At 71.5% G+C, this 54,822-nt stretch carries 53 protein-coding genes and 8 pseudogenes (1 of these 61 running past the window's edge); 31 read left to right on the top strand and 30 right to left on the bottom strand.

Annotated elements, in window-relative coordinates; translation table 11 throughout:
• The 3 genes from ACFXI4_RS24340 to ACFXI4_RS24330 form a co-directional block, all read right to left on the bottom strand.
• Positions 1-252: the 5' end (the start) of an SDR family NAD(P)-dependent oxidoreductase gene (locus tag ACFXI4_RS24340; RefSeq protein WP_384994362.1), read on the bottom strand. The gene continues 570 nt to the left of window position 1, outside the view; the window shows 252 of its 822 coding nt (coding positions 1-252); its start codon is at positions 250-252; its stop codon lies beyond the left edge, outside the window.
• Positions 249-1,061, bottom strand: a complete 813-nt coding sequence (locus ACFXI4_RS24335; protein ID WP_362731743.1) for an alpha/beta hydrolase — start codon at positions 1,059-1,061, stop codon at positions 249-251. The genes ACFXI4_RS24340 and ACFXI4_RS24335 overlap by 4 nt, the downstream gene beginning before the upstream one ends.
• 140 nt (positions 1,062-1,201) lie before the next feature.
• Complete coding sequence (locus ACFXI4_RS24330) at positions 1,202-2,107, bottom strand: LysR family transcriptional regulator (RefSeq protein ID WP_384994359.1); 906 nt, start codon at positions 2,105-2,107, stop codon at positions 1,202-1,204.
• Between the two features lie 135 nt (positions 2,108-2,242).
• Between ACFXI4_RS24330 and ACFXI4_RS24325 the strand changes: the two genes are divergently transcribed.
• Together ACFXI4_RS24325 and ACFXI4_RS24320 are read left to right on the top strand one after the other, a co-directional pair.
• On the top strand, positions 2,243-3,082 hold the full coding sequence (locus tag ACFXI4_RS24325) for an inositol monophosphatase family protein (RefSeq protein ID WP_384994357.1): 840 nt from the start codon (positions 2,243-2,245) through the stop codon (positions 3,080-3,082).
• Positions 3,083-3,129: 47 nt separating this feature from the next.
• On the top strand, positions 3,130-3,726 hold the full coding sequence (locus tag ACFXI4_RS24320) for an NADPH-dependent F420 reductase (protein ID WP_384994354.1): 597 nt from the start codon (positions 3,130-3,132) through the stop codon (positions 3,724-3,726).
• An 81-nt stretch (positions 3,727-3,807) separates the two neighbouring features.
• On the opposite strand, the gene ACFXI4_RS24315 is transcribed toward ACFXI4_RS24320, so the two are convergent.
• Positions 3,808-4,197 (bottom strand): VOC family protein, encoded by a 390-nt coding sequence (locus tag ACFXI4_RS24315; protein WP_384994352.1) that lies wholly within the window; start codon positions 4,195-4,197, stop codon positions 3,808-3,810.
• Between the two features lie 151 nt (positions 4,198-4,348).
• The gene (locus ACFXI4_RS24310) at positions 4,349-4,744 is read right to left on the bottom strand and encodes a hypothetical protein (RefSeq protein ID WP_384994349.1); all 396 of its coding nucleotides are present in this window, start codon (positions 4,742-4,744) and stop codon (positions 4,349-4,351) included.
• A gap of 80 nt (positions 4,745-4,824) precedes the next feature.
• On the opposite strand from ACFXI4_RS24310, the pseudogene ACFXI4_RS24305 reads away from it, so the two are divergent.
• The 4 genes and pseudogenes from ACFXI4_RS24305 to ACFXI4_RS24290 all read left to right on the top strand — a co-directional run.
• Positions 4,825-5,472: pseudogene (locus ACFXI4_RS24305) on the top strand (YihY/virulence factor BrkB family protein); the annotation flags it as partial.
• 183 nt (positions 5,473-5,655) lie between these two features.
• Positions 5,656-6,026: pseudogene (locus tag ACFXI4_RS24300) on the top strand (phage holin family protein).
• Entirely contained in the window at positions 6,023-6,415 is a 393-nt protein-coding gene (locus ACFXI4_RS24295) for a DUF3618 domain-containing protein (RefSeq protein WP_384994347.1), read from the top strand. Before ACFXI4_RS24300 ends, ACFXI4_RS24295 begins: the two are co-directional and overlap by 4 nt.
• A gap of 5 nt (positions 6,416-6,420) precedes the next feature.
• Positions 6,421-6,687, top strand: a complete 267-nt coding sequence (locus ACFXI4_RS24290) for a DUF4235 domain-containing protein (RefSeq protein WP_384994344.1) — start codon at positions 6,421-6,423, stop codon at positions 6,685-6,687.
• 99 nt (positions 6,688-6,786) lie between these two features.
• Here ACFXI4_RS24290 and ACFXI4_RS24285 read toward each other — a convergent pair whose 3' ends face one another.
• On the bottom strand, positions 6,787-6,942 hold the full coding sequence (locus ACFXI4_RS24285; RefSeq protein WP_384994342.1) for a DUF6131 family protein: 156 nt from the start codon (positions 6,940-6,942) through the stop codon (positions 6,787-6,789).
• Positions 6,943-7,681: 739 nt separating this feature from the next.
• Positions 7,682-8,311 carry a diguanylate cyclase gene (locus tag ACFXI4_RS24280; RefSeq protein ID WP_384994340.1) on the bottom strand — a complete coding sequence of 210 codons (630 nt, stop codon included), beginning with the start codon at positions 8,309-8,311 and terminating at the stop codon, positions 7,682-7,684.
• A gap of 138 nt (positions 8,312-8,449) precedes the next feature.
• Here ACFXI4_RS24280 and ACFXI4_RS24275 point away from each other — a divergent pair, with 138 nt between their 5' ends.
• The 4 genes from ACFXI4_RS24275 to ACFXI4_RS24260 all read left to right on the top strand — a co-directional run bounded on the left by ACFXI4_RS24275 (position 8,450) and on the right by ACFXI4_RS24260 (position 12,251).
• Positions 8,450-9,406 carry an LLM class F420-dependent oxidoreductase gene (locus ACFXI4_RS24275; RefSeq protein WP_384994337.1) on the top strand — a complete coding sequence of 319 codons (957 nt, stop codon included), beginning with the start codon at positions 8,450-8,452 and terminating at the stop codon, positions 9,404-9,406.
• Positions 9,407-9,472: 66 nt separating this feature from the next.
• Positions 9,473-10,036 (top strand): cysteine hydrolase family protein, encoded by a 564-nt coding sequence (locus ACFXI4_RS24270; RefSeq protein WP_384994409.1) that lies wholly within the window; start codon positions 9,473-9,475, stop codon positions 10,034-10,036.
• A gap of 127 nt (positions 10,037-10,163) precedes the next feature.
• Positions 10,164-10,289 (top strand): hypothetical protein, encoded by a 126-nt coding sequence (locus ACFXI4_RS24265; RefSeq protein ID WP_384994335.1) that lies wholly within the window; start codon positions 10,164-10,166, stop codon positions 10,287-10,289.
• A gap of 159 nt (positions 10,290-10,448) precedes the next feature.
• On the top strand, positions 10,449-12,251 hold the full coding sequence (locus tag ACFXI4_RS24260) for a thiamine pyrophosphate-requiring protein (RefSeq protein ID WP_384994332.1): 1,803 nt from the start codon (positions 10,449-10,451) through the stop codon (positions 12,249-12,251).
• Between the two features lie 143 nt (positions 12,252-12,394).
• Here ACFXI4_RS24260 and ACFXI4_RS24255 read toward each other — a convergent pair whose 3' ends face one another.
• The gene (locus ACFXI4_RS24255) at positions 12,395-12,700 is read right to left on the bottom strand and encodes a hypothetical protein (protein ID WP_384994330.1); all 306 of its coding nucleotides are present in this window, start codon (positions 12,698-12,700) and stop codon (positions 12,395-12,397) included.
• A 166-nt stretch (positions 12,701-12,866) separates the two neighbouring features.
• Between ACFXI4_RS24255 and ACFXI4_RS24250 the strand changes: the two genes are divergently transcribed.
• From ACFXI4_RS24250 to ACFXI4_RS24240, 3 genes are all read left to right on the top strand, one after another.
• Positions 12,867-13,193: a plasmid stabilization protein gene (locus tag ACFXI4_RS24250; protein ID WP_384994327.1), complete on the top strand. Its 327-nt coding sequence runs from the start codon at positions 12,867-12,869 to the stop codon at positions 13,191-13,193.
• A gap of 124 nt (positions 13,194-13,317) precedes the next feature.
• Positions 13,318-13,704, top strand: a complete 387-nt coding sequence (locus ACFXI4_RS24245) for a helix-turn-helix domain-containing protein (RefSeq protein ID WP_384994324.1) — start codon at positions 13,318-13,320, stop codon at positions 13,702-13,704.
• Positions 13,705-13,840: 136 nt separating this feature from the next.
• Positions 13,841-14,269 carry a hypothetical protein gene (locus ACFXI4_RS24240; protein WP_384994322.1) on the top strand — a complete coding sequence of 143 codons (429 nt, stop codon included), beginning with the start codon at positions 13,841-13,843 and terminating at the stop codon, positions 14,267-14,269.
• Positions 14,270-14,375: 106 nt separating this feature from the next.
• Here ACFXI4_RS24240 and ACFXI4_RS24235 read toward each other — a convergent pair whose 3' ends face one another.
• A complete protein-coding gene (locus ACFXI4_RS24235; protein WP_384994319.1) occupies positions 14,376-15,047 on the bottom strand; it encodes an HAD family hydrolase in 672 nt (223 codons plus the stop codon).
• A 17-nt stretch (positions 15,048-15,064) separates the two neighbouring features.
• Positions 15,065-16,030, bottom strand: coding sequence for an LLM class F420-dependent oxidoreductase (locus ACFXI4_RS24230; protein WP_362720879.1), 966 nt, complete (start codon positions 16,028-16,030; stop codon positions 15,065-15,067).
• Positions 16,031-16,443: 413 nt separating this feature from the next.
• Here ACFXI4_RS24230 and ACFXI4_RS24225 point away from each other — a divergent pair.
• Positions 16,444-17,269: pseudogene (locus tag ACFXI4_RS24225) on the top strand (molybdopterin-dependent oxidoreductase); the annotation flags it as partial.
• 320 nt (positions 17,270-17,589) lie between these two features.
• On the opposite strand, the gene ACFXI4_RS24220 reads toward ACFXI4_RS24225, so the two are convergent.
• Positions 17,590-18,309: an SMI1/KNR4 family protein gene (locus ACFXI4_RS24220; RefSeq protein WP_384994316.1), complete on the bottom strand. Its 720-nt coding sequence runs from the start codon at positions 18,307-18,309 to the stop codon at positions 17,590-17,592.
• A gap of 104 nt (positions 18,310-18,413) precedes the next feature.
• Between ACFXI4_RS24220 and ACFXI4_RS24215 the strand changes: the two genes are divergently transcribed.
• Positions 18,414-18,947 (top strand): GNAT family N-acetyltransferase, encoded by a 534-nt coding sequence (locus ACFXI4_RS24215; protein WP_384994314.1) that lies wholly within the window; start codon positions 18,414-18,416, stop codon positions 18,945-18,947.
• Between the two features lie 381 nt (positions 18,948-19,328).
• Positions 19,329-20,405, top strand: a complete 1,077-nt coding sequence (locus ACFXI4_RS24210) for a fatty acid desaturase family protein (protein ID WP_384994311.1) — start codon at positions 19,329-19,331, stop codon at positions 20,403-20,405.
• A 32-nt stretch (positions 20,406-20,437) separates the two neighbouring features.
• Here ACFXI4_RS24210 and ACFXI4_RS24205 read toward each other — a convergent pair whose 3' ends face one another.
• On the bottom strand, positions 20,438-20,725 hold the full coding sequence (locus ACFXI4_RS24205; protein WP_384994308.1) for a Smr/MutS family protein: 288 nt from the start codon (positions 20,723-20,725) through the stop codon (positions 20,438-20,440).
• A 368-nt stretch (positions 20,726-21,093) separates the two neighbouring features.
• Here ACFXI4_RS24205 and ACFXI4_RS24200 point away from each other — a divergent pair, with 368 nt between their 5' ends.
• Positions 21,094-21,762 carry a methyltransferase domain-containing protein gene (locus tag ACFXI4_RS24200; protein WP_384994306.1) on the top strand — a complete coding sequence of 223 codons (669 nt, stop codon included), beginning with the start codon at positions 21,094-21,096 and terminating at the stop codon, positions 21,760-21,762.
• A gap of 64 nt (positions 21,763-21,826) precedes the next feature.
• Here ACFXI4_RS24200 and ACFXI4_RS24195 read toward each other — a convergent pair.
• Positions 21,827-22,882 (bottom strand): annotated as a pseudogene (locus ACFXI4_RS24195) (ketopantoate reductase family protein).
• A 439-nt stretch (positions 22,883-23,321) separates the two neighbouring features.
• Between ACFXI4_RS24195 and ACFXI4_RS24190 the strand changes: the two are divergent.
• Both ACFXI4_RS24190 and ACFXI4_RS24185 read left to right on the top strand, forming a co-directional pair.
• The gene (locus tag ACFXI4_RS24190) at positions 23,322-23,825 is read left to right on the top strand and encodes a methylated-DNA--[protein]-cysteine S-methyltransferase (RefSeq protein WP_384994304.1); all 504 of its coding nucleotides are present in this window, start codon (positions 23,322-23,324) and stop codon (positions 23,823-23,825) included.
• Positions 23,826-23,912: 87 nt separating this feature from the next.
• A complete protein-coding gene (locus ACFXI4_RS24185) occupies positions 23,913-24,356 on the top strand; it encodes a hypothetical protein (RefSeq protein ID WP_384994301.1) in 444 nt (147 codons plus the stop codon).
• A gap of 164 nt (positions 24,357-24,520) precedes the next feature.
• On the opposite strand, the gene ACFXI4_RS24180 is transcribed toward ACFXI4_RS24185, so the two are convergent.
• Complete coding sequence (locus tag ACFXI4_RS24180; RefSeq protein ID WP_384994299.1) at positions 24,521-25,552, bottom strand: nitrilase-related carbon-nitrogen hydrolase; 1,032 nt, start codon at positions 25,550-25,552, stop codon at positions 24,521-24,523.
• Between the two features lie 742 nt (positions 25,553-26,294).
• On the opposite strand from ACFXI4_RS24180, the gene ACFXI4_RS24175 reads away from it, so the two are divergent.
• The 5 genes from ACFXI4_RS24175 (at position 26,295) to ACFXI4_RS24155 (ending at position 29,396) form a co-directional block, all read left to right on the top strand.
• Complete coding sequence (locus ACFXI4_RS24175; RefSeq protein WP_384994297.1) at positions 26,295-26,711, top strand: hypothetical protein; 417 nt, start codon at positions 26,295-26,297, stop codon at positions 26,709-26,711.
• 195 nt (positions 26,712-26,906) lie between these two features.
• Positions 26,907-27,173, top strand: a complete 267-nt coding sequence (locus ACFXI4_RS24170; protein ID WP_384994295.1) for a hypothetical protein — start codon at positions 26,907-26,909, stop codon at positions 27,171-27,173.
• Between the two features lie 370 nt (positions 27,174-27,543).
• Positions 27,544-28,062 carry a hypothetical protein gene (locus ACFXI4_RS24165; RefSeq protein WP_384994292.1) on the top strand — a complete coding sequence of 173 codons (519 nt, stop codon included), beginning with the start codon at positions 27,544-27,546 and terminating at the stop codon, positions 28,060-28,062.
• A gap of 215 nt (positions 28,063-28,277) precedes the next feature.
• Positions 28,278-28,754, top strand: coding sequence for a MarR family winged helix-turn-helix transcriptional regulator (locus tag ACFXI4_RS24160; protein ID WP_384994288.1), 477 nt, complete (start codon positions 28,278-28,280; stop codon positions 28,752-28,754).
• 66 nt (positions 28,755-28,820) lie between these two features.
• Positions 28,821-29,396, top strand: coding sequence for a GNAT family N-acetyltransferase (locus ACFXI4_RS24155; protein WP_384994286.1), 576 nt, complete (start codon positions 28,821-28,823; stop codon positions 29,394-29,396).
• A gap of 43 nt (positions 29,397-29,439) precedes the next feature.
• Here the strand turns inward: ACFXI4_RS24155 and ACFXI4_RS24150 are convergent, their stop codons facing one another.
• The 5 genes and pseudogenes from ACFXI4_RS24150 to ACFXI4_RS24130 all read right to left on the bottom strand — a co-directional run bounded on the left by ACFXI4_RS24150 (position 29,440) and on the right by ACFXI4_RS24130 (position 35,117).
• A complete protein-coding gene (locus ACFXI4_RS24150; RefSeq protein ID WP_384994405.1) occupies positions 29,440-30,504 on the bottom strand; it encodes an MqnA/MqnD/SBP family protein in 1,065 nt (354 codons plus the stop codon).
• A 55-nt stretch (positions 30,505-30,559) separates the two neighbouring features.
• Positions 30,560-30,973, bottom strand: coding sequence for a cytidine deaminase (locus tag ACFXI4_RS24145; RefSeq protein WP_384994283.1), 414 nt, complete (start codon positions 30,971-30,973; stop codon positions 30,560-30,562).
• Between the two features lie 858 nt (positions 30,974-31,831).
• Positions 31,832-32,248 (bottom strand): annotated as a pseudogene (locus ACFXI4_RS24140) (glycosyltransferase); the annotation flags it as partial.
• 302 nt (positions 32,249-32,550) lie between these two features.
• The gene (locus ACFXI4_RS24135; protein ID WP_384994280.1) at positions 32,551-34,848 is read right to left on the bottom strand and encodes a heavy metal translocating P-type ATPase; all 2,298 of its coding nucleotides are present in this window, start codon (positions 34,846-34,848) and stop codon (positions 32,551-32,553) included.
• Complete coding sequence (locus ACFXI4_RS24130) at positions 34,845-35,117, bottom strand: hypothetical protein (protein ID WP_384994277.1); 273 nt, start codon at positions 35,115-35,117, stop codon at positions 34,845-34,847. The genes ACFXI4_RS24135 and ACFXI4_RS24130 overlap by 4 nt, the downstream gene beginning before the upstream one ends.
• A 326-nt stretch (positions 35,118-35,443) precedes the next feature.
• Here ACFXI4_RS24130 and ACFXI4_RS24125 point away from each other — a divergent pair, with 326 nt between their 5' ends.
• Positions 35,444-35,659 (top strand): heavy-metal-associated domain-containing protein, encoded by a 216-nt coding sequence (locus ACFXI4_RS24125; RefSeq protein ID WP_384994274.1) that lies wholly within the window; start codon positions 35,444-35,446, stop codon positions 35,657-35,659.
• A gap of 106 nt (positions 35,660-35,765) precedes the next feature.
• Here ACFXI4_RS24125 and ACFXI4_RS24120 read toward each other — a convergent pair whose 3' ends face one another.
• From ACFXI4_RS24120 to ACFXI4_RS24110, 3 genes are all read right to left on the bottom strand, one after another.
• Positions 35,766-36,386 carry a sigma-70 family RNA polymerase sigma factor gene (locus ACFXI4_RS24120; RefSeq protein WP_384994271.1) on the bottom strand — a complete coding sequence of 207 codons (621 nt, stop codon included), beginning with the start codon at positions 36,384-36,386 and terminating at the stop codon, positions 35,766-35,768.
• Between the two features lie 174 nt (positions 36,387-36,560).
• Positions 36,561-37,226 (bottom strand): hypothetical protein, encoded by a 666-nt coding sequence (locus tag ACFXI4_RS24115; protein ID WP_384994268.1) that lies wholly within the window; start codon positions 37,224-37,226, stop codon positions 36,561-36,563.
• A gap of 153 nt (positions 37,227-37,379) precedes the next feature.
• The gene (locus ACFXI4_RS24110) at positions 37,380-37,988 is read right to left on the bottom strand and encodes a CGNR zinc finger domain-containing protein (RefSeq protein WP_384994265.1); all 609 of its coding nucleotides are present in this window, start codon (positions 37,986-37,988) and stop codon (positions 37,380-37,382) included.
• Positions 37,989-38,771: 783 nt separating this feature from the next.
• On the opposite strand from ACFXI4_RS24110, the gene ACFXI4_RS24105 reads away from it, so the two are divergent.
• Positions 38,772-39,950 (top strand): hypothetical protein, encoded by a 1,179-nt coding sequence (locus ACFXI4_RS24105; protein ID WP_384994262.1) that lies wholly within the window; start codon positions 38,772-38,774, stop codon positions 39,948-39,950.
• Positions 39,951-40,580: 630 nt separating this feature from the next.
• On the opposite strand, the gene ACFXI4_RS24100 is transcribed toward ACFXI4_RS24105, so the two are convergent.
• The gene (locus tag ACFXI4_RS24100) at positions 40,581-42,653 is read right to left on the bottom strand and encodes a glycosyl hydrolase family 28-related protein (RefSeq protein ID WP_384994259.1); all 2,073 of its coding nucleotides are present in this window, start codon (positions 42,651-42,653) and stop codon (positions 40,581-40,583) included.
• 192 nt (positions 42,654-42,845) lie between these two features.
• Positions 42,846-43,820 (bottom strand): GlxA family transcriptional regulator, encoded by a 975-nt coding sequence (locus ACFXI4_RS24095; protein ID WP_384994257.1) that lies wholly within the window; start codon positions 43,818-43,820, stop codon positions 42,846-42,848.
• 134 nt (positions 43,821-43,954) lie between these two features.
• Between ACFXI4_RS24095 and ACFXI4_RS24090 the strand changes: the two genes are divergently transcribed.
• On the top strand, positions 43,955-44,593 hold the full coding sequence (locus ACFXI4_RS24090; protein ID WP_384994254.1) for an HD domain-containing protein: 639 nt from the start codon (positions 43,955-43,957) through the stop codon (positions 44,591-44,593).
• Positions 44,594-44,647: 54 nt separating this feature from the next.
• Here ACFXI4_RS24090 and ACFXI4_RS24085 read toward each other — a convergent pair.
• Together ACFXI4_RS24085 and ACFXI4_RS24080 are read right to left on the bottom strand one after the other, a co-directional pair.
• Positions 44,648-45,499: pseudogene (locus ACFXI4_RS24085) on the bottom strand (aldo/keto reductase).
• 79 nt (positions 45,500-45,578) lie between these two features.
• Positions 45,579-46,295: pseudogene (locus ACFXI4_RS24080) on the bottom strand (zinc-binding dehydrogenase); the annotation flags it as partial.
• On the opposite strand from ACFXI4_RS24080, the gene ACFXI4_RS24075 reads away from it, so the two are divergent.
• Complete coding sequence (locus tag ACFXI4_RS24075; RefSeq protein WP_384994416.1) at positions 46,222-46,422, top strand: hypothetical protein; 201 nt, start codon at positions 46,222-46,224, stop codon at positions 46,420-46,422. The pseudogene ACFXI4_RS24080 and the gene ACFXI4_RS24075 overlap by 74 nt on opposite strands.
• Before the next feature lie 271 nt (positions 46,423-46,693).
• A complete protein-coding gene (locus ACFXI4_RS24070; protein ID WP_384994252.1) occupies positions 46,694-48,319 on the top strand; it encodes a CehA/McbA family metallohydrolase in 1,626 nt (541 codons plus the stop codon).
• Between the two features lie 176 nt (positions 48,320-48,495).
• Here ACFXI4_RS24070 and ACFXI4_RS24065 read toward each other — a convergent pair whose 3' ends face one another.
• Together ACFXI4_RS24065 and ACFXI4_RS24060 are read right to left on the bottom strand one after the other, a co-directional pair.
• Positions 48,496-49,518: an SDR family oxidoreductase gene (locus ACFXI4_RS24065; protein ID WP_384994250.1), complete on the bottom strand. Its 1,023-nt coding sequence runs from the start codon at positions 49,516-49,518 to the stop codon at positions 48,496-48,498.
• A 65-nt stretch (positions 49,519-49,583) separates the two neighbouring features.
• The gene (locus ACFXI4_RS24060) at positions 49,584-50,633 is read right to left on the bottom strand and encodes an aldo/keto reductase (RefSeq protein ID WP_384994248.1); all 1,050 of its coding nucleotides are present in this window, start codon (positions 50,631-50,633) and stop codon (positions 49,584-49,586) included.
• Positions 50,634-50,708: 75 nt separating this feature from the next.
• On the opposite strand from ACFXI4_RS24060, the gene ACFXI4_RS24055 reads away from it, so the two are divergent.
• Positions 50,709-51,245 (top strand): TetR/AcrR family transcriptional regulator, encoded by a 537-nt coding sequence (locus tag ACFXI4_RS24055; protein ID WP_384994246.1) that lies wholly within the window; start codon positions 50,709-50,711, stop codon positions 51,243-51,245.
• 50 nt (positions 51,246-51,295) lie between these two features.
• Here the strand turns inward: ACFXI4_RS24055 and ACFXI4_RS24050 are convergent, their stop codons facing one another.
• Both ACFXI4_RS24050 and ACFXI4_RS24045 read right to left on the bottom strand, forming a co-directional pair.
• A complete protein-coding gene (locus ACFXI4_RS24050; RefSeq protein ID WP_384994243.1) occupies positions 51,296-53,416 on the bottom strand; it encodes an MMPL family transporter in 2,121 nt (706 codons plus the stop codon).
• 161 nt (positions 53,417-53,577) lie between these two features.
• Positions 53,578-54,084, bottom strand: coding sequence for a helix-turn-helix domain-containing protein (locus ACFXI4_RS24045; RefSeq protein ID WP_362722073.1), 507 nt, complete (start codon positions 54,082-54,084; stop codon positions 53,578-53,580).
• A gap of 217 nt (positions 54,085-54,301) precedes the next feature.
• Here ACFXI4_RS24045 and ACFXI4_RS24040 point away from each other — a divergent pair.
• Positions 54,302-54,822 (top strand): annotated as a pseudogene (locus ACFXI4_RS24040) (hypothetical protein); the annotation flags it as partial.

Genomic DNA, 54,822 nt, shown 5'->3' with positions numbered 1-54,822 from the left:
CTCCGCCACCAAAGCGGCCGGGGCGTCGGGTTCGGTCAGGTCCAGTTCTACGACGACGAGTTCGGTGCCGCCCTTGGCCAGGGCGTCGAGGCCGTCGGTACGACTCCTGGAGCCCGCGACGACGTGGGCGCCGGCGCCGAGCAGAGCCTCGACGACCGCCAGGCCGATCCCGCGCCCGGCGCCGGTGACCACCGCGCTCTGCCCGGCCAGACCGAGGTCGAACCCAGCGGGGCCGGAGGTGCCGGAGGTCATCGTGTGGCCTGCAGGTTCTGCCGGCCCAGCCAGGCCAGGACCGTCTCGGCGACCTCGTGCCAGCCGTTGTCGATGGTCAGGGAGTGCCCGCGGTCGGGGAAGTTGATGATGTCGGTGACGGCGTCGGAGTGCCGGTACTGCTTGAGGGTGGCGCGGGTGACGGTCTCGGGCACGGTGTGGTCCTTGCCGCCCGAGATCAGCAGCAGCGGGCCCCGTCCGGAGTTCCCGGTGGCGACCTTCGCCGGGGAGTGCGGGTTGAAGTTGGCGGAGGCGGCCTCGTAGAGCGGCTTGCCGGGCGCGGGGATGGTCCAGCGCTCGTACAGCTCCGCGGACTCCTCCTCGGAGACCGCGTTGCCGAAGGCGAACCGGAACTGCTCGGACGTCAGGGACACCGCGCGGCGCTTGTTGGCGGGGTTCTTGAACACCGGGAGCGTGGCCCTGAGCGCCGACAGCGGCACCGGCAGGACGCCCTTGATCTGCGCGGCGTCGATCGCGACGGCCGCGGCGGCGCGGTCCTGGCCGAGCAGCTTCTGCGCGATCATCCCGCCGAAGGAATGACCGATCAGGACGGGCGGGGCGGGCAGTTCGGCGATGAGCGCCGCGTAGTGCTCGACGACGTCGTCGATGCCGTGGTCGGCGATGCTCTCCGGGTTCGCCCGGGCCTCCGCCACGGTGTCGGGGTCGCCCGGCCAGCCCGGGGCCGACGGGTCGTATCCCTGCTGACGGAACAGGTCGATCCAGGGCTGCCAGGAGGCGCTGTGCAGCCACAGCCCGTGGATGAAGTAGACGGGTATCGGCGAGGCGGTCATGGCTCTGCCCTCCGGCGTGACGGCGTGTCGTTCCTGCGGTGCCTCACCCAACCCGGTTCCTGCCGTACTCGAACCGTGGTGCCACCCCAGTCCTTCACGACCGGACGCCGGACGGCCACAGCCCGTCCGACGGCGTCCCCTCATCGCGTCATCGCGCCGGTCAACGCGGTCCGTGCCAGATCGCGTAGCCAGATGTGCGCGGGATCGGTGTCATAGCGCTGATGCCACGACAGGTACACCGGGGCCGGCGGCAGGTCGAGCGGGAGCGCGAGCAGGACCAGGCCGAGATCGGCGGCGACCGCACGCGCCGTGGATTCGGGGGCTGTGACAAGGAGGTCGGAGCCTCGCGCGAACGCGAACGCGGTTCCTTCGGTGGGCGCGGTCGCCACCACACGCCGGGTGAGGTCCAGCCGCGCGAGAGCGTCGTCGAGAACGTTGCCGAGCCTTCCGCGCCGCGAGACGGTGATGTGCTCGGCCGCCGCGTACCGCGCCGCGGTGACGGCCTTGACGCGGGTGAGCGGATGTCCCCGTCGTACGACGATGACGTGCGGGCTCTCGGCCACCCGATCGGTGCGGACCTCGGGTGCGGCCGGGCTCTCCGCGTTCGCGGCGAGATCGACCTCGCCGCGGCGCAACTCGGGTGTGTCGATGCTCGATTCCGCGATGAAGCGCAGCCGCACACCCGGTGCCTGCTCACGCACGGCGGCGAGAAGCGCGGGACCGCCGAGGGCGACGAGTGCGTCGTGCCAGCGGAGCGTGAAGGTGCGTTCGAGCGTCGCGAGGTCGAGTTCACGGCTCGGCGCCAGTACGCACTGCACCTGCTGGAGCAGGTCGTGCACCTGTTCCCGGACGGCGATCGCGTACGGCGTCGGGGTCATCGTGCGTCCGGTGCGCACCAGGATCTGATCCCCCGTCGTGCGCCGGATCCGGCCGAGGCTGCGGCTCATCGCGGGGGCGGTGACGTGCAGGCGGTCGGCGGCGCCGGCCACGCTGCCCTCCTCCAGGAGAGCGTCGAGCGCGGCGAGCAGATTCAGGTCCAATTGCATGGGAGTCACTCTAGCCGTGCTTGACATGCACTTGAAGTTAACGATGGCCGCTCCTACCGTCGAGATGCGGGCGCGAACGACCTTGGTTCTCGCCTGGTTGGCCTCCATCACCCCTGCTCAGACGGGAGTACCCCCATGCCCGAGTCGATCCGGGACACCGGTGGTAGCGCAGCCGCCGGCTCCGCCGCCGGCTCTGACGCCGGCCTGCTCGCCCAGACCGTGATCGCCGTACGCGCCGCGGGTTCGGCGCTGCGGGAGCGCTTCGGCGAGGTGGTCCCCTGCCAGAGCCGCGAAGAGCTGATACGCGCTCTCGCCGCCAACGACGACACGGCCCTCGACATCCTGCGCCCCCGTCTCACAGCCCTGCGCCCGGACGCCCGATGGGTGGAGGACGAGCCGGCGGGCGGCGCTCTGCCGGCCGGCGAATGGTGGGTCGTGGATCCGGCCGAAGGCAACGTCAACCACCTGCACGCCCTGCCGGACTGGGCGGTGACCGCCACCCTCGTGCGCGACAACCGGCCGGTGTTCACCGCGGTCCACCTGCCGCTGACCGGCGAGACCTGCACCGCGCTGACCGGCGCGGGCGTCCACCTCGACGGCCGGCCGCTGCACGTGTCCCGGACCACGGACCTCGGCCTGAGCATCGTGGCCACGAGCCAGGCGAGGCCGGACGAGGACGAGAAGGTCGTACGGCGCGTCGGCTCCTCGGTCACCGAGATGCTGCTGGACGCGCTCGTGGTGCGGACATCCGTGCCCGCCACCCTGCACCTGCTGAACGTGGCGGCGGGCCGGACCGACGCCTTCTGGCAGTTCGCCGGGGCCCGCGCGGACCTGCTTCCCGGTGCGCTGCTCGTCACGGAGGCAGGCGGCCGGATCTCAGACGCCGAAGGCCGCCCCTGGACCCCGGAGAGCGCGAGCTTCCTGGCCGCCGCACCCGGGGTGCACGCCGCTGCGGTCGCCACGCTCTCCCGCTGACCCCTGACCACTCGCGAGAACAGAAAGACCAGGAGGACCAGTTCACCATGAGCAACATCACCGTTCTGGGCGGCGGCCGCGTCGGCGGCGGCCTGGCCACCGGCCTCACCCGCGCCGGGCACGAGGTGACGGTGGCGGACCGCTCGCCGGGCGCTGCCGCCGCCGCTGCCCGGACCGCGCGGATCGTCATCAACGCCACACCCGGCGCGGGCTCCCTGGAGCGGCTCGCCGCACTGCGCACGGAGCTGCGCGACAAGATCCTGGTGGACGTCTCGAACGCCACCGTCGACGGACCGGACGGGCTGCCCGCCGACCTGCTCTACCCCGGCTCGAGCCTCGCGGAGCGACTCCAGGAGTCGCTCCCCCGGACGCGCGTCGTCAAGACGCTCAACACGATGCTGTACTCGGTGATGACCGCACCCGGCTCACTCACCCGGACCCCGACCGCGTTCCTCTCGGGCAACGACCAGGAGGCCAAGGAGATCGTCGGCGGACTGCTCGCGGGCCTCGGCTGGCATCCGGAGTGGATCACCGACCTGGGAGGGATAGAGACCGCGCGGGCGGCCGAGGCCGCGATCCTGTTCGTCCCGCACGTGATCCGCTCCAGCGGGTTCACGCCGTTCGCGATCTCGATCGCCCGCTGATCCGCGCGCGGACCGGCCAGATCTTCGCCGGGCACTCCCGCTCGGAGCCGAGCGGCGCATCGCTTCCGTAGCGGCGGCCGGTCAGCCGAGATAGTCCGTGCGCCCCTCGTCGTCGAGTTCGAAGGGGCCCTCCGGGATGATGCAGAACTCATTGCCCTCGGGGTCGGCCATGACCAGGAACCCGCCGTCGGCGTACTGCTCCAGCCGACGCCCGCCAAGCGCCTCGACCCGGTGCTGCTCGGCTGCGGGATCGGGTGAACTGACGTCGAAGTGCAGGCGGTTCTTGTCCGACTTGGGTCGCGCGGACCGCTGGAACCCCAAGCCCAGGTCCTTCTCCCTGCGCAGCCACACGTACGGGCCCGTACGGCCCACGACCGGCCTGTCGAGCAGTTCGGACCAGAACGCGGCAAGCCGCTCCGGGTCGGCGGCGTCGACGATGAGGGCATTGATCCGTGGAGAGGTGTGCGCCATGCACCCATCTTCTCAGGGCCCCGAGTGGAGAGCCGGGCCGGACCATCTCGGTCCTTTCGATCGCCCCCTCCGCTTCCGCTGCTTGCGACGCCGCGCTCACAGCCGGCCGTTGCGCCGAAAGGAGCGGTACCGCCGGCCCGCGCCGAGTGCCCTAACAACCGGCGCGCAGGGATGGCCGTAGCGCCGGTCCGGTTCGGGCATGTCGTCGAGGTTCATGCCAGGCACCGATGCGGCGCATGTCGTCGTTCTGCCAGGTGCCCGCGGTCGCGAGGTGCGCGTCGAGGACGGATCCCAACAGGTCGCGGTCGTCGTCGGCCGGGGTCGACGACCGCATGACGGGGACCAGGGGCCGGACCGCGTCGCGGAACTCCACCACCTCACCTGTGAGCGAGCAGATCCGCTCGGTCAGGTCCTGGCGCGCCGGTGAGAACACGGACCGTTCCAGTTCGGCCGGATCCGCCCGCACCCGGGCGGCCGCATCGGTGTACGCGTCGACGACGACGTCCGTCACCGCGTGCGGGACGCCTGCCGGTCCGCGCCGTGCCATGACCGGCTGCTCGGCGGGCCGCATCGGGATCCGCCACTTTCCGTCCCGCCTCGGCGAGTTGCGCCGCGCGGGGTTCCGGCCCGGGTTTGCTGGTGCTGGTCTCCCCGCTGGGTCTCGCGGGCAGCTCGACCACCGACCCGGTGCCGCGTACCGTGCGGCGGCCGGCGCCGCCGGAGGCGCGGGACGTCATCACCCGGGCCGTGGAGCAGTTGCAGGGCAAGGCCGGTGCCGGGTCCGTCATGGCGGTCGTCGGCCTGGTGCTGGCGCTCTGTGATGCAGGCCGGCGCCGCACGTCGGGGTCGGGGACGGCGCGCTGACGGTGTGGTCGGCCGTCAAGTGGCCGGCCCTCGTTCTCCTGGTCACGCTGGTGATCGCCGTCCCGTACTGGGCCGGGCCGAACGCGAAGGTAAGAGGGTTCCGGTGGGTCACACCGGGCAGTGTCGTCGCCCTGCTGATCTGGCTGACGGCGTCCGTCGGCTTCGGGTTCTACGTCGCCGGCTTCGCTTCCTGCAACAAGGCCTACGGCACGATGGCCGGCGTCGTCGTGTTCCTCGTCTGGCTGTGGATCACCAACCTGGCGGATCCTGCTGGGCCTGGAGTACGACGCGGAGACCGCACGCCAGCGGGCCGCCGCGAGCGGTCTGCCGCACGAGACGGAGCCCTGCGCCGAGCCCCGTGACACCCGGACGTGCGACGAGGCCGAGGTACGCCGGCTGGACGGCGCATGACCGGCCCCGGCACACACGGCTACCACTCGCTGTCCTGAACCCGGTTGTTCGGGGTACTCGCGCGATCGCCGGGCCTGACAGGCCCGGCAGGCAGGAACGGAACGGGAGGTGAGTGCCGTGCCGAGTACGGAGCCGCGCCATGCCTCAGCCGGCCGGAGCACGCAGCACGCCGGCCAGGAGCCGGTGAGCGAACTGGTGCAACGGGCCTCGCAGCACCTGACCGAGCTGATGCGCGGCGACTGAGGCTGGCACAGGCGGAGATCAAGGAGAAGGGCAAGCACTACGGCAAGGGCGGCGGCCTGTTCGGCGGCGCCGGTGTCATCGGCTTCCTGACACTCCAGGCGCTGGTGGTAACCGTCATCGCCGCGCTGGCGACGGTACTGCCGGTCCGGGCGGCCGCACTGATCGTCACGGCGGTGCTCGGCGTGATCGCCGCGGTGCTGGCCAGGAGCGGACGGAAGCAGGTCGGACAGGCGGCACCCCCCACGCCCGAGCAGACCGTCGAGAACGTGAAGGCCGATGTGGCCACGATCAAGGAGAGTGTGCACCGATGACCCAGCCGCCCCACGACGAACCCACCGCCGCGACTCCCGAGGAACTGCGTGAGCAGGTCGAGCAGACCCGCACCGAACTCGGAGAGACGGTGCAGGCCCTCGCGGAGAAGACCGACGTCAAGGCGCGCGCCCGGCAGAAGGGCGCCGAGGTCAAGGAGCAGACCGTGATCAGGGCCCGAGCCGTGAAGGAACAGGCCGCGGCCACAGCCGACCAGGTCAAGGCCAAGGCCGCCGGCATCGCGCACCAGACCAAGGACCGGCTGCCCGACCCCGTCACGCACAAAGCCGCGCAGGGGACCCGGCTGGCACAGGACAACCGCAGGCTGCTGTGGACGGTGGCGGGCGCGGCTCTCGTGGTGTGGGCGGTCCGCCGCCGGACGAAGGGCTGAGCCGGGTGAAGGCGTCGAAGATCACCTACAAACCGGTGGGGATGGCTCTCGGCATGGTCGGCGGCCTGGCCGCGACAGCGCTGTTCAAGCAGACGTGGAAGGTGCTCGGTCACGACGAGGACGCCCCGGACGCCACCGACGAGTACCGGTCCTGGCGCGAGGTGCTGTTCGCCGCCGCGCTCCAGGGCGCGGTCTTCGGGCTGGTGAAAGCGGCCGTCGACCGCGCCGGGGCCACCGGCGTCCGTGGCCTGACCGGCACCTGGCCCGGCTGATCGCCCCAGGAGCCGTGCCGCCCCGCACACGTCCGGACGTGCTCGCGCACCGGCCGCCCTCGCCATCGGGGGGGCCGGTGCGCGGACCGCGCGAGGCGATTACCAGTAGTGGCGTCGGCCTGCGACGGCGTGTCCCATCCCGCCGAGCAGCCACAGGGCGGCTCCGACGACCGCCAGAATGATACCGATGGTCCACAGGATGGATATCCCGGTGACGAAGCCGATGACGAGCAGGATGATGCCCAGGATGATCATGGTCTCTCCTTTGGGGTGTGGTGCCGGCGCCCCGCGAACAGCGGGAGACCGTAAGGGGGTGGGTACACGGGGTCTCCTCGTGTTCCGTGCGGTGGGCGTGGCGGCCGGCGGCTCGCGGACGGGCCTCGGTGGGCTTGCGTGAGGAGCCGGTGGCCCGGCGGTCGGTTCGAAGGGGTGCGCACGGGGCGCCGGGGACGGCGCCGGGTGTCGCCAGGGGCAGTCGACCGACCCCGGTGGCTGTCGAGCCCGGCGCGGAGAATCAGCAGGCCACCGCGGAGTGGCACCGGCCCGGCGGGGCCCGGCGAACTGCGGTTCACTACGCGTTTCGGCGTCATGGTGTGACTCCGGTGCTGCTGGTTCTTCGGTCAATCGGTGCGTTGTCGTATGCCTACGACGACATGGAAAGGGTCGGCCGAGCCGGCCGCGCTGGTCACGGGGGACGGTGGTGGGGTCTCCCCTCGCCTGCCGGGTCGCGGAACGCAGTTCCACGACGGGCTCCGCCCCGGTGACGACGCATCCGGATACGAGCCTTGCCACATTCGGGTACCCCCATCTCGGCATCGCATGCCCGGCCTCGACCAGACCGAGGGCGGCGACTCCGGCGAAGCGGGGTGCGCCCAGAAGCTGCGGCGCCGGCACGCCTGCCCGCACCCCAGCCGTCCGCGCTGAAGAAGAAGGGAGCCGGAGCCGACAAGCCCGATCGCCGCCGGGGCGGACCCCCGGAGCTGCCGACGTTCCCTCAGCCCCGTGCGGCTCGCACGCAGCGCCGCAGCTCCTCTGCGTACGGCACGGCGACTCCCGCGGCGATGATCCCGGCCAGCGCCGCGAGGTACGGGGCCGGCAGCGGGTGTTCCTTGGGCAACAGCCGCCAGTCCTGGGGAGCGTGGGCGCCCCGCAGGGTCCTGCGTACCTGGTCGGAGTGGAGGCAGGCGGTGAACGCCAACGCCGTGAGCGGCAGGACCTCGAGGAAGCTGTGGATGTGCTGCTCGATCGGGCGGACCTCGCGCTCGCGGACGGCAAGTGTCACGTCGTACACGGCCGTGGCTCCGTGGGCGAGGGCGGCGCCGCCCATCACGGTGAGGGCGAGCGGGTTGACCCTGGCCAGCAGGCCCATGAGCACGGGCACCCCGGCCTCGGTCATCATCAGGGCGTGGACCGCGGACTCCTTGGTGCCGCTGGTGTGCTCGATCCGGGTCCGCCGGTGCATCCACCAGTCCGCGAGGCCCGGCACCACCCACAGAGGCAGCACGCCGTACAGGAGCAATCGCCGGCTCGCGTCCTCCACGTCGGTCGAGTGGAGTGAAATCCGCTGGTCGGCGGGGTGCCGCCAGTTCCGCCAGGCTTTCCGGGGGAGCACACGCAGAGCCATGGAAACCTCCCTGAAGTCGTCGATCGGGGAATTCGGTCCCCGGTACCTCACCTGATCAGTGCGACACGCCGTGCACAACCTGGCGGCCATCGGGTACTCGGCGGTCGTTCCAGCCCCACACGCGGTTCAGGAGGCACCATGGCGCGCTTCGGATACTTCCTCTCGTGCGAGGAGCACGGCCCGGCGGAACTCGTCGAGCAGGCGCGAATGGCGGAGCAGGCCGGATTCGACGCGCTGTGGATCTCCGACCACTACCACCCGTGGAACGACGCCCAGGGCCAGAGCCCGTTCGTGTGGTCCGTGATCGGCGCCCTCTCGCAGGCGGTCTCGCTGCCCGTGGAGACGGCCGTGACCTGCCCGCTGGTGCGTACCCACCCCGCGGTGATCGCCCAGGCGGCCGCCACCTGCGCGGTCCAGCTGGACGGCCGCTTCCGGCTGGGCGTGGGCACGGGGGAAGCGCTCAACGAGCACATCCTCGGCACCGTCTGGCCCGAGGCGCCGGTGCGTCTGGAGATGCTCGAGGAGGCACTGCAGATCATCCGGCGGCTGTTCACCGGCGAGCAGATCAGCCATCACGGCAAGCACTACACGGTGGAGAACGCCCGCCTGTACACGGTGCCCGACGAGCCGGTCCCGATCGACGTCTCCGCCTTCGGCCCGCAGGCCGCCGAGGTCGCCGCGCGGATCGGCGACGGGCTGATCACGATGATGCCGGACGCGTCGGTGGTGGAGCGGTTCCGGCGCGGTGGCGGCGGTGCGAACCCGGTGTACGGCGGGCTGAAGGTGTGCTGGGGCGCCGACGAGCGGGATGCGGTCCGTACCGCGCACCGGCTGTGGGCCAACGAGCAGTTGCCCGACGAACTCCCGCAGGTGCTGCCGACCCCCCGTCACTTCGAGCAGGCGTCCGAGCTGGTCACCGAGGACCGGGTCGCCGGGTCCGTACCGTGCGGCGACGATCCCGACGCCCATGTGAAGGCGCTGTCGGAGTTCGCCGAGGCCGGGTTCGACACGGTGTACGTCAACCAGATCGGCAAGGACCAGCAGGGCTTCTTCGACTTCTACCGCGCCAAGGTCCTGCCCGCGCTGCGCGGCTGAGTGAGGGTGGTGACCGCGGTGGACGGCTCCCCCGAGGCCGAGGGCACCGCACTCGTCGTCATCGACATGATCAACACGTACGACCACGAGGACGCCGAGCTGCTCGTGCCCGCCGTCGGCCGGATCGTCCAGGCCGTCGCGGACCTGATCGGCGAGGCCCGGAAGGCGGACGTGCCCGTCATCTACGGGAACGACAACTTCGGGCTGTGGCGCTCCCACCACGGCGAGCTGCTCGACAAGGCGCTGGCTCTGCCGCACGCCGCCCTGGTGGAGCCGGTGCTGCCCGACGACGACTCACTGTTCGTGGTGAAGGCCCGCCATTCCGTCTTCTACGAGACGCCCATGGCGTACCTGCTGTGGCGGCTCGGCGTCGGTCATCTGGTGCTGTGCGGCCAGGTGACCGAGCAGTGCGTCCTGTACTCCGCCCTGGACGCGCACATCCGGCACCTCGATGTCACGGTACCCCGCGACGCCGTGGCCTCCATCCATCCCAGGCTCGGTGAAGCCGCGCTGGAGATGATGGAACGCAACATGGGCGCCCGCGTCACGGCGGCGCGTGAAGTGGATTTCCTGGGTACCCGGCAGGCGGTACCCGACAGGGACCCTCACGAGACCGGAGACCGCCCATGAGCCCAGGCGTCCCCGCCCTCGGCGACCTGGTGGCGGCCCTGCGGGCCGGCACCGGCGCCGGGGTCCGCTTCGATGCCGCCAGACCGTCACGTCCGTCTCCCGACCGCGCTGCCACCAGCACACGATCATGGAGTTCGAGGCCGACCGTGCGCTCATGGACCGCGTCCGCATCGACGCGCATGTCCCCGACGAGGGCTGCTGCCGTCTGGCCGGCATCTCCGGTTCGAACGCGGCCACCACGAAGTGTTCATGAAAACCGGCGAGTCGGGCGTCCGACAGGCCGCCGCTTCCGACCCCGCCCGTTGGGCGGCCACCGCGCCGTCGGCGCCCTCACGGCCACAGCCGCTCTGGCGGCGGTGCGTCGGCTGCGCCGCGTATGACGTGCATCCCCTTCCACGAAAGGTTCTCGGCCATGTCGACGAAGGTCTCCGACCATCTCCTCCAACGGTTGCGCGAGTGGGACGTGGAGTATGTCTTCGCCTACCCGGGTGACGGCATCAACGGCCTGCTCGCCGCCTGGGGACGGGCCGGCGACAAACCCCGGTTCGTCCAGTCCCGCCACGAGGAGATGTCCGCGTTCGAGGCCGTCGGCTACGCCAAGTTCTCCGGCCGTGTCGGCGTCTGCGCCGCCACCTCCGGGCCCGGCGCCATCCATCTCCTCAACGGCCTCTACGACGCCAAGCTCGACCACGTCCCGGTGGTCGCCATCGTCGGGCAGACCAACCGCAGCGCCATGGGCGGCTCCTATCAGCAGGAGGTCGACCTGCTGAGCCTCTACAAGGACGTCGCCTCGGACTTCTGCGAGATGGTCACCGTCCCCGAACAGCTTCCGAACGTGCTGGACCGGGCGCTGCGCACCGCCATGGCCCGCCGTGCGCCGACTGCCGTGATCATCCCGGCCGACGTCCAGGAACTCGACTACTCGCCGCCCGGGCACGCCTTCAAGATGGTGCCCTCCAGCCTCGGCATGCCGCACTACACGACGGTCCCGGACGACGACGATCTGCGGCGGGCCGCGGACGTGCTCAACTCGGGCGGCAAGACGGCCATCCTGATCGGACAAGGAGCGCGCGGTGCCCGGGCGGAGGTGCGCCAGGTCGCGGACCGGCTCGGCGCCGGGATCGCCAAGGCACTGCTGGGCAAGGACGCCCTCGACGACGACCTGCCGTACGTCACCGGCTCGATCGGACTGCTGGGCACCCGGCCGTCCTACGAGCTGATGCGTGAGTGCGACACCCTGCTGGTGATCGGATCCTCCTTCCCCTACACGCAGTTCCTCCCCGAGTTCGGCAAGGCGCGTGCCGTGCAGGTGGACATCGACCCGCACATGGTCGGACTGCGCTACCCCTTCGAGGTCAACCTGGTCGGCGACGCGGCCCGGACGCTGCGCCGGCTGCTGCCCCTGCTGGACCAGATGGAGGACCCCTCCTGGCGCACGAAGATCGAGAACAACGTCAAGGACTGGTGGGAGGTCATGCAGCGGCGGGCCGCGGTCGACGCCGATCCCATCAACCCGGAGTACGTCACCCACGCCCTCAACGGGCTGCTCCCCGACAACGTCATCCTCTCCGCCGACTCGGGTTCGGCGGCCAACTGGTACGCCCGGCACCTGAAGCTACGTGAGGGGATGCGCGGTTCGCTGTCGGGGACGCTCGCCACCATGGGGCCGGGCGTGCCGTACGCCATCGGCGCCAAGTTCGCGCACGGCGACCGGCCCGCGATCGCCCTGGTCGGGGATGGCGCGATGCAGATGAACGGCATGGCCGAGCTCATCACCATCGCCAAGTACTGGCAGGAGTGGGAGGACCCGCGGCTGATCGTGGCCGTCCTCAACAACCGGGACCTCAACCAGGTGACCTGGGAGATGCGCGCGATGGAGGGCGCCCCGCAGTTCCTGCCCTCGCAGTCCCTCCCCGACGTCCGCTACGCCGACTTCGCCCGCTCACTGGGTCTGGACGGCCTGCGGATCGAGGAATCCGACGGAGTGGCCGGCGCCTGGGAGGCCGCGCTCGCCGCCGACCGGCCGTGTGTCCTCGACTTCGTCACCGATCCCGCCGTACCGCCGATCCCGCCGCACGCCACCCTCGGCCAGATCGAGGCCGCGGCCTCCGCCGTCCTCAAGGGCGACAGCGACCGGCTCGCCATGGTCCGGCAGGGCTTCAAGGCCAAGGTGCAGGAGTTCCTGCCGCACCGGCACGAGACCGGGCGACGGTGAACCGACCGGCCGGTCGTCGAGCAGGTGCAGACCTCGGTCCAGACCGTTCCGACGAACGCGCCCGCGGCGGACGCCACCCCGACCTGGGACAGCACCGCCCTCGTCCTGGTCACCGTCCGCTGCGGAAACGTCACCGGCCTCGATCACTCCGCTCCGGCAGCGGCCGCGCAGGTCGCCCACGACCAGTCCGGCGTTGCGCACCGCACGGTGCACGGCGCGTACGACGGCGGTGGGGAATACCGGCGGATCCGGGGCACCCCAACCGGGCCGTCGCGGCCGGCCGCGTCCAGCGCCTTGACCAGTTCCTCGGTGGCAGTCTCGCCGAGCCGGCCGACCGCCGCGACCTGCTGGGAAAGACGCAGCTTCCATTGCGCGGTGTGCACCGGCGGGGGTACGCCGTCCCGCGACTCGGCGGCCACCGGACGAACGGTGTTCGATCCGGCGTCCACCACGCTCATCCTCGTCGCCCCGCCCACCCCGCGCCCCGGAACCGATACCGGCGGACCAGAGCGAACGGAAACAGGTGGACTGTGGTGCTTCCGTCCTGCCCTGCGGGGAACTCGTCGGGCGACGGACAGACCTGTACGAGACCCACGGAAGCCAAGGTGAGATGCCATGCCGGCTGGATCGAACGCCAAGCGCGAGCGCCAGTACGAACACATCAAGGACAGTGCCGAGGAGCGCGGTGAGTCGACGAAGCGGGCCGAGGAGATCGCGGCACGCACGGTCAACAAGGAGCGGGCCAGGTCGGGCGAGTCGAAGACCGCGAGCAAGACCTCCACCCGCGACCCGAAGTCGGCGTACCAGCGCGGCGGTCAGCGCTCCCACAGCGGCGCGGAGGGACCCACCAGGGACCAGCTGTACGAGGAGGCCAAGAAGCGCAACATCGAGGGCCGCTCGTCGATGACGAAGAAGCAGTTGCAGAACGCCCTCGGGCGGTGAGCAGGCGTTCTCACGCGACCTGGGGGAGTCACGGCGTCCCGCGTCCGCAGCGCCGTGGCTCCCCCGCGCCCGGCGGCGAGGAGCCTGGCGGCCGGCCGGTCCTCCGGGCAGAATGCCGGCCTCCGTGACGCGACCGCCGGCCTTCCCCAACACCGCCCGGACCGACCCCACGGCACAGGATCGCGGCGACGCCCACCCCGCCACGCTGAGACGGGCCATCGCCTACATCGACGACCACGCCGACCAGCCGATCACCGTCGCCGACATGGCGGCCGCCGTCCACGTCACGATCCGCACCCTGCAATACGCCTTCCGCAGGCATCTCGACACCACGCCGATGGCCTGCCTGCGCCGGGTGCGCCTGGCCCAGGCGCACCGCGACCTCCTCGCGGCCGGGTCCGGCAGCGGCGCCACCGTCGCCGCCCGCTGGGGATTCGCCCACCCCGGCCGCTTCGCCGCCCTCTACCGGGACGCCCACGGCACCAGCCCCGCCGACACCCTGCGCAACTGATGCGGGGCGTCCGAAGGAACGGCGGCGGGCCCGACGCCGGCGACTGAGGGCGCTCCGCGCGGATACCACTCGCACCAGGCAGGCCAGGTTCCGACCGGGGTCGCCCGACTCGCTCCTCGAAGAGGGAGACACCTTCGTGCCGACACCATCGCTCCGCCGTGCGTCCGGATCCCTTCACGGACTGTCCGCCGTCGTCACCGGCGGCTCCCGCGGTCTGGGTCTCCTCATCGCCGACGAACTGCCGCGCCGTGACGAGCGACGCGAGTTCGCCTGGTTCTCCGCTCTCGCGGGCACTCCGCTGATCTCGATGGACGCGCGCCGGGCAGCCGGTCGCATCGTCACCGCCGTCCAGCACCGCGTCCTCCGTCTGGTCCTCACCCCGGCCCCCCGCGTGGCCGACAAGGCCCACGGTCTCGCCCCGGCGCTCACCACCCGGCTCAGCCATGCGGCGACCGCGCTGCTGCCGACCGCGGCGGACGAGCCGGGGCCGCGTCGGGTGTCGACGTCGAACCGGCCGCCCCGCGCACGACCGGGGAACGCCTGCGCTCCGCGGGCAGCGCGCTGAACGACCGGGCGGCACGCGCCCACAACGAACTCCACCGCACCGCTTCGGAGGGACACCGGCGGCGACTCCGTACCGAGCGCCGGCTGACCGTCCGTTCCCGCGGCCGTCACTCCTTGTCGGCGAAGACGCTGGTGTCCAGGTGGGCAAGGAGGTCGGCCGGATCCCGGTACACGGCGTGGGCACCGGCAGCCTCCAGGTCCGCGCGCGGGATCCCGCCGGACAGCACCCCCACCGCGGTCACCGCGTCCCTCGCGGCCGCCTTCATGTCCCAGACACTGTCGCCGACGAACAGCGCGCGTTCGCTCGGCACGCCGGCGATCTCCCTGGCCTGCTGGACGGGATCGGGGGCGGGCTTGCCCTCGGAGACGTCGTCCGCGCTGGTGAACCCGAGGATGACGTCGTCCGCGTCGATCGCGCTCCGCAACGCGGCGAGTTCCGCGCCGCTCGCCGAGGTCGCCAGGACGATCTCCCAGCCCCGTCCCGCCAGCGCCCGCAACAGGTCGCCCGCCGAGTCGAGTACGGGCAGCCGCTCGAAGTACGTGGCGTACAGGGTGTGGTGCGCCGCGCTGAGCTGCCCGTCCTCGTCGGGATCGCGGTCGTCGCCGAGCAGGTGCTCCAGCAGGTCGCCGCCGCTGAGGCCCACGGCCCGGTGGATCTCCCGCATGGGAACGTGATGGCCCGCCTGCCGGAACGCCTCCCACCAGGTGACCACGTGCAGGTGATTGGTGTCGACGAGTGTTCCGTCGATGTCGAAGATCGCGGCGCGTTGCGTGCTCATCTCGGACGCCCGCCCCGTCACAGTGCCCGGAGTGCGGGCAGCAGCTTGTGCTCGGCCCATTCCAGGTACGGCTCCTGATGGTCGCCGCCGATCTGGACGAGCGCGACCTCGGTGAACCCTGCCTCGGCATAGGGACGGACGGCCTCGACGACCGCCTGCACGTCGTCGCCGCAGGGAATGGAGTCGGCCACGTCCCCGGGCCGTACGAACTGGGTGGCCGCCTCGAAGGCGGCGGGTCCGGGCAGTTCGGAGTTGACCGGCCAGCCGCCGCCGAACCAGCGGAACTGCTCATGGGCGCGGGCGACCGCCGCGTCGCGGTCGGTGTCGTAGCAGATCGGCAGCTGACCGACCTTGGCCTTGCCGGCGCCGCCGTGCCGGTCGAAAGCGGAGATCAACTCCGGGCGGGGCTCCGTGGCGATCAGCAGATCGGCCAGATGACCGGCGAGTTCGCAGGAACGGTCGCCGGAGACGGCGACGCCTATCGGCGGAGGCGCGTCGGGCAGGTCCCACAACGTGGCGTTCTCCACGTCGAAATGGGCGCCGTGGTGGTTGACGTTCTCCCCCGCCAAGAGCGCGCGGATGATCTCCACGGCCTCCTCCAGTTTCTCCAGCCGGACGTGAGCGGCGGGCCAGCCGCCGCCCGTCACGTGCTCGTTGAGGTTCTCCCCGGAGCCGAGCCCCAGCCGGAACCGACCCTGGGAGAGAAGCTGCATCGTGGCGGCCTTCTGGGCGACGACCGCCGGGTGATACCGGGTCGTCGGGCACGTCACGTACGTCATCAGGGGAATGCGCTCGGTGGCCTGCGCGGCGGCACCCAGCACACTCCACGCGTAGGAGGCGTGCCCCTGTGACTCCAGCCAGGGAAAGTAGTGGTCGGACGTGACGGAGAAGTCGAACCCGGCCCGTTCGGCGCCCACCACATGGCCGACCAGCTGCCGCGGGCCCGCCTGCTCGGTCATCATCGTGTATCCGATCCGCACCATGCCGCTCATCTCCTCGTAGGGGTTCTCGTAGGGGTGTCCTCGCCAGGGCCGGTGTCGGACCCGGGTACCCCGTCCGGCGACGGCGACGCTCGACACCGTGCGCGCGTTCGGCGAGGTCTGTGCTACTGCCCCGGCGGGGCGAAGGGCGGCCGCCGACCGTCTTGCTCGGGCATCCCTCCGACGGGTACCCGAGGCCGCAACGGCGCCCGGGCGCGAGAGGGACAGCAACGTGGGTGACCGGCACCCGAAGGATCCCGAGAACCGCGGAGCAGAGAGGTACGGCCCTGCGAGCAGGGCCCTGCCCGACGGGAAGAGGGCCGGGCGGCCCGCGCGCGGTATCCATCCCGGTGGGCCAGTCCGGACATGACACCCACCATCGCTGCCGGGCGTTCCGGCCGCCGAAAGGACGCACCCTGGGTGTGCGCACCTGGATCAGTGACTGGCCCGCGTTCCGTCAGCTCACCGGATCCGACCCGCTGGGCCGGGGCCGCGCCGCCATGCCGCCGCGCACCGGACACCTCGAACCACGCACGAAGACCGCCGACCGGGTCGTGCGTCGATGTGCCCCCACTGCGCGGTGGGCTGCGGGCAGCAGGCCTACGTCAAGGACGACGCCGTCGTGCAGATCGGGGGCGATCCGGACTCGCCGATCAGCCGCGGGCGCCTGTGCCCCAAGGGGTCGGCCACACTCCAGCTACCACAGGACCGGCCCGTCGCCACGAGGTGCTGTACCGGCGGCCCTACGCCACCGACTGGGAGCCGCTCGACCTGGAGACCTCCATGGACATGGTGGCCGACCGGGTGATCGAGACGCGGCGCCTTACCTGGGAGTGGGAGTCCGAGGGGATGCGCACCGCGCGTACCCTCGGCATCGCCGAGGAGAACTACCTCATCAAGAAGCTGCTGAATCAAGAAGCTGCTGACCGGCCTCGGTGTGGTCCAGGTGGAGAACCAGGCCGGGTCTGCCACAGCTCCACGGCCGCCGGGCTCGGTACCTCCTTCGGGCGGGGCGGTGCCACCACCTTCATGCAGAACCTCCAGCACGCCGACCGCATCGTCATCCAGGGCTCCAACCTCCCCGAGGCCCATCCGGTCGGCTTCCAGTGGGTGATGGAGGCGAAGGCGCGCGGCGCCCGGATCATCCGTGTCGACCCGCGCTTCACCCGCACCAGCGCGCTGGCCGACCTGCACGTGCCGATCCGGGCCGGCAGTGACATCGCGTTCCTCGGCGCGGTCCTGCTCCTCGGCCCGGTGCCCGACTCGGCACCCGCACGCGCCGGCTCGGCATGGTCGCGGAACCGCCAGGGCCGCGCCGGAACCCTGCTGCGCACCGCCCGTCTGCTCACCGCGACCGGCGCGGCCACCGCTCTGGTGTTCGGCCACCGCAGCCGCCCGGCGGCCGCCCTCGCGGGCTCGGCCTGCACCCGCTCTTCGGCATCTTCGCGGCCGGAGTCGCCTCGGCCGAGGACCCGCAGTACACGGTCGCACCCCAGCGCGCGGCCACCGCGGCATCCGGGGAAGGTCACCAGCCGGCCCCCGCCACACACGACACGCGGTGACTACTCGTCGAGCCAGTCCCCCGGGAGCAGGGTCCGGACCGCTTCCAGTGCTTCCTCGGTCCGAGCCCGCGCAAGCACGCAGCCCTCCTCGTCCCGCAGCAGCGCGTCCGCGCCGAGGAACCAGCGGGTGCCCTCGTAACCTCCGGCCGCATAGACCGGAAACGGCAGCTGCTCGCAGCTCTCTTCGATGATCCGCGGGGTTTCGGGGTCGGGCTCGTAGAGGAAGTCGCTCAGGTGCTGCGGCGCGTGCAGGGACTCCGCGAGTACCATCTCGACGGCCATCCACGACACGCGTTCCATGAACGGCTCCCACCGCTGTGCCTGCCGGTCGGCGAGGTCCAGCAGCACATGAACTCCCGGATCGGCCCGGCCCACATCCCCGAGCAGTACACCCCAGGAGCAGGCGCCCTGGTTCTCCTCCCGGAAGACGAGCGCTTCGCCGCGGGCATCGATGCAGAGCTCGTCCGGCCGCAGCAGACGATCGTGGTTGCTCGTCAGGTCCTGGCGCCGCCCGAGCAGCCGGTACATCTCGCCGAGGGCGGTCGGCAGACCCACGCCGAGACGTTTCTCCGCTGCTCCGAGGTCCTCCTCGGTGAAGCCGTCGCCGTCGGTGAGCGGCTCGACCCACGCACACGCGAAGTCGCGGACGAACCGCCACGCGCCCGCACGGTCCGCGCGCGCCTGCTCCAGGCCCCTGCGAACATCGAACATCTGTGTCATGGCGCAGACCCTAACCGCCGCCCGCGACAATCCCGCCGTCACCCCTTTCACTCCCAGGACCACCGATTACCGCTGAGCCCGTCGCCTTCGGCAGGATGAGCGCCATGACCGAGATCCGTACACCCCGCCTCCTGCTCCGTCGCTGGCAAGACGATGACCTCGCGCCCATGGCGGACATCAACGCGGACCCGCGGGTCATGCGCTGGATCGACGACGGATCGGTACGCGACCTCGACCGCACGGCACAAGCCATGGAACTGTGGGAGGAGGAGTGGGACGAGGAAGGCTTCGGGCTCTTCGCCGTGGAGTTGCTGGCTTCGGGTGAGCTGGCCGGCGTCACCGGCCTGTCCGTGCCCTGGTACCTGCCGGAGGTACTGCCCGCCGTGGCGATCAGCTGGCAGTTCGGCACACCGTTCTGGGGGCAGGGGTACGCGTCCGAAGCCGCCCACGCCACCCTGGAGTTCGCCCTCCAGGATCGCGGACTTGACCGGGTCGTCAGCATCATCCGAGCCGGAGACGACGCGTCCGAGAGCGTCATCCGCAAGCTCGGCATGGCCCTGGAGCGAGAGACGGTGCACCCGGTGCACGGCTACCCGCTGCGCGTCCACGCCATCGATCTCACCGAGTTCCAGGCGTAAGCGCGCCGAGCCGTCGACCGACGCGGGGGAACCGCCGCTTTCGACGGCGGCACCGCGCATTGATACTGCGCGAGCCGTCAGACGGCTTCAGGGTGAAGTCCGAATACGGATTGCCACCCGGGCAACTCGTGGCGGCGGTGCCGGTCCGGGCTTTCCCGGTGCCGCGTGAACCGGCCGCCCCGTCCAGCCGACGGGGCGGCCGTGGGAAGTGTGGTGGTGATCACCGCCAAGTGAGCGAACCGGTCTGACCGCCCGGGAAAGGACCAGTTCAGCAGGTGTGGGGGTGGGGACAGCCCCATGGGGTGGTGGGGGCTCGGCCCCCCAGCGGGTCTGGGGCTGACAGGCTGTCGCGGTGTGACGGCCGTAGCGAGACTCGACCGCATGACGACTTCCACCAACGCCTCGGTGGCGACCGCTTCGGCCGCCGTGCGTCCCCGCAGACAACGCCCCCACGGCGGCAGCGACTTCGCGCGGCTGTCCCAGCTCATCAGCGAGGCAGGTCTGCTGCGGCGGCGCAAGGGTTACTACACGGTGCGGCTCACTGTGGTGACCGGGCTGACGGCGGCGGGTTGGGCGGTCTTCGTCGCGCTGGGCGACACCTGGTGGCAGTTGGCGGTCGCCGCTTCGATGGCCCTCGTCTTCGGCCAGATCGCGCTGGTGGCGCACGACCTGGCACACCGGCAGGTCTTCCGGCAGCAGCGCACGAGCGCTGTCTGGGGCCGGCTCTTCGGCAACCTCGGCATCGGCATGAGCTACGGCTGGTGGATGAACAAGCACACCCGTCACCATGCCAACCCCAACCACGAGGAACTCGACCCCGATGTCGCTCCGGACATCCTGGTGTGGTCCACCGAGCAGGCCCGCAACAGCAACGGTCTGGCCCGATTCATCGGCGGTCACCAGGCGTTCCTGTTCTTCCCCCTGCTGACGCTGGAAGGCTTCAACCTGCATGTGTCGAGCGTACGGGCGCTGCTCTCGCCGTCCATGAAGAGCCGTCGGCTCGAGGGGTGCCTGCTCCTCCTGCACCTGGCGGGTTACCTGTCCGCGCTGTTCCTGGTGCTCTCCCCCGGCAAGGCGGTGGCGTTCCTCGCCGTGCACCAGTGCCTTTTCGGTGTCTATCTCGGCAGCGCCTTCGCCCCCAACCACAAGGGCATGCCCACCTTCACCGGTGACGACCGACCCGACTTCCTGCGTCGCCAGGTCCTCACCTCCCGGAACGTGCGCGGTGGCCGGGTCACCGACCTGATGCTCGGCGGCCTGAACTACCAGATCGAGCACCATCTGTTCCCGAGCATGCCCTCTCCTCATCTGCGGCGGGCCCAGGTCGTCGTACGCGCGTACTGCCAGGAGATCGGCGTGCCCTACCACGAGACGGGGCTGCTGCAGTCCTACCGCGAGGCACTCGCACACCTGCACCGGGTAGGGGCACCCATCAGAGAGCGGCAAAAGGCGTCCTGACAGAGCGCGGCCGAACCGCGGCGGAACGGGGTTCAGGAGCGGGGGGCGAAATGGACCAGGATCCGGCCGGTGTTGGCCGTGTCGATTTCCAATCTGTCGTACAGACGTCTGATGTGCTTCTGGCCGAGGAATGCCAGGACGCGCCCTCTGAGCTGCCCGGAACCCTTTCCGTGAATGATCTGCACGACGGGCTCCCCCGTGTGTTTCGCCTGGAAGACGATCTGCCGCAGCGAGAGTTCGATGTCGCGGTTGTTCCGGAAGACCGGATGCAGATCCAATGTCAGCACGTGCTGCCTCCCGCTGCCGCCGCCTGTGACCACGCGGTCCAAGTGTGTCATGCGGCTGCAGGCAGCCTGACGGTCCGAGCACCGCGGTCCGGGACGGCTGAAGCGGCACGACCCCTGACAGCGCGGTCGTGAAAAGGACCGCCCCGGCGCCGTCCCGTGTGCGGTGATCGGCCGAATACGGCGTTCGAGGCCGACCCGGGAAAGACACCCGACGCACAATTCCACCTCCACCCCCTTTTCATCCTCTACGCTTCCCCGCCCTCATCCATCTCAGACGACATGGACCACGGGGGACATCAGCACGCGTGCCTTGGCCCTCACCTTCCACGTCGCCGACGTCGGCCCCTGGTTCGGTGTCCCCCGGGTCGAGGTGTGCCGGCTCGTCGCCCTATGGTTGGCCGATGCGCTCACACCAAGTTGACCGGCCGGCCGATCTCGACGTTGTCCGTGAGTCCTACGACCGGGTGGCCGACAACTACGCCGAGATGGTGGCGACGACGGGAATGGGCGACATCCGTCGCGATCCCTGGCTGAAGGCATCGGTCGACGCCTTCGCCGACACCGTGAGCGGGCTCGGGCCCGTCCTCGACGTCGGCTGCGGGCCCGGAACGGTGACCGCCTACCTCGCCGAACGCGGACTCGACGTCTCCGGGGTCGATCTCTCGCCCGGCATGATCGAGAACGCCCGCCGTCTGTATCCGCACTGCCGCTTCAGCGTCGCCTCCGCCACCGAACTCAGCCTCGAAGAAGCCTCCCTCGGCGGCGTACTCGGGTGGTGGTCACTGTTCAACCTCCCGCGCGACGTCCTTCCTCAGGTCTTCGCCCTGTTCGCGCGGGCTCTGAAGCCGGGCGGCCACCTCATCACCGGAACGCACGTCGGCGACGAGGACGTGGTGCGCACGGAGGCCTACGGAGGTGTGTCCGTCCGCTGGACGACGCACAAATGGCGGCCGGAACGGTTCGTCGCCCTGATCGAGCAGGCCGGACTGCGTCCCGTCGCCGAACTGCGGCTCCCGGCAAATGAGTTCAGCGGGCCGGGTCTGGTCGTCATGGCCCAGCGCCCCGCCTGAGGACCGGACGCCCGAGAGAGTTCGGATACTGCGGCGGACACGGCATCTGGTCCGGGTGCACAGGTCACCTCATCCAGGTCAGCCCGCTCGGGGAGCGGACGGCCGCCTCGGCCTCGTGCGCCAGTCGCACGAGTTCCGCCTCCGGCACCGCCCCGGCCGGCCGCCGCTCACGTGCGAACGTGGTGGCCAGTCGTTGCAGCAGTTCGTTGAGCGGGGTCGGCACGCCGTACATCCGCCCCAACAGGACGATCTCACCATTGAGGCAGTCGGCCTCGATCGTGCCCGTGCCACGGGTGAGGGACTGCCAGGAGGACCCACCGCCCCCTCCTGCCGAACGCACCTTGTCGCCGCGCGCCTCCTGCTGTTCTCGCTCACTCACGTGGGGGATCCCGGCGGTCCTGAGGACCGACTCGCCCTCCGCGCGCACCCGTTCGTACAGACGCCCGGCCTCCTCCCCGGCGATCGGCCAGCTCAACGCGTTGATCGCGTTGGCGAGGTTGCCGAGCAGCTTGGCGTACTGCCGGCGCGCCACGTCGGCAACCACCGGGGCCTCGAAGCGGGCGGTCTCCAGATCGGCGGCGATCCGGCGGACGGTGTCATCGACACCGCGGGGAAAGCGCCCGAGGTGCAGAATGCCGCTGAGCGGAGCGCCGGGCGCGGAGACCACCCCCGGTTCGACGAAGGTGGAGGGCAGCCGGACGCACACGCCGTACACACGGCGGAAGCGGCGCAGGGCGATCCGCTGACTCTCCACGCCGTTCTGCGCGCACACCACAGGCAGCCGCTCCGCAGCAGTGCCGCCGCCCGCCACCGGCGCGGCGCCCCAGGTGTCCAGTGCGGCCTCGCAGTCCTGCGTCTTGACCGTCAGCACGAGTACGTCGTCCGTTCGCAACACGCCCAGCGCGCCCGGGCCTTCGACGACAGGGAGTCGATGGACGCGTTCGCCGTCCGGAGCCCGGAAGCGCAGCCCCCCCGGCCTTCATCACGGCGTAGTGCGCGCCCCGAGCGACGAGGACCACCTCATGCCCGGCCTCGGCCAGGCGCGCCCCGATGGTTCCGCCGATCGCCCCCCTGCGACGATGATGTAGCGCGTGCCGCCGGATTCCGGCACGTCCGACATGCCCAGGTCGCCGCGGGAGACCTCGGAGGCTCCGGGAGTGGTGTGCATCGTGATCGCTTTCTCGTATGACGGAGACGGTCGTCGCGACTCGTGAGGGACGATGTCACCGATCCCGGCGGCGCCGAAGCACGTCCTCCTGAGTGCTCAGGTGTCCACCTGCTTCGTGTGTCGCACCCGGGAGCGCATCTCCTGCGCACGTAGCGCTCTCCCGGGCCCCTCCCGGGCAGGCCGCCACTCGCGCGTGCGATACCGCGGTACCCGTCGCGGTGGCTGACGCGTTCGTCGCCGACCTGGCCGTGTCCGGGGTGGCACCACCGCCGGATGCGCCTGCCGATCAGCGCCGTACCCCCGCATCGTCACGTCCGGATCCCGCCAGCACCGGTGCTCGCCGGACAGCAGAGTCGAAGGTGACACGAACGCTGACGAGATGGAGGCGACGATGACCACCTGCACGACGATCACCAGCCCGCTGGGCGACCTGCTCCTGACAGGTGAGGAAACCGGCGACGGGCTCGCCCTGGCCTCGCTGTCCATGCCCGGCCAGAAGAACGTCCCGGCCGTCCAGCCCGGCTCGCGCCAGGACAAGGAGCCGTTCGCGGACATCATCCGTCAGGTGGAGGCGTACTTCGCGGGCGAACTCACCCGGTTCGACATCCCGTTCGCCCCCGGCGGCACGGACTTCCAGCGGCGTGTCTGGCGCGCGCTGGAGGAGATCCCGTACGGCACCACGACGACATACGGCGCGCTCGCCGAGCGACTCGGCCTGGAGCGTGTACGAATCCAGGCACTCGGCGCGGCGATCGGCGCGAACCCGCTGCTGCTGGTGCGTCCCTGCCACCGTGTCATCGGTGCGGACGGCTCGATGAGGGGCTACGCGGCGGGCGTCGACCGCAAGGTACGCCTCCTCACCCACGAGGGCGCCCTGCAGCCGACCCTCCTCTGACACCGCGCCCCGCGAAGCCAGTACGCGCTCCGGGAGACAACGGCGTCCGAGCAGCGGTTCCCCGGCCTCGAAAGCGTCCGCCAGGCCGTGAACTCCCTCACCCAGCGGGATGACACCTCCCGTTCGCCCCTCATCAGCGCGGCCGACCTCGCCGCCCACGCGGGCGACCTGCCCGTACCCCAGCCGCACACCGAAGCCGAACTCGCCGCAGTCGTCGGGCTGTCGACCGGGCCGAGGTCCCTGATAGAGACGGTGGCGATCGGACACGGCCGCGCCGCCTGCCGGAATGCGGCGCTCGCGATCGCGGCCGCGTGGGCGGCTCGCGGCAGCCGGGTGCTCACCGTCGTGGACTGGCCGGAGACGGCCGCCTCGTGGCTGCGCCCGGCGACCCGGCTGACCGCCGAAACCCCCGACTGGGTGATCGCCGGCCCCGACACCCTGCACGGGCTGCGCGGCGCGAGCACCGACGGCGGCACAAGCAGTTCGACCAAGGCGAGCGCCGCCGCACGGTTCCGGGAACAGCTCGCCTGACGGGCGGCCCGCAGCGGAGTCCCCCTCCCCCGCCCACAGTTCGCACGGACGGTCCGACGAGACGCGAGTCCGTGCCCCGGGCGCGGGATCGCGTCTCGCCGGTCCGGCGTCATGTCCGGCCGGCCCGGGTGAAGTCCTGGCCTCGCGCCGCCGGCGGCGCGAGGTCAGGACTTCACAGCGGCGTCTCCCGGCAGTCGCACGACACGGCGGTTCACCGGGGTGTCGGTCGACGGGTCCGTCTCGACACGGGGGGCCTGGGCCTGGGTCCGCGTGACGCGCTCGTGCAGCGGCGCGGTCGGCGTGCGGTCGATGTGCAGGCTGAGGAGCTCGGGGCGGGCGTAGTGGCCGATCGTGTCCGCCATGCGCTTGCGCCGGTCGATCATCGTGAAGTCGATGTCGGCGATCACCTCGCCCTCGCCGTGCGTGACGGGCTCTCCGACGATCCGGCCCTCCGGGTCGACGACGGCGGTGAAGAAGCCCTGGGAGAACAGCGCGACGGGAGCGCCGGTGTCCGCGGCGAGCCGGGCCTTCTGCTCCTCGTCGAGCCAGGCGGTCGCGTTGACCACGAAGGACGCCGACTCCAGCGCGTGCTGTCTGATGGCGACCTCCATCTGCGGGGCGAAGTTCTCGCCGCCCAGACCGCCCGGGAACATCGCGGCGTGGATCTGCTCGCCGTCGGCGATCAGGGCGTAGCGGGCCAGCGGCTGGTAGTGCTCCCAGCAGGCGAGCTGGCCGATGCGGCCGACGGCGGTGTCCACGGCGCGCAGGCCGGAGGCGTCGCCCTGGCCCCAGATCATCTTCTCGTGGTAGGTCGGCGTGATCTTGCGGCGGCGCTGGACGAGCGTGCCGTCGGCGTCGAACAGGAGCTGGGTGTTGTAGATGGTGCCGCCGTCGCGCTCGTTGACGCCGATCGAGACGACCATGCTGTTCTGGCGGGCTGCCTCGCCTATCGCGTCGGTGTCGGCGGAGGGCACGGCGACCGACTCGTCGAGCAGCAGAAGCTGGTCCTCGTGGATGGTGTACGGCGCCTTCACGAAGCCGAAGTACGGGTAGTACGGGATCACGGTCTCCGGGAAGACCGCGAACTCCACTCCTCGCTCCCCCAGTTCGTGGATCTTGTTGACGACGCGCTCGACGGTGCCTGCGCGGCTGTAGAGCACGGGGCTGATCTGGACTGCGGCAACTTTTACGGTCATGTCTAGATTCCTTGGGTGTGGACGGGGGGTGAGTGGCTTCCTCCTCGAAGCAACAATACGAGCATATGCTCGTACCTGGTGGAGCGGCAAGGCTTCCCGTCGGGTGCCGAGGTGACGGCGGTCTCGTGGGTCCCGCGTTCCACCGATGAGAGCAAGGCCGTGAATCCTTCTGCACCCACCCGGAAGGAGCTGCTTGCGTGGCGTCCAGCAGTGAAGCCGGTGGACACCGCGGCGCAGACGGGTCGGAGCGGAATCAGCGCCCGGATGCCGCCGCCCTCGACATCGCGACGACCGGGGGCAGCCCGCCGTCCCAGTTCACCCTTCCCGGACGCGTGGCCCTGGACTCGCCCCACGTCTCGGCACGAGCAGTGGTCCCGGGGAAACCGGCCGGTGCCGACCGATCCCGATCCGGCCGGTGCCCGTCGGCGGCATGTGGCGCCGTACCCGTACGCGGCCCTGTCCGTCCCGCTCTCCGCCGCGGGCCGGCGCTTCGGCGCCCTGACCGTGCCCAGGCCGGAGACCTACGGCACTTACCGACCGGCGGAGCACACGGAACTCCAGCGCATCGGGGAGGAACTGGCCGGCGTCCTCGCCCGGCTCGCCGAGTCCGAGGGCGCGCTCACGGCCGGGGCCACACCGATGCCGGTGCCCTTCGGCTCCCACGCCGACACCACCGTCCGCACGCCGGGACGGGGGGGGGCCGGGCGTCGCCGGCTCCGCGGGCACCAGCCTGATGCACCCGGTGCGGCGGCTCGCCGGTCTGCTGAACCGGGCCATGGCCGAGGACGACGCCCTCGCGGCGGCCCGCCACTGCGTCACGACCCCCTTCCGGGCCCGGACCCTGGCGCCGGCCTCGGCCGACGAGGGCCGCCTGTGGGTCCTGGGCCACAGCGGTGCCTCCGCCGATCCGGCCGCGATCTCCACGGGACCGGGCCGGACGCGCGGACACCCGCGGCCGAGACCTTCCTCGGACGCCCGCTGTTCTGCCCCGGCGGGCGGCAGGCGGTCGGCGGCGCTGCGGGACGAGGAGAACACGCAGGCCGAGCACGGCCGGGGACTGCTCATCGTCGAGGCCCTGTCCGGATCATGGAACAGCTCCCCCAACGGCCGCGGCAAGACGGTCTCCGTGGAGGTGCCCGTCGGTCCGCCGCCGGAGTGACCGTCGCCTCCTCCGCGGATCTCCCGTCGACGACCAGCGCCCACCCGCGTAGCGAAGAGCCGGGTCAGTGACACCGGTCGGCGCCTCCACGGACAAGAGCATCCGAATCGCCACACTTGACCGTTCCGAATATACGAGCATATGCTCCTTTCATTCTCACCCGCGGCCGGATCTCAAGAAAGCGAGCCGCTTCCCATGACCTTCAAGAACACGGTGTTCGCCGCCGCGGTCACGGTGGCCCTGGCCGGCGGCATCACCGGCACGGGAACGCTCTCCGCGAGCGCGGCGACAGCACGGTACGGCTCCCACCGCATCGGCATCTCCAGCAAGAAGCCCGGTACCTCGCGCGACCCGCGATTCGCGGAGACCATGGCCCGGACCGGCCGGCCGACGGTCCCGCACCGCGCCGGCGGCGCCGACCCGGCGGAGGCCATCCTCCCGCGCCCCGGCAGGACCGTATGAATCGTCGACACCGCCGACTCGGCCGCCACCGCGACCAACGCCCACTTCCCCCTGGTCAACCGTCCCACCAGGGACTCCGCCCACCCGTTCGCGATCACCTGCCCGAGCCACCGCCACCTCGGCCGCACCCGCGCGCACCGGCACCCGCACGCACAGACCGAGGCGCGCGGACTGATGGGCGATCCGAACCGCGTACCCGACAGCCGGCTCCCGGGCACGAACCTCGGTGTCGTGAAGCAGCCCCCGCGCCCAGGCCCGGAACGGACCGGCAGCGGGCTCGTTCGCCGCCGACCGCGACAGCCCCGCCCGCCTCCCCGCCGACCGCCGCCAGCGGCGGCACCCGTCCGACAATCCCGTAAGGAAGCGCGCCATGCGCAAGATCAGTCTCCGTCCCCTCGTCCCGGCCGCCGCGGCCGCGGCCGTCCTCGTCAGCACCCCGCCGGCGTCGGCCGCCGCCGAAGACACGCACCAGGCACACCGAGCGCACCAGGCGCACCAGGTACACCAGGCGCACCAGAGCGCCGGCACCTTCCAGCTGGTCGCCAGACAGACGCAGTCCCAGTCGATAGACGCAGGGAAGAAGGGGCACAGCCTCGGCGACCAGCTCGTCATCGCCGAAGACCTCTACCGGAACGGAAAGAAGATCGGCGACCACGCCGTCGTGTGCACCTACGTACACATCGGCCCGGACACCCTCCAGTGCCTCGGCACCTTCTCCCTGCCCCAGGGACAGATCAGCGGACAGGCTCTGCTCCACCTGCCGTCCCGCTCCGCCGTCGACGTCGCCGTCACCGGCGGCTCGGGCGCCTACAGCGGCACCGGAGGCTACGTCCACACCGCACCCGCGGGCACCACGGAGCGCCACCTCACCTTCCACCTCAGCGACTGACCACCCGCCGGCGGCGCGACACCACGGCCTGCGCCGCGCCGCCGGGCGCAGACACGGACGCGTTCCGGCAGGCGCTGGAACGCCCGCACCGGGCGCACTACATCAACGACGGCTCCTACCGGCGCCGGCACGACGCCGGCGAGCCGCTGCTCAGGGGACTCCACGGGTCAGGGCCGGCCCGGACTTTGCAGTGCGCGCATATGCTCTTATGATGAGTGGACAACACTCGGGAGGAGATCATGGGCATGCCACCGACGGATCCCTCCGACGCCTGCAACAACCTGGCTCTGCGCAAGGCGGCCCGGTATCTGAGCGCGACCTACGACAAGGCTCTGACCTCGGTCGGTCTTCGCGCGACACAGCTCAGCATCCTGCAGAAACTCAGCGCGCACGGGGAGATGACGATCTCCCACCTCGCCGACGTGATCGCCATGGACCGTACGACGATGGCCTCGAACCTCAAGCCGCTGGCGCGGGAGGGCCTGCTGACCGTCGAACCGTCGGCGACCGACCGTCGCGCGCGGATCGTGACGATCACACCGGACGGTGTCTCCCGGCTGAAGCAGGCCCTGCCGCTGTGGCAGGAGGTGCAGGCCCAGTTCGAGGAGCGCTTCGGGCCCGGGGAGGCGGCCCAGCTGCGCGGCTTCCTCCAAGCCGTCCTTCAGACAGGCTTCACGCCCTGGGCCGAGTGAGACGCGCCACCCGCCGTCCTCCGCCCGCACCGAACAAAGCCGTTGAACCGGCCGCGAAGGCTAGGCATGATCCACTCTGTGGACACCTACCTGGAGACCGAGCGCCTGACCCTGCGCCGCTTCACCGCCGAGGACGCGGACCTGCTGATCGAGTTGGACAGCGACGCCGCGGTGATGCGCTATCTGACCGGGGGCAGTCCGACCGCTCCGGAGATCGTCCGCGAACGCCACCTGCCCAACATCATCGCCGGCTACCGGAAGTGGGGCGGCGGTCTTGGGCTGTTCGCCGCGCACGAGAAGGAGAGCGGCGCGTTCATCGGCTGGTTCTGCCTGCGCCCCGAGCCGCAGGGACCGCCGGACGAGGCCGAACTCGGCTACCGCCTGAGGCAGGCGGCCTGGGACAAGGGGTACGCCACCGAAGGCTCGCGGGCTCTGCTGGTCAAGGCGTTCACGGATCTCGACGTGCGCGTGGTCTGGGGCGAGACGATGGTGGTGAACCGGGGTTCGCGCAACGTCATGGAGAAGCTCGCCATGACGCTCGTGGAGACCATTCCCACTCCCCCCGACATGGAGATGGTCGAGGGGTCCGAGCACGGTGGCGTGCGGTACGAGATCACCAAGGAGCAGTGGGAGCAGCAGTAGCCGGTCGCGGGGCGGCAGGGCGTGGTGCCGCGCGGCCTGCGGGTCATGTGCCCGTGGCCACCCTGAGGGGCTGGCCGCCGTCGACGGCCAGGCAGGTGCCGGTCAGGAAGGTGTTCGTCAGGGCGAAGAGGACGGCGTGGGCCACGTCCTCGGGGGTGCCGATGCGGCCCGTGGGGTTGCCCGCGGAGAGCCTGGCGAACAGTTCGGCCTTCTTCCGCTCGCCCAGCGGATCCCACGCACCGGTGTCGATGGTGCCGGGCGAACCGGGGTCGAACCCCGCGTCCGAAGCGACCCTCCGGGCGAACTCGCGGACACCCGCAAGCTGGCGTTCGCCGAAGGAGAAGTCGAGGGCCTCGGTGTAGTAGTGGCGCAACGCCTGCTCGTCGAAGGCCTCCCACCCGGCGGCCTGCTCGCACACCTTGTCGACTTCGGCCATCGAGAGGTCCCGGGACTCCACGAAAGCCCGGTGCACTTCACGCACGATGCGAGGGTTCCGCGCCAGGTAGTCCCTGCGGACGGCCCAGGCCGCGAAGACGAACGGCAGACCGGTCCACACCTTCCGCATCTCGCCCAGGTCGTACACCAACAGTCCGAGTTCCTCGGCCTGGTGAAGGTACGCGCGCAGCGCGACGTCACCGATGACCACCGCGGCGTCCGCGTCCTGCATCATCACCGGCAGGTCCGGCGGGCACGTGAAGTACTCCGGGCGGACCCCTTCCCGCTCCTCCAGCAGAAGCCGGGCCAGACGTACCGACGAGCGCGAGGTGGAGCCCAGCGCGACCCGGCACCCGTCCAGCTCACCCAGCGGGACCTTGCTGACGATCAGGCAGGAGGTCACCGCCCCGTCGCTGCCCACCGCGATGTCCGGGAGCAGCACCAGGTCCTCTGCGTGCCTGAGGTACTCCATGCAGGCGATCGGACCGATGTCCAGGGTCCCGTCGACCAGCAGACCGCTCAGCCGGTCCGGAGTGTCCTTGGTCAACTCCAGGTCGAGCAAACTGCCGGTGCGGGCCAGGCCCCAGTAGATCGGCAGACAGTTGAGGAACTGGATGTGCCCGACCCGCGGCCGCTTCCCCGGCTCGTGCGGGACACGAGCTACGTGAGAGATCTCCACGCCGACAGGCTAGTACGTCGGAATCCGCCTCCTGCCCCCCGCGTACGGTCTACCCGGCGTCGGGCTGGTGGGCGCCCCAGACGTAGCTTTCGGGCAGCAAGTCGGTGATGCGGACGGTTCGGACCCGGTCTCCTGTGCCGACGATGACCCCGATGTCGGGGAAGTAGTCGAGAAGAACCTGGCGGCACCTGCCGCATGGAGGGACGACGCCCCGGTCACGGTCGCCCACGGCGACGACCGTGACCAGCTCGTAGGCGCCCTGGGCGGCCGCCGCGCCGATGACGACCAGTTCCGCGCACGGTCCCCCGGTGAAGTGGTAGGCGTTCATGGCCGTGACGATCCGCCCGTCCCGGGCCCGGGCCGCGGCCGCCATGGTGTGGTTGTCGCCCCGGCAGCGCGTGCGCGCGAGGTGCGCCGCGGCCTCGATGAGTTCGTGGTCGACAAGGTGGGTCAGCGTGGTCATCTTCTCCGCCTTCGTCAGGTGTCAGGCGACGTTGACCCGACCGGCAACGGTGTGCAAGCGAATATCGGCGGTCCGGAAACGCCTCATGAGAGGCCGCTCATGAGGCTGGCCCAGGCTCAGCCGGTCGTCGGACCGGGGCCGGGAGCCGCACCACCCGCGGCCTCACCTCCTGCGACCGCGCCGAAGTCCACCGGAGCGGAGGGGGAGTCAGGTCGGACGCGGGCAGCGTAGGCGGACTGGTCCGCCGGAGCACGCACGAGCGTGTTCTCGGGGTGGAGCGGATCTTCGCCACCGTGTTGACAATCGATCCGTGTGTCATCAGCGGGATGTTGGCGAGATCCGTGTCGACCTGCTCGCCGTTGTCGGCCGTCAGCGTGAACACGAATCCCTGCTGCTGAGGGCTCGCGACACCGGGCGGGGAGATGTTCAGCGTGGGTGCGGTCCTGCGGCAGGTGGTGTCCAGTGCGAAAGTGTCCGTCGACCAGGTGCTGACTCGCGGTGACAACGGCCTTCGAAGTGCCCTTCTGCAGACCGATCTGGCCGACCGGGTACTCCCACAGTCCAGCAGCCCGGCCCTTCACGACGAAGTCTCGGTCCGACTCGGCCCGCGGACCCCACGGCGTCTGGGCGATGACGGGGTCGTGCGAGGCGGAGGCCGCGCTGGCGCCCAACCTGCCCGGATACACGAACGCCGCGAGCACGAGACTCACGGCCCGCCGATCACGAAAGCTCCCGCCACATGCCACGTGGGTGTCGGTCGATACGCTCGCTGAACAGCTCCCGCAGAGGCTCGTACTGCGCACGCACCCCGTCCGTTTCCCGGTGCGCGTCGCTCGAACCGTCACCAAGGCTGTCGAGTCACGTGCGTCCCGCGTGCCTCGGTGGCCTCGCCCGCCCGGCCAGGTCGAGCAGTCGGCGCGCGGCCACGGCCGCTCCGTCGGTGACGACCGCGGCGGCCACCGCCTTCGCCCGCGCCCGGACCCCGGGTTCCAGGGCCGTGCCGAGCGCGGCCGACAGGGACTCGACGGTCGGGGCAGGGCCGTCGTGTGCCGCTCCGATGCCCAGTTCGGCCACCCGGCCGGCCCAGTACGCCTGGTCCCCGGCCTGGGCCACCACCACCTGGGGTGCTCCGGCGCCGGCGGCCGTGGTCGTGGTGCCCGCCCCGCCGTGATGCACGACGGCGGCGACCCTGGTGAACAGCGCCTGCTGATTGGCCTCGCCCACGACGAAGCAGTCGTCCTGGTCGTCGGTCGCCTCCAGGCCGGCCCGGCCGCGGTCATACGGTGCCGGGCAAGCGCTATGCCGCCGGGGACGTCGCGCGAGGTCACGCGTATCAGGCTGGCGGCCGAGCCGCCCTCGTTACCGATGCGGAAGAACGCGGCCGTCTGCGCCGCCCCGGCGGACGGCGACAGGACGCGTCCGTCCGTGACTGTCATGCGTGCGGGACTGCCCGCCCTGCCGGCTCCGGCCCAGGCGGTCAGGCCCGCCAGTGCCACGATGCACGCCGCGACGGGAACAAGGACGGCGAGCGCCGTCCCTCAGCCGCCGTCGGTCACCGAGCACCGTCTTCGTCCACTTCACAGAGCCGCCGCCTTCCCTGACCGTGCTCCGCGCCCCCGGCCGCCGTCCGGCGCCGGCTGCCAGCCGCGCAGCCGCAGGCTGTTGGCCACCACCAGAACGGAACTCACCGACATCGCGGCGGCGGCGAGCATGGGGGTGAGCAGTCCCACCATGGCGAGGGGCACGGTGACGACGTTGTAACCGAAGGCCCACAGCAGATTGGCGCGGATGGTGCCGAGCGTGCGCCGGGCCAGCCGTACGGCGTCCACGAGCGCCTCGATGTCGCCGCGCACCAGGGTCAGGTCGGCCGCCCCTATGGCCACGTCCGTGCCGCTGCCCATGGCGATGCCCAGGTCGGCGCCGGCGAGCGCGGCCGCGTCGTTCACACCGTCGCCGACGGCCGCCACCCGGCGGCCCTCCTCCCGCAGCCGTCGGACCAGGCCGGCCTTGTCCTCCGGGGAGCAGCGGGCGTGCACCTCGTCGATCCCGAGTGCCTGCGCCACCGCCCGCGCGGGAGCCTCGCGGTCCCCGGTGGCGAGCACCGGGCGGATGCCCAGTCCTCGCAGCCGCTCCACGGCACGGTGACTGCCGGGCCGTACGAGGTCGCCGACGGCGAGCAGCGCCGCGGCCCGGCCGTCCACCCGGACCACCACGGACGTGTACGCCTCCTCCTCCGCCGCGGCCAGAGCCTCGGCCAGCGCGGGCGGCAACTCCCCTTCTGGTACGGCGACTTCGACCGCACGACCGAGCACGCGCCCGGTGACACCCCAACCCGCGGCAGCGGTGAATCCGACCACGTCCGGCAGTGGCTCCTCGTTCGCCGAGCGGCGCGCGTACGCCGTCACCGCCCGTCCGATCGGATGCTCGGAGCCCTGCTCCACCGCTCCGGCCAGGCGGACCAGTTCCTCCGGTGCCGGGCCGCCGGGCACGGTGGCCACCCGGACGACGGTCATGTGACCGGAGGTCAGGGTGCCGGTCTTGTCCAGGACGACCGTGTCCACGTGCTGGAGCGCCTCCAGTGTCCGCGGACCGCTCACCAGCACGCCCAGTTGCGCCCCGCGTCCGGTGGCGGCCATCAGGGCGGTCGGGGTGGCCAGGCCCAGCGCACAGGGGCACGCCACGACGAGGACGGCCACGCAGGCGGTGAGCGCCGCCTGCGGGTCGGCACCGGCACCGAGCCAGAACCCGAGGACGGTCACCGCGATCGTCAGCACCACCGGTACGAACACTCCGGCCACCGCGTCGGCCAGTCGCTGCGCCCGTGCCTTGCCCGCCTGCGCCTCGGTGACCAGCCGGGTGATCCGGGCGAGCTGGGTGTCCGCGCCGACGGCCGTCGCCCGTACGAGAATCAGCCCGCCGGCGTTGACGGCCCCGCCGACCAGCGCCGAGCCCGGGCCCACCTCGACCGGTTCGCTCTCTCCGGTGACCAGGGACAGATCCACGGCGGAACTGCCCTCCGTGACCCGGCCGTCGGTGGCGACGCGCTCGCCCGGGCGCACGACGAAGACCTGCCCGGCCCTCAACTGCCCGATGGGTACGTGCCGCTCGCCGTGCTCGTCGCGGACGGAGACCTCCTTGGCCGCCAGGTCCGCCAGCGACCGCAGGGCCGCCCCGGTCACCCGGCGTGCCCGCGCCTCCAGGTACCGCCCGGTCAGCACGAACAGCGGCACGCTCACCGCCGCTTCCAGGTAGACGTGCGCCGTACCGTCCGACGCGGACGGCAGCGGGCTGAACGGCATCCGCATCCCCGCCTCTCCCGCTCCCCCGAGGAACAGCGCGTACGCCGACCAGGAGAAGGACGCCACCACACCCAGCGAGACCAGGGTGTCCATGGTGGCGGCGGAGTGGCGCAGTCCGCGCAGTGCACGCTCGTGCAAGGGCCAGGCGCTCCACGCCGCCACCGGGGCCGCCAGCGCGAAGCACAGCCACTGCCAGTTGCGGAACTGAAGGTCGGGCACCATCGACAGCACCAGCACGGGGACGGCGAGCAGCGCGGTGACGAGAAGCCGCTCGCGCTCCTGCCGGTCGGCGGCCTCGGGAACGTCCGCGTCCGCCGACCTCTCGCCCTCCTGGACGGGCGGCGCGGGCAGGGCGGCCTGGTAGCCCGCCTGTTCGACCGCGGTGACGAGTTCCTGCGGCGCGACGCCCTGGGGGTGGCTGACCCGGGCCGCGCCGGTGGCGAGGTTCACGGTGGCCGTGACGCCGTCCAGCCTGGCGAGCTTCTTCTCCACCCGTCGCACACAGGCCGCGCAGGTCATCCCGCCGACGGTGAGGTCGGTGACCACGAGACCGGTCAGCGCTTCGCCCGCCGTCACCGGCCGCTCCCGTCCGTCATCCCGTGCATGTCCTCCATGCCGCCGCCCTGACTCCCGCCACCACCACCGTCGCCGCCGCTGCCTCCTCCGCCGCTCCCGGTCCCGGTCCCGTGCATGCCGGGCGCCACCGGTCCTGCGGCCGATCCGGCGGCGTAGGACGCCGAGAACACGAGGACGAGGAGCAGCAGGAAGCCGCACAGCGCCGGGGGCGGCAGCAGCCTGCGGGCGGTCACGCCGACAGGGTGGGACGGTTGTCGGATCTCGGCCATGCTCGACCTTCCTGGTCGCATCGAACCGTCGTACGCGAAACGGCAGCTGATGCCGTGACGCTTCAGTAGTCGGCCGGACGAAACATCGAGTTCCCGCATCGAAACGTGACGTACGACACACATCGGGCCGGGTGAACGAACAGCCCGCAGCCGGCCCGGCGCCGTGGAGGCGTCCTCCCCTCGTGCTCCGTTCCGGCACCGGCACAGCCGCTCCGGAACTTCCGGCTCCGCCCAACCGACTGTTGTGGTGACGGAAGGGGGCTGAACGTCTGACCCCATACGTCCGTGGACCATCCAGACCCCCATTGGCATCGAGGAGTTGCGCCATGGCACAGAGGCAGTACAACGTCACCGGCATGAGCTGTGAGCACTGCGCGTCAAGCATCAGAAAAGGGGTCTCCGAGGTCGCGGGAGTGAGCGAGGTCGTGGTCGACGTCGCCGCCAGGTCCGTCACCGTGCACGGAACGGGCCTCGACGACAGCCGGATCCGCGCAGCGATCGTCGAGGCCGGATACGGCATCGCCGGCACGGTCGCCGCCTGAGTTACGCGCCACTCGCGCCGGGAAGGCCGGACAGGGCCCGCCAGCCGCTCCTGTCCGGCCTTCTCCGCAGACCGCACGCGTGCGTGCGTCGGCGTCGCGCCTGCCCTCAGCCCGCGAGAGCGGCGGGCTCCTCCGTCGCCTCAGCCTGTTCCAGCAGGTCGATGAGGGTTGCGCGGGCACGGGCCACCCGGGAGCGGACCGTGCCGATCGCGCAGTCACTGACGCCGGCCACCTCCTCGTAGTGCAGGCCGAGCAGTTGGGTGAGGACGAACGCCTCACGGCGTTCGTCGGGCAGTGCGGCCAGCAGGTCCAGCAGCGCGATGCCGTCGTCGAAGCCCGGCAGGTCGCGGGACTGTGCCAGCTCGACGGCCAGCTGCCAGTCCGGCACGTCGCTCCGGCGCGGGCGGGCGGCGGCGTACCGGTAGCTGTCGATGACCGCGCGGCGGGCGATGGACAGCAGCCAGGAGCGGGCCGAGGAGCGCCCCTCGAACAGGTGCAGGCTGCCGAGCGCCCGCAGAAACGTGTCCTGCGCCAGGTCGTCCACGGCCTGGGGATCGCCGCACAACTGGGCGACGTAACACTGGACGTCCCGCTGCAGGGCGCCCACGAACCGCTCGACCGCGTCGGCGTCGCCGCGTCGGGCGGCCAGCGCCCACGCGGTGATCGATTCGTCGAGCGCCGCCGTCTTGCCGTTCCTGGTACGCGCGGGCAGGGCAGAGGTGATCACCTGGTGTCCTTCTCGGTCGACCGTGATCCGGACCAGGGCGCACGAGAGCCCAGCGAGGTCCGGTGAAGTGGGGGAACGGCCTACGGCACGGCGGCGACACTGCGCCGGTGTGCGGTCGTACGGCCGTGGCCCGAGGCACACGCCATGAGTGGTGCCCCGGGAAGCCGGCTGTCCTCAGACGACAGCAACCGTCAGCGGCGGGCCCCGGGAAGTGATCGCGTGGACGAGGAGGAGCAGACAGGGCGCCCGGTCCGCATGGCGTCCGCCCGGGCACGCGGGCGGGTGATGAGTGGCCGCGGGCAGGGCGAGCAGCAGACGAAGCGGCGCCGTCAGCCATGCGGCGGCGGCGCGCGTGATGCGGAAGACGGCCTGCTCGCCGTACGCCAGCCACAGTCCGCACAGCAGTGCCGCCGCCAGGTGGGCCACCAGCATGCCGGGCGAGGGCGAGGCCCCGGCCAGGGAGCGGCCCACATGGTCAAGGTGATCCATGTGGGCCATCCCCATGGAGCCCCCGCGCATCAGGCCCATGCTCATGGAATGCGGGTCACCCATGTTCATGGAGTCCGCGGGGACGAACGCCCCGGCCGCCGGTCGCGCGAAGGAGAGTCCCTCGTGCAGCAGCGCCTGGGCGGCGACCACGGCCGCGACGATCGCCGGCATCCCCCGCTCACGCCCCGTCAGGCACCAGCCCACGGCGCCGGTCGCGAGGACCCCGGCCGCCAGCGCCCACGCGGGCGCCTCGCCGCCGGACATCATCACGTGGCCCAGGGCGGCAAGCAGCACGCACACGACCGCGAACACCGCGGCCCGCAACGCGCGAGAACGCCACCCTGCTGTCATGGCGCCACATCCTGGCACCCGGAATCCGGACGGCGGGGCTGCCGCACGGAACCCACAGGCGTTCCCACCCGATCCACAGCATGTGATCTGGATCACGTGAGCTGCCTGGAACTCGAGCACCCTCGGGCCCGACTCCTAGAGGAGAGCCAACCGTCAGGCCTGGTCGGCGCCGGCCCGCTTGCGGGCACGATAGTTGCGCAGGTTGGCCGCGTTGCCGCAGACATGGACGTCGTGCCAGACGCCGCTGTTGTTGCGGGAGCGGTCGTAGAAGGCGGTCAGGCAGCGGGGGTTGCGGCAGGTCTTCAGGCGGCGCAGGGTGTCGGTGCACTGCGCCTGGAGGATCTCGATGAGGGCGAGTGACGCGGCCTGCCGCCATCCCGTACCGCGAGGCTCGGCACGGACGGTTCCGTGCTCGTCGAGCCGCAAGGCCGTGGGCAGGGTCAGCAGCGAGGCCACCGGGGCGGGCTCCGGAGCGGTGTCACCTTCGTGCTGGGCGTGGAGGCTCCGGGCCAGGTCCTCACGGAAGCCCAGGAGCCCCCGCACGTCCTCGGCGGTCAGTTCGACGGTGGGTGCGGGCCGGTGGGTCGCCGCGCTCCAGCTCCGCAGCGCCTGGTCGAGCCAGGCCCGGGCGTCGTCGGCGGTCTGCAGGAGGTCGGGTTCGCGCGGCCTGCCGGCGGACAGCGTGTTGAGCAGGTCCTGCACGAAGGCCAGCCCGCCCGGGGCGGGCGCCAGGCCGTATCGGGCCGTCGCGGTCCAGGACATCGCGGGTCTCTTTCGGTGACTGCGGTCATGCCAACATAGCCATGACCTATTCAGTTATTACACGTTCCAGTGTAGCGCTCAGCGCTTGACGGACCCGGCCGGGCCCGCAGCGCTCCCCGGCCGGCCAGGTCGGCCGACCATCCATGCGACTTCCGCGAGCTCCACTCGAAGGTAACCGAAGCAAACAACAGACACAAAGAATGCATGTACATGTCGCATTCTACGCACCACAGGCGCCCTCCCCCGAGCCCGGATCCCAAGGGAATCCGCCGTTGAGCGGCACCTTCGCGATCAGGACCGTGGCGAGCATCGCATCGATGCGACATATCTGAAAGGAATACGATTCTGTCGCACGAACATTTGCACCTTGAGGACAGGTGCTCAGCACCGTCGTGCGAGCCACTCCTCTCCGACGTGGACCGCGCCTCAACCCGATGGAGGTCCGAAGATGATCATTGACGCCGCGGAACTCGACGCCACACCCTGCCCGGTGGGGTCCACCGGGTCGCCGAGCGACCCAGCCGTCGGTGGCGTCTGAGCGGCGGACGAGGCGATGTCCGACACCGCCATGCCGTTGTTCACGACCGACGACGTCACCAGGAGGCTCGCCTGCGCCGTCAGGGCCCTCAAGGCGAAGCAGCCTCGGCCCGCCGTCGACTTCGAGGGCCGCTGACCGGCCCCGGGCATCCCCAGGTCCCCGTTCAGCGACGTCCTGACCTGGCCGGGCGCCGACCACATCGTCCTGTCCCCCTCACTCTCACTGCCGCCGTTCCGTCACCAGTCATGGAGAAACCCGGAGTGCATCCCCAGCCCCGCCCCCCTCGGCACAAGCGCCGCTATCCCGTCCGCCTCTGGCTCCAGCCGTTCCTGATCGGCTTGGTCATCGTCTCGGCGTTCGTCACCTGCTACATCGGGCTCACACGCGATCCCCAGCCCCACCGGATCCCCGTGGCGGTGACGGGTCAGAAGCTGGCGGACAAGGTCCAGCAGGCCCTGGGCGACTCGATCGACGTGCGGCGCGGCGACACCCCCGCCGAGGCACGCGACGCACTGCGTCACCGCGATGTCGTGGCCGTGCTCGGCGCCGGTGCCCATGCCAGGGACCTCAAGCTCGACGTCGCGAGCGCCAACGGCCTCTCGACGACCTCCGCGGTCACCAGTCTGGCCACGGCCTACGCACACGGCGCCGACCGGCACCTCAGAGTCTCCGACGTCGTGCCGCTCGAACGGTACGACGCCCGCGGCCTGGCCGGCTTCTACGTCTCCTTCGGAGTGACACTCTCCGGCTTCGCCCTCGCCCAGAACGTCGTGGGCCTCAGCAACCTGCTCCACCTGCGGCACCGCTTCACCCTGATGACCGCTTTCGCCGCGGCGTCGGGCCTCGTCGCGGCGGCCATCGCCGGCCCCGTCCTCGGAGCCGTCCCGGCCCCGTTCCTCCCTCTCGCCTTCGTCCTGGCGCTGCTGGCCGCGGCCGCGGCCTTCACCACGAAGATGCTGGCCACCTACATAGGCCCGCTCGGCATCCCCGTCGCCACCCTGTTGCTCCTGACCGTAGGCAACTCCACCAGCGGCGCGACCATCGGCATCAACCTCATGCCCGGCGGAGCCCGGATCCTGTCGGAGCTGCTGCCGCCGGGCGCGGCCGTCCGCGCCGTCGCCGACCTCAGCTACTTCCAGGGCTCACACGTCCTCGCCCCGCTGGCGACACTCGTCCTGTGGGCCGCGGGTTCCGCGGTTCTGCTGACCTTCCGCGCCACCGGACAGGGCCCGGCGCCCGCCGCCCCGGCCCCGGCCCAGACGGCAGACGACCTGCCCGCAGGGCACCGGTCCACAACCGGCGACACACCCACGGCCCACCGGGCCGGCGCGGACGCGGACGCCGACCGCTTCGCACCGGTCGGTCCGTACCCGGTGACCGACGCCGCGCCCCTGCGTGCGACCGTCGTCACTTCACGGGCATGAGACCAAGAGGCAGGCACGCTCCATGACAGCCGAGCTCCGCTTTCAGGTGCATGTGGCCGACCCGACTCCCGAACACAGCACGCCTGCGGTACCAGGGACCAGCCCGACGACGCGGGGGCGGTCCGGCGGACGCGCACCTGCCTCAGCACCTTCCAGCGCCTGCACGAGGAGGGAGGCCGTACCGCGGCATCGGCCGCTCCGCCCCCGGCAGGGGAGAAAGAGGTGGTCGGTGGCCATGGCCAAGGGGGGCGGCGGCCCAAGGCGGATCCGGACAGCGGCGTCGATGACGTGATGATCCGGGTCGACGCGGAGCGGATGCGTGACGGTCAGCCGGCCTGGACGTTCCCGGCCTCCGGCGGGCCCCTGGATGGCGGGTCGAGGGCCGACGGGGCCTCGGTCGCCGAATGCACGGGCAGGGCGTCGGCCGGATTGCGAGAGGCCGGACTGGCCGTCCCCTTCTGAAGACGCGGCAGCGGGTGGCCGGGCGCCGGTTCCTCGAACAGAGCCTCCGTCCGGGTCCTGACCGGGTCGGGTTCCGGCGCGCGTCGCCGCCCGGAACGACGCGGCGTGCCGCCGGGACCCGCCGGCACGCCGCGTCGTCGATGGTGTGCGGACCTCACCCGTGGTGCCTCACCAGGGCGCCGGGGCCGCCGGCGGGATCACCGGGGGCCGGTCGTCGCAGGTGATCGTGTTCGGCAGTTCCCAGGACGCCAGCCAGGGACCGGTCGTGCCGCCACCGTCGTTGCCGCCGAGGTCGCTCACCGTGAACTCGGAACCGGAGGCGGGGAAGTTGAAGGATCCGCAGTTGTTGACGCCGACCGCGCCGACGTTACGGGCGTCCACGTTCTCGAAGGACGCCGAGCCGGCGGAGCGGGCGCTGAGCACGGAGGTACCGGTGCCGTCCACGCGGATGTCCTTGAAACGGACGCCTCGGATCGCGTACTTGTCCTTGACCGGGAAGTCGGAGACCAGCATGACCGCGTTGTAGGTGCTGTCGAGGAAGTGGTCGCCGGTGACCTGGATGTCGGCGTCGATGTCCCGCTCCAGGGCGTAGAACCAGATGGCTCCGAGGCCGATCTTCCAGTTGAGCTCGAACGGCCCTGACCTGACTGTCGTGTTGTCCGTGATCCTCAGTTGTCCGCCGAAGGGCTCGGCGCCGAACCGGGAGCCGACCTGGATGGCGCTGCCCTCTCTGATGGGGTCGGCTACGAGGTTGCCGGTGACCGTGTTGTCGGTGCCGCCGTACAGGGCTATGCCGTTGGCGAGGACCGGGGTCTGCACGGTGTTGTGGGAGAAGACGTTGCGCGCGTCGCCCGTCTTCTCCGACCACATGGCCAGACCGTCGTCGCCGGTGTTGCGCACGAAGGTGTCGGAGACACTCGAATCGGTAACCCCGGTATGGAAGTTGAGGCCGTCGGCGATCTGGTCGGCGATCACGGTACGGGTGACACGCAGCCGGGTCATCGGGCCGTCGAACCACATACCGACCTTGGTGTGGTGGAGGTACAGGCCGTCGATCGTCGAATCGCCGAGGGCCCCTCCCAGGGCGTTGACCTGGTCGGTGTCGATGCGTTCGCGTACGTCGCCCTCGACGGCGAAGCCGGACAGGTGGACGTCGTGGCTGCCGCCGTCCGCGGCGTCCTTGCCGTAGAAGCCCACGCCGGTGTGCACCGAGCCGTCGGGGGCGGGGGTGTCGAGGGTGACCTGGTGGCCCTTGACGATCGTGTACCAGCTGCCTGCCCCGACGATCGTCACGTCGTCCACGGTGATGTGACGGTTCACCTGGTACGTGCCCGGCGGCAGGTACACCTTGAGGTGGTGTCTCCCGGCGTAGGCGATGGCCCGGTCGAAGGCGCCGCCCGCGTCCCGCCGGCCGGTGGGATCGGCGCCGAACGCGACGACGTTCACGGCGTGCTTCTCGACGTGCGGCGCGCCGACGAGTTGCGTGTCGAGCAGGTCGATCACGGTCCAGTCCGCGGTGCTGTTCCTGGGCGCGGTGAGACGGACGGTGTCACCGGCCGCGTACCGCTTGCCGAGCAGCAGTCTCTGTTCGTCGTAGAAGTGGCTCGGCCGGAACGGCTTGTCGATGGCGGGCGTCGGGCTGGTGGCGGCGGGAACGCAGCCGCATTCGGTGATCCACCAGTCGGGGTGCAGCAGGTCGCCCTGGGGGTCGTTGCTGAACGGGTACTGGTTGTAGAGCCAGGAGTACTGCGAGGTGAGGGTCATCGTGGTGCGGCGGCCGCCGCCCACGGAGACGTCGAGGGGCGCGGTGATGCCGCCGCCTCGCGGCGCGTCGGGGATGCTGTACCGCACGGTGAGGGCGTTGGCCGCGTGCGGCAGGGTGAACTCGACGTACTGGCCGGGTTTCAGGCGTACCGCGGTGCGGCCGGATGCCTCTGAGGGCAGTGTGTACGCGGTACGGTCGGGGCCGATGACGGTGCCGTCGGTGGCGGCGTTCTCCGCCTCCTGTTCGTCGAAATCCACCGCGGCGCCCCGCCCCGCGACGAGGGCGGGGTCGAGCCCGGCGCGGGTCACCACCGGGGTGCCCGCCCGGACACCGTGCGCCGTCGCGGCCGGGGCCGGAGCGCCGAGCCCGAGGACGAGTCCGGCGACGGCCGTGGTCAGCGCGACGAGGGTCCGCGCCGGTCTTCGCGTACGGTCCCCGAGCCGCACGGCAGACAGGTGGTGGGTGTACCGCGCCATCGGATTCTCGTTTCTCTGGGAGCGGAGGTCACCGAGGGCAGCTCGGCGCACGGCGGGACGGCGGGAACGGGCCGTGCCGCTGCGTACCGGGACATTAGGGTGCGCCAGGACGGCCGGACAAGATGGTGGACACTTCTTTCCATCGATCAGTAAGAATCCTGCAAGTGATTGTCGATTCCTTGCGGATTCGGGTTACCCCGGGGCATCACGGCGGGCAGTACTGACGCGGCGCTGGTAGGCGGCGGGAGCGACGGAGAGCTCCCGGGCGAAGACACGGCGGAGGCTTTCGTAGCTCGGGAACCCGGCCAGGGAGGCCGCACGGGTCGCGGTGTGCCCCTGGTCGAGCAGGGACCTGGCGATGCCGAAGCGGATGGACTCGACGTACCGGGCGGGTGTGGTGGACAGCTCCTCCCGGAACAGGCGTGTGAGATGGCGGGGGCTGAGGTGGAGGTGCCCGGCGAGTTCGTCGACCGAGTGGTTGCCTCCGGGATCCGCCGTCACCAGGTCGACGACCGTCCGCAGGGCCGGGGACCGGGGCGGCGGCCCCTGCAGCGGTGCCGAGAACTGCGACTGTCCGCCCGCGCGTTGCAGATAGACGACCAGGGCGCGGGCGACGTCCCGGCTGACGTCGGCGCCATGGTCCTCCTCGACGAGGGCCAGCGTCAGGTCGATGCCGGCGGTGACGCCGGCCGAGGTGTAGGTGGTGCCGTCGCGGACGTAGATGGCGTCGGGTTCGACCTGGATCCGCGGATGGCGCTCGGCGAGTTCGCCCGCGATCTTCCAGTGGGTGGTCGCGCGCTTGCCGTCCAGGAGGCCGGCGGCGCCCAGGACGAACGCCCCCGAGCAGACGGACGCCACCCGGCCGGAGCGGCCCGCCAGTTCCCTGGTGGCGTCGGTCAGTTCGCGGGTGACGGGCGCCCGGGGATAGACGGCCCCGCCCGGCATCACGAAGGTGTCGGGGTCCGGTTCGGCGGCCGGGCTGCCGTCCACGGCGATCCGGATGCCGGTCGAGGAGGTGACGGCGGTGCCGGTCGCCGACAGCAGGGCGATCCGGTAGTCGGCACCCAGCCGGTTCGCCTCCCCGAACACCTCCGCGGGACCGGCGACGTCCAGCAGTGCGACCCCGTCGTAGACGAGGATCGCGACCCGATGCGGTGCGGAGCTCACTGTCCCGTTCCCCAGGTGTCCGGATTCGAGTGGTTCATGGCCGTGCCGGGGTGGCGGCGCGGGCCGCGCGATCGGCACCGTGGAGATGAGGCGAACAGCCCGCTCCGCACGATCACACCGAAAGCGCGAACATCATGACCGACATCATCGCAGCAGTGGAAATTCCCGAGACGGCGGCTGTGACGGAGGCCACCGAATTCCTTCGGGAAACGGCCGGACCACTGATCTTCCACCACTCCCGGCGAGTATTTCTGTTCGGTTCTCTGCAGGCCCGCGCACTCGGTCTGCGGCCGGATCCGGAGTTGCTCTACATTTCCGCGATGTTCCACGACACGGGGCTGTCGACCCCGTTCTCGGAGGTCGAGCAGCGCTTCGAGGTCGACGGCGCCGACCACGCCTACCGGTTCCTGATCGACCATGGCTTCTCCAAGAGCGCCGCGGAGGTGGTCTGGACGGCGATCGCACTGCACACCACCCCGGGGATTCCCGGCCGGATGGGCCCGGAGGCGGCCGCCACGAACTACGGCGTCCTGACGGACGCGATCGGCTGGGGGCTCGAGCGACTGGACGGCGGCCGAGTGGACGAGATCGTCGCCGCTCATCCGCGCGGACAATTCAAGGAAGGTTTCTTGCGGGCGTTCGTCGACGGACTGAAGGATCGTCCCGACACGACGTACGGGACCGTCAACGCGGACGTGCTGGAACATTTCATCCCGGGTTTCCGCAGCCCGACGATGGTCGAGCGTGTGATGAACGCACCCTGGCCGAATTGAGGCCGCGGAACCCAGCCGAAACGAGATCTCCCCCGGAGGCCGCATCCGGTTCCCTCATGCCTCGGGGATGGCGCGGCCGTAGGCGGCGAGCGTGACGGCTTCGGGCTCGGGGCCGCCGCGCCGGCCGGTCTCCAGTGCGTCGAGGGCGGCGAGCTCATCGGTGGTGAGCTCGAAGTCGAAGACGTCGATGTTCTCGGCGATCCGCTCGCGGCGGGTGGACTTGGGGATGACGGAGCGGCCCTGCTGGAGCCCCCGGCGCAGCAGCACCTGGGCCGGGCTCCTGCCGTGCGCTCCGGCGAGGCGCGTGACGACCGGGTCCAGCAGGACGCTCCTGCGGTCCTGGCCGTAGCCCGGGTAGAAGGTGATCCCGCCGATGGGGGACCACGCCTGGTCGAGGATGCCGTGCTCGTCGTCGAAGCCGAGGACGGCGCGCTGCCGGAAGTAGGGGGTGGATCTCCAGCCGGTTGACGGCGGGGACGACCGGCGTCGCGCCGAGCAGTGCGGTCAGGTGGCCGGCCATGAAGTTGCTGACGCCGATGGCACGGACCTTTCCGTCGGCCAGGAGCTTCTCCAGGGCGTGGTAGGCGGCGACGGTCCGGTCGAAGTCGGAGGGGAGTGCCTGGTGCAGGATGAGCAGGTCGATCCGGTCGACGCCGAGCTTCGCGGCGCTCTTGTCGAAGCCGTGCAGGGTCTCGTCGTATCCGTGGTCGCTGCTCCAGATCTTGGTCTCGATGAAGAGCTCGTCGCGTGGCACGCCGGAGTCGCGGACGGCCTGGCCGACCTCGCGCTCGTTGCCGTAGGCCGCGGCGGTGTCGATGGCCGGTATCCGAGTTCGAGCGCGGCCGTGACGGCGTCCCTGGTCTCGCCGGGCGGTGTCTGGAAGACACCGAGCCCGAGGGCGGGCATCTCCACGCCGTTGTGTTCAGGGTGAGGGTCCGCGGCACGCCCGCCGCGCCGGCCACCCGGTCGGTCCGGGACCTGCCGTTCACGGCCGCACCAGCACCTTCAGCGCCTCGCGCGCGTCCCTGGCCCGGTAGCCCTCCGGGACGCGTCGAGGCCGCCGGTGCGGTCGAAGACCCGACCGGGTTCGATACGGCCCTCCAGTACGTCGGGCAGGAGCTCGTCGATGTAGGCGCGGGCCGGGGCGGGACCTCCGGTCAGGGTGATGTTGTGGCCGAAGAGGCTGCCGAAGCCGACCGGGGCCTGCTCGTACTGCGGTGCGCCCACGCGGCTGAGGGTGCCGCCGGGGCGGACCGCTCCGTAGGCCTGCTCGTAGGCGGGCCGGTGCCCGACCGCTCCGATGACGACGGGGCTGCCGCCACCGGTTGACCTCGCGTACCTTCTCGATGCCCTCCCCGCGTTCGGCGACCACGTCGGTGGCGCCGAAGACACGGCCGAGGCCGGTGCGGGCGGGGTGCCGGCCCATGAGGACGATCTGCTCGGCTCCCAGCCGCTTCGACGCGAGGACGGCGAGGAGGCCGACCGCGCCGTCCCCGATCGCGGTGACCGTGCTGCCCTGCCGCACGCCGCCGCGGACGGCGGCGTGGTGGCCGGTGCCCAGCACGCCGGAGAGGGTGAGCAGGCAAGGAATGAGCGCGTCGTCGACGCCGACGGGGAGTTTGACGAGGGTGCCGTCGGCCAGCGGCACGCGCGCCGCCTCCCCCTGGCCGCCGTCGACACCCTTCCTCCCCCTGCGCAGTCCCGAGGTGGCCTGTGTGGTCGCGGGCTTCCGCTCCGGCGACGAGGTCGCGGCCGCCGCCCGCTGGAGCGAAGCCGCCCTGCCCGACGAGGCATGGGCCGACCTCGACGGCGTCGCCGAAAGGGCATGAGGCGTACGTCTGCGGTGAGGGAACGGGTCACGGCGGGCCTGCCGCCGCGCGTCCGGCGCTGGGATCACCGGAGCGGGGTGGAGCCGCGCCGCCACCGGTGGTCCGGTTACCTCCGATCGACGCGGAGGGAACCGGACGGTCCGGACGGGTCCACGGCCGTGGATGTTCCTACGGCAATTGCCGATCCGGTCGTCCATTGCTCATCCGCCGTTCACGACGCCCCGGAACAGTCGACGCGAATCCATGTAGCGACCACACACCATGAGGGCACATGTGTCTTGACGGACATTGCGAACACGAGGTGGACGTCCTCCACGTCGAGCAGAGCGACGACGCGACGAGCGCGCCCGGGCGCCGCCGGTTCCTGGCCGCGGCCGCAGCCGGTGCCGCGGCGCTCACCCTCGAGTCGGTCTCCTTCGCGCAGAGCGCGGACGCATCGGTGCGGAGCACGCCACCAGGGACGGGCGAAGTGACCCGCACCGTCAGCGGGCATCTGGACACCGGTGTGGCGGACTTCGTCTACCTGCCGGTCGAAGTACCCAAGGGTGTACAGAAGATCACCGTGTCGTACTCCTACGACAAGCCGGCCGTCCCCTCGGGCACGCCGGGCAACTCGTGCGACATCGGCGTCTTCGACGAGCACGGTGTCGCGCTCGGCGGCCGGGGCTTCCGCGGATGGTCCGGTGGTGCCCGGACCTCGTTCGAGATCAGCAACAGCGAGGCCACACCGGGCTATCTCCCCGGACCCGTCGGCCACGGCACCTGGCACGTCGTACTGGGCCCCTACCAGGTGGCACCGCAGGGGCTGAACTACCAGGTGCAGATCACCCTGACGTACGGCCCGGCCGGCCCCGCCGCCCCGCGCAACTACCCGCCGCAGCGGGCCAAGGGACGCGGCCGTGCCTGGTACCGCGGAGACTGCCACCTGCACACGGTCCACTCCGACGGCAAGCGTCAGCCCGTGGAGGTGGCGGCGGGAGCCCGCGCCGCCGGCCTGGACTTCATGGTCTCCACCGACCACAACACCTCCTCCGCCCACGCGGTATGGGGCGACTTCGCCGGTTCCGACCTGCTGATCATCACCGGTGAGGAGGTCACCACCCGCAACGGGCACTGGCTGGCTCTGGGCCTGCCTGCCGGCGACTGGATCGACTGGCGCTACCGCAACCGTGACGACGCGTTCCCCCGGTTCGCGCGCAAGGTGCGCCGTGGCGGCGGTCTCGTGGTCCCGGCCCACATGTACTGCGCCTACGTCGCGAGCCAGTGGAAGTTCGGCTTCGACGACGCCGACGCCACCGAGGTGTGGACCGGCCCGTGGACGTACGACGACGAGCACGCCATCAGCACCTGGGACCAGAAGATCGGCGAAGCCGTCCGCTCGGGCGGGCGGTGGGTCCCCGCCATGGGCAACAGCGACGCGCACAGCGAGCCGCAGGTGATCGGCCTGCCGCACAACGTCGTCCTCGCCGAGGACCTGAGCACCGACGCCGTCATGGACGGCATCCGCGCCGGACGCAGCTGGATCGCGGAGTCCTCGGCCGTCCAGCTCACGTTCACCGCCAGCGGGAACGCGCGCCAGGCCGGCATCGGCGAGACGCTGACGGTACCCGCCGAAGCTCCCGTGGACATCAGGCTGGACGTGAAGGGCGTCCCCAACGGCACCGTCCGCTTCATCACGGACGAGGGCCAGATGCACCAGGAGTCGGTGGACGCCGCGGGCGAGGGCACGGTGGTGTGGCGTACGACGGCTTCCCTGGCCGCCTACGTCCGTGCCGAGGTACGTCACCCGATGGCGAACGGCTCCCCGGGGCAGGGCAACACGATGGGCGACGCCCTGCTGTTCGGCCCCATGGCAGCCCTGACCAACCCCATCTTCCTCACGCCGAACCGTCACTGACGGACGCCTGACGCCGCGGGGTTCCGCTCGCGGAACCCCGCGGCCACGGCCGCTCGGTGGGAGGAACGCCGGCCCGGTTCACCGTCGTGGTGCCGGCGGACCGAGCCGGACAGCAGGCCCAGCAGCCCGTCGTCGGTGGAGAACCCGTCGCGGACAAGAGCCCGACGACGCACCGGTCAGTTCCCGATGCCGTGGGCGAGGAGGCTTTCGGCTGTCTCCGCGACGGTGTCCTCGATCGGTCGTGCCCGCCACCCCAGAAGGCGCTCCGCCTTGGCGCTGGTGGCGTCGAGATCCTTGCCCAACTGGTGCCTGAGCAGTCGCAGTTCCGGGTTGACGGCACTCAGCGCGCGGGCGAGCCACACGGGCATCTCACGGGTCGGTGCCTTCGTGGCACGCTCGCCCAGACGGTCGTGGAGGATGCGTGCGATCCCGATGACGCGCAGGCCGCGCCCGGCGGTCGCGAGGAACCGCTCGCCGGCGGCTGCCGGATCGGTCATCGCGCGCAGGTGCAGATCCGCGACATCGCGGACGTCGACGAAGCCCATGCCGAAGGGAGGGCACGCGGGCACCTGGCCCTCCAGCATTCTGCGCACCAGACGCAGGGACGGCGGGTCGTCGGGGCCGAGCAGGGGCCCGAGGACTCCTACGGGATGAACCGCCGTCAGTTCCAGTCCAGCGCCTTCGTCCGCGACGAACTGCCAGGCGGCGCGCTCGGCGAGCGTCTTGGACCGCTGGTAGGGCGGGATGTCGGCGTCGACGTCGGTCCAGTCCTCCTCCGTGAACGGGGTCGAACGTGGCGGATGTCCGATGCCGACGGCGCCGAACGCGCTCGTCAGGACCACCCGGCGCACCCCGGCGTCGCGTGCGGCACGCAGTACCCGCAGGACGCCCTCCCGTGCCGGGGTCACCAGCTCGTCGTCGTTCGCCGGCGTACGGCGCAGGGTCGGCGAGGCGACGTGGAGGACGAAGTCGCAGTCGGCGACGGCCTCCCCCCAGCCGTCGGGGTGTTCGAGGTCGGCGCGTACGACCGTGAGACGGTCGTCGCCGAACGGCGTCGCCGCGTGGAGCCAGGAGCGCAGTGCCGGCTCACGCCGCAGGTCGCGGACTGTGGTGCGTACGGTGTGCCCGGCTTCGAGCAGGGCCAGGACGCACCAGCTCCCGATGAATCCCGTTCCGCCGGTGACCAGTACCCGTGTCATCTCTGTCTCTTGTGCCTTCGGTGTCTCTTGTGCCTTCGGTTCGCGCATCGTGCGGGCGGGGGGTCTCATGCGAGTGCCATGCCGGGCACGCGCTTGCGGATGGCTTCCATCTCGGCCTCGTCGGAGACGCCCTGCCAGTCGTGGCGTGGGGTGTACGGGGCCTCCAGGGCGCGCACCTCGTCGTCGGTGAGTTCGATGTCGAGGGAGGCCACCGCCTCGTCGATCTGCCGGGTCGAGCCGGCGCCGACCAGCGGTGCGGTGACGACCGGCCGGCGGCGCAGCCAGGCGAGCGCGACCTGGGCGCGGCTGGCGCCGTGGGCGTCCGCGACCTGTCCGACCGCGTCGATGATGGCGTGGTTGGACGCCTCCTGCTCGGGCGAGTACAGGCTGTCCGCGTACGCTCCGTCCGCCTCGGAGCGCGCCGTCGAGCGGGCGTCGTCCCAGGCACGGGCGAGGCGGCCGCGGGCGAGCGGAGACCAGACGATCGTGCCGACGCCCTCGTCCAGGCAGAGCGGGATCATCTCCCGCTCCTCCTCGCGGGCGAGCAGGTTGTAGTGGTCCTGCATGGACACGAACCGCGCCCAGCCGTTCTGCTTCTGCAGGTGCAGTGCCTTCGCGAACTCCCAGGCGTGCATGGACGAGGCGCCGAGGTAGCGGACCTTGCCCGCCTTGACGAGGTCGCTGAGCGCCTCGAGCGTCTCCTCCCACGGGGTGGCGTGGTCGTTGCGGTGGATCTGGTACAGGTCGATGTAGTCCGTGCCGAGGCGGCGCAGCGAGTGGTCGACCTCGGTCATGACCGCCTTGCGTGACAGACCGCGGCCGTTGGGCCCCACCCGCATCGGGTGACGCAGTTTCGTGGCGATGACCACGGCGTCGCGGTCGGCGAAGTCCTTGAGCGCGCGGCCGAGGATCTCCTCGCTGGAGCCGTTGGAGTACATGTTCGCGGTGTCGAAGAAGTTGATCCCCGCGTCCAGCGCGTGCTTGACGAGCGGGCGCGCGTCCTCTTCGCCCTTCGACCAGACGGGGTGCCCGCGGTCGGGTTCGCCGTAGGTCATGGCACCGATCGCGATCGGTGACACGTCCATGCCTGTGGTGCCGAGCTTGATGTACCGCATGATGCCCCTCTAAAATAAGTGGAGAACTCTCCGGATAACGTAATGGAGAGTTCTCCACTTAGCAAGTGAGGTCTTGTGGTCCGTTCAGACGCCCGGGAGAACCGGGCACGCATCCTCGCGGCCGCCCGGGAGGCATTCGCCAAGGACGGCGGCGCCTCGATGAACCAGGTCGCCCAGCGCGCGGGTGTCGGCGCGGGCACCCTGTACCGCAACTTCCCCACGCGCGAGGCTCTGGTGCTGGCCGTCTACCAGGACGAGGTGACACGCATCGTCGCCACCGTGCCCGACCTGCTGGACGGGATGCCGCCCCTGGAAGCGCTGCGCCACTGGACGACCGACCTCGTGGAGGCCATGCGCAGAAAGCACGGCCTCGGCGACGCCCTCAGCCCCGGCGCGCACCAGACGATCACCGAGCGGAGCTACGGGCCGGTCATCACCGCGATCACCGAGCTCCTCGACGCCGGGAAGAGGGACGGAAGCATCCGCACGGACGCCGACCCCGGCGACTTCCTCCAGCTCACCGGCGCGCTGTGGCGTGCCGCGTCCAGCCCCGAGGACCGCGCACCCCACATGCTCGCGCTCATCCTCGACGGACTGCGCACGCCCCGGTAGCCGGCACGGCGCCGCGGCCCCGCCACGCCGGCGGGGCCGCATCCGGGACGTCAGGCGACTCGGGTTCCCTCCGGTTCCGGCGTACGCGGCCCGTGCACGCGGCCGGCACCGGGACGGCCCGGCCACCAGGCCACCTCTCCGAGGTCCCGGACGAGCGCGGGCACCAGCAGGGACCGCACCACCAGGGTGTCGAGGAGAACGCCGAAGGCGACGATGAACGCGATCTGCGCCAGGAAGGTCAGCGGGATCACCGCGAGCGCGGCGAAGGTGGCCGCCAGCACCACGCCCGCCGACGTGATCACGCCGCCGGTGCCGACCAGCCCGCGCCGCACGCCCTCGCGCGCGCCGTGCCGCAGGGTCTCCTCACGGACGCGTGACATGAGGAAGATGTTGTAGTCGACACCGAGCGCCACCAGGAACACGAAGCCGTACAGCGGGACCGAGGGATCCGTGCCGGTGAACCCGAACACGTGGCGGAAGACGAGCGAGGAGACCCCCAGCGTGGCAAGGAAGTTGAGGCCCACGGTGGCGACCAGCAGCGCCGGGGTGAGCAGCGAGCGCAGCAGCACGGTGAGGATCACGAAGATGATCGCGAGGACGACGGGCACGATCAGCGTGCGGTCGTGCACGGCGGTGCGCTGGGTGTCGTAGCGCTGGGCGGTGTAGCCGCCGACCTTCGCGTCCGCGCCCGGCAGCGCGTGCAGGGCGGTGCGCAGCCGGACGACGCTCCGCTCGGCGGCCTCGCTGTCGGCGGCGGAGTCGAGCGTGACGTCCACCCGCACCCGTCCGCCGGTGATCTGCGGGTCGTCGCCGGGCCGTCCCGACGCGGTGACCGCGGCCGCCGAGGCGACGCCGCCGGTGGCACGGGCGGTCGCGAGCACGCGGTCGAGCCGGTCCGCCCTGGCGATGACGACGGCCGGGTTGCCCGAGCCGCCCGGGAAGTGCCGGGCCAGGGTCTGCTGGGCGACGACGGACGGCGTGTCGTCGACGAAGGTCTCGTCGAGGGCGACACCCCTGGAGACCAGGGTCGGGGCGAACGCGGCGCTCAGCAGCAGGCCGGCCAGCGACACCGCCCAGACCTTGCGGGGCGACCTGTCGACGAGCGCGGCCACGCGGCGCCACACTCCGTGCCCGCCGGAGGGGCCGTCCGCCGGGCGGGGTGCGGCCGGCCAGTACGCGGCCCGCCCGAGCAGGACGAGCACGGCGGGCAGGAACGTGAGCGCGGAGACGACCGCGCAGACGATGCCGATCGCGCCGACGGGTCCGAGCGCCCGGTTGTTGGTGAGGTCGCTGAGCAGCAGCGCCAGCAGGCCGAGCGCGACCGTCGCGGCGCTGGCCACGACCGCTCCCCAGGAGCGGCGCAGCGCGGCCCGGGCGGCGGCGAACCGGTCAGCGTGCGCGGCGAGTTCCTCCCGGAACCGGGCGGTGATCAGCAGGGCGTAGTCGGTTGCGGCGCCGATGACCAGGATCGAGAGGATGCCCTGCACCTGCCCGTCCACCCGGACCAGGTCGTGGTCGGCGAGGACGTACACGATCGCGCAGGCCAGGCCCAGGGCGAACACGGCACCGAGGATGATGACGAGCGGCAGCAGGACGCTGCGGTAGACGAGCAGCAGGATGACCAGCACGGTCACCAGGGCGACGGCGAGCAGCAGTCCGTCGATGCCGGCGAACGCGTCGGCCAGGTCGGCCTGGGCGGCGGCCGGTCCGGCCAGCTGGACCGTGACACCGGGTACGCGCTGTGCCGCCGCACGGACCCGGTCGAGGGTGCCGGGCAGCCGGTCGCCGAGGTCCGGCCGGAGCTGCACCACGCCTTCGAGGGCGGCACCGTCCTTCGACAGCAGGGCCGGCGACGCCCGGCCGACGACGCCGGGGGTTCCGGCGAGGGAGGCGAGCGCGCGGGTGGCGGTGGCCTTGCGGTCCCGCACCGACCCGCCCGTGCCCGCGGTCCACAGGACGACGACGGGCAGCGTCTCGTCCTGCCGCAGCTCCTGCCGGGCGGCGACGACCTGGGTGGACTCGGCGCTGCGCGGCAGGAACGCGGCCTGGTCGTTGGTGGCGACCTCGCCGAGCCGGCCGGCGTAGGGGCCGAGGGTCCCGCCGACGCCCAGCCAGACGAGCAGCAGGAGCAGCGGTACGAGGAAGCGGGCTCGGCGCGAGGTGAGGGACATGGATCTCCTGGAACGCGGACGGGGACGACAGATATCTCAAGGAAAAACAATCTCAATCATCAAGATATAAGACCGCCGGACGATCGTGGGTGACGCCACCTCTTCCGCGCCCGGGGCCCCGCCGGATGCGACGGACGCGGAGCGGTTCCTCGCCCGGACGGTCAGGCGCCGGGGGACCTGACCGGGACGAGTTCCTCGTTCATGGCCGCCAGGAAGCGCAGCACGACGTCCAGTTCCTCGTCGGTGAAGCGGGCCCGGGCGGCTTCCGCCGCCTGGGCCAGCGGCCGGAAGTAACTGCGCGCGGCGGCCCTGGCGTCGGCCGCGTAGTACAGGTGCACCACCCGGCGGTCGGCGCTCTCGCGGACCCGGCGGATGTGCCCGGCCCGTTCGAGCCGGTCGAGGCAGGCGGTGACGGCGCCCGAGGTCAGGCCCAGGTGCGCGCGCAGTCGTCCGGGGGTCATCGGGTCCTCGGCGTCCAGGATCGCGGCGAGCGCCTGGACGTCCGTGGCGTGCAGACCCTGCTCGCCGGCGAAACCGTGCACCAGCCGGTTGATCTCACCGTTCATCCGGCGCAACCGGACGGCGAGCGTGTGCAGTTCCGTCCCCGCCGCCCCACCGGAGGGTCCGGCCGCCGAAGGGCGCCGCTGCTGGTCGTCCGCTGTGGTCACACGGCCAGCCTATAGAAGCCTCCGGCCAGTCCCGGCCCATGGCGGCGGGCGGGCGACACGCCCGGGCCGGTCCAGGCCTAAGCAGGTCACGGGCCGGGGGGGTGACCGGTACCGGATTCACTCGCAGCCCCGGGAGGCCACCGGCGGCGCCGCCCTGCCGGCCCGGGCGCACCAGGCGTGCGCGCTGACGAAGCTGCGCGGGGCGGGCGTACGGGCGGTGAACGCGTGGGACTTCGCCGGGCAGGATCTGCCCGACGGCGGCGGGCAGGCCGTGTGGACCTGCGCCCGCGCCGACTCGTGGCGCGGCCCCGGCGATGTCAGGGTGGGCCTGCGTACGAGCCGCGACGGCCCGGCCGAGCCGGTGCGCACGGTGGCAGGCGCCCGGTCCACCGGCGCGTGCAGCCGGTTCGGGCAGCACGTCGTGGCCGCCACCGGCCGGCGGTCGCCGAAGGGCCGCTGCTTCGTGCTGGCGGCCGGGAGCCGAGCGGTGACGTCTCTGCGCCTGACCGGTGACGTCTTCGCCACCCAGGACGGACGCACGCCGGCCCGGCCGGCACCCGGGCAACCCCACGTCACGGTACGGGCCTGGCTCGCCACCGGACACGACCTCGACGGCCTGGACCAGCCGGGCCCGCGACCGGCGCCGGTCGCGGGGCCGCGCGTCGGCGGTGCTGTGGGGGCCCCCCCCCCGACCCAGCCGGGGCGGGGTGATATGATTGTCGATTGGGGCGGGGCGGG

Origin of the sequence: Streptomyces sp. NPDC059224, assembly GCF_042754285.1 — a bacterium.
In the GTDB taxonomy this organism is placed as follows: domain Bacteria; phylum Actinomycetota; class Actinomycetes; order Streptomycetales; family Streptomycetaceae; genus Streptomyces.
The sequence above is the reverse complement of the archived record's forward strand: the minus strand, read 5'-3'. Positions and strand labels throughout refer to the sequence as shown.

Excerpts from the sequence above, each read along its gene's own strand:
- ACFXI4_RS24335 (WP_362731743.1), bottom strand. The coding sequence starts at position 1,061 with ATGACCGCCTCGCCGATACCCGTCTACTTCATCCACGGGCTGTGGCTG.
- ACFXI4_RS24330 (WP_384994359.1), bottom strand. The coding sequence starts at position 2,107 with ATGCAATTGGACCTGAATCTGCTCGCCGCGCTCGACGCTCTCCTGGAG.
- ACFXI4_RS24325 (WP_384994357.1), top strand. The coding sequence starts at position 2,243 with ATGCCCGAGTCGATCCGGGACACCGGTGGTAGCGCAGCCGCCGGCTCC.
- ACFXI4_RS24320 (WP_384994354.1), top strand. The coding sequence starts at position 3,130 with ATGAGCAACATCACCGTTCTGGGCGGCGGCCGCGTCGGCGGCGGCCTG.
- ACFXI4_RS24315 (WP_384994352.1), bottom strand. The coding sequence starts at position 4,197 with ATGGCGCACACCTCTCCACGGATCAATGCCCTCATCGTCGACGCCGCC.
- ACFXI4_RS24310 (WP_384994349.1), bottom strand. The coding sequence starts at position 4,744 with ATGGCACGGCGCGGACCGGCAGGCGTCCCGCACGCGGTGACGGACGTC.
- ACFXI4_RS24295 (WP_384994347.1), top strand. The coding sequence starts at position 6,023 with ATGACCCAGCCGCCCCACGACGAACCCACCGCCGCGACTCCCGAGGAA.
- ACFXI4_RS24285 (WP_384994342.1), bottom strand. The coding sequence starts at position 6,942 with ATGATCATCCTGGGCATCATCCTGCTCGTCATCGGCTTCGTCACCGGG.
- ACFXI4_RS24280 (WP_384994340.1), bottom strand. The coding sequence starts at position 8,311 with ATGGCTCTGCGTGTGCTCCCCCGGAAAGCCTGGCGGAACTGGCGGCAC.
- ACFXI4_RS24275 (WP_384994337.1), top strand. The coding sequence starts at position 8,450 with ATGGCGCGCTTCGGATACTTCCTCTCGTGCGAGGAGCACGGCCCGGCG.
- ACFXI4_RS24270 (WP_384994409.1), top strand. The coding sequence starts at position 9,473 with ATGATCAACACGTACGACCACGAGGACGCCGAGCTGCTCGTGCCCGCC.
- ACFXI4_RS24265 (WP_384994335.1), top strand. The coding sequence starts at position 10,164 with ATGGAGTTCGAGGCCGACCGTGCGCTCATGGACCGCGTCCGCATCGAC.
- ACFXI4_RS24260 (WP_384994332.1), top strand. The coding sequence starts at position 10,449 with ATGTCGACGAAGGTCTCCGACCATCTCCTCCAACGGTTGCGCGAGTGG.
- ACFXI4_RS24250 (WP_384994327.1), top strand. The coding sequence starts at position 12,867 with ATGCCGGCTGGATCGAACGCCAAGCGCGAGCGCCAGTACGAACACATC.
- ACFXI4_RS24235 (WP_384994319.1), bottom strand. The coding sequence starts at position 15,047 with ATGAGCACGCAACGCGCCGCGATCTTCGACATCGACGGAACACTCGTC.
- ACFXI4_RS24230 (WP_362720879.1), bottom strand. The coding sequence starts at position 16,030 with ATGGTGCGGATCGGATACACGATGATGACCGAGCAGGCGGGCCCGCGG.
- ACFXI4_RS24220 (WP_384994316.1), bottom strand. The coding sequence starts at position 18,309 with ATGACACAGATGTTCGATGTTCGCAGGGGCCTGGAGCAGGCGCGCGCG.
- ACFXI4_RS24215 (WP_384994314.1), top strand. The coding sequence starts at position 18,414 with ATGACCGAGATCCGTACACCCCGCCTCCTGCTCCGTCGCTGGCAAGAC.
- ACFXI4_RS24210 (WP_384994311.1), top strand. The coding sequence starts at position 19,329 with ATGACGACTTCCACCAACGCCTCGGTGGCGACCGCTTCGGCCGCCGTG.
- ACFXI4_RS24200 (WP_384994306.1), top strand. The coding sequence starts at position 21,094 with ATGCGCTCACACCAAGTTGACCGGCCGGCCGATCTCGACGTTGTCCGT.
- ACFXI4_RS24190 (WP_384994304.1), top strand. The coding sequence starts at position 23,322 with ATGACCACCTGCACGACGATCACCAGCCCGCTGGGCGACCTGCTCCTG.
- ACFXI4_RS24180 (WP_384994299.1), bottom strand. The coding sequence starts at position 25,552 with ATGACCGTAAAAGTTGCCGCAGTCCAGATCAGCCCCGTGCTCTACAGC.
- ACFXI4_RS24170 (WP_384994295.1), top strand. The coding sequence starts at position 26,907 with ATGACCTTCAAGAACACGGTGTTCGCCGCCGCGGTCACGGTGGCCCTG.
- ACFXI4_RS24165 (WP_384994292.1), top strand. The coding sequence starts at position 27,544 with ATGCGCAAGATCAGTCTCCGTCCCCTCGTCCCGGCCGCCGCGGCCGCG.
- ACFXI4_RS24155 (WP_384994286.1), top strand. The coding sequence starts at position 28,821 with ATGATCCACTCTGTGGACACCTACCTGGAGACCGAGCGCCTGACCCTG.
- ACFXI4_RS24145 (WP_384994283.1), bottom strand. The coding sequence starts at position 30,973 with ATGACCACGCTGACCCACCTTGTCGACCACGAACTCATCGAGGCCGCG.
- ACFXI4_RS24130 (WP_384994277.1), bottom strand. The coding sequence starts at position 35,117 with ATGGCCGAGATCCGACAACCGTCCCACCCTGTCGGCGTGACCGCCCGC.
- ACFXI4_RS24125 (WP_384994274.1), top strand. The coding sequence starts at position 35,444 with ATGGCACAGAGGCAGTACAACGTCACCGGCATGAGCTGTGAGCACTGC.
- ACFXI4_RS24115 (WP_384994268.1), bottom strand. The coding sequence starts at position 37,226 with ATGACAGCAGGGTGGCGTTCTCGCGCGTTGCGGGCCGCGGTGTTCGCG.
- ACFXI4_RS24110 (WP_384994265.1), bottom strand. The coding sequence starts at position 37,988 with ATGTCCTGGACCGCGACGGCCCGATACGGCCTGGCGCCCGCCCCGGGC.
- ACFXI4_RS24105 (WP_384994262.1), top strand. The coding sequence starts at position 38,772 with ATGGAGAAACCCGGAGTGCATCCCCAGCCCCGCCCCCCTCGGCACAAG.
- ACFXI4_RS24100 (WP_384994259.1), bottom strand. The coding sequence starts at position 42,653 with ATGGCGCGGTACACCCACCACCTGTCTGCCGTGCGGCTCGGGGACCGT.
- ACFXI4_RS24090 (WP_384994254.1), top strand. The coding sequence starts at position 43,955 with ATGACCGACATCATCGCAGCAGTGGAAATTCCCGAGACGGCGGCTGTG.
- ACFXI4_RS24070 (WP_384994252.1), top strand. The coding sequence starts at position 46,694 with ATGTGTCTTGACGGACATTGCGAACACGAGGTGGACGTCCTCCACGTC.
- ACFXI4_RS24065 (WP_384994250.1), bottom strand. The coding sequence starts at position 49,518 with ATGACACGGGTACTGGTCACCGGCGGAACGGGATTCATCGGGAGCTGG.
- ACFXI4_RS24060 (WP_384994248.1), bottom strand. The coding sequence starts at position 50,633 with ATGCGGTACATCAAGCTCGGCACCACAGGCATGGACGTGTCACCGATC.
- ACFXI4_RS24050 (WP_384994243.1), bottom strand. The coding sequence starts at position 53,416 with ATGTCCCTCACCTCGCGCCGAGCCCGCTTCCTCGTACCGCTGCTCCTG.